41 protein-coding genes (1 of these 41 only partly in view) are annotated in these 47,285 nt (G+C 68.3%); 21 read left to right on the top strand and 20 right to left on the bottom strand.

What is annotated here, in order from left to right; translation table 11 throughout:
* The first annotated feature begins 227 nt into the window (after nucleotides 1-227).
* Together FHR90_RS12795 and FHR90_RS12790 are read left to right on the top strand one after the other, a co-directional pair.
* On the top strand, nucleotides 228-1,988 hold the full coding sequence (locus FHR90_RS12795; RefSeq protein ID WP_176624304.1) for a TonB-dependent receptor domain-containing protein: 1,761 nt from the start codon (nucleotides 228-230) through the stop codon (nucleotides 1,986-1,988).
* A gap of 85 nt (nucleotides 1,989-2,073) precedes the next feature.
* Complete coding sequence (locus tag FHR90_RS12790) at nucleotides 2,074-2,292, top strand: hypothetical protein (protein ID WP_176624303.1); 219 nt, start codon at nucleotides 2,074-2,076, stop codon at nucleotides 2,290-2,292.
* A gap of 6 nt (nucleotides 2,293-2,298) precedes the next feature.
* Here FHR90_RS12790 and FHR90_RS12785 read toward each other — a convergent pair whose 3' ends face one another.
* Complete coding sequence (locus FHR90_RS12785; RefSeq protein WP_176624301.1) at nucleotides 2,299-3,282, bottom strand: asparaginase; 984 nt, start codon at nucleotides 3,280-3,282, stop codon at nucleotides 2,299-2,301.
* A 175-nt stretch (nucleotides 3,283-3,457) separates the two neighbouring features.
* On the opposite strand from FHR90_RS12785, the gene FHR90_RS12780 reads away from it, so the two are divergent.
* Nucleotides 3,458-4,441: a GDP-mannose 4,6-dehydratase gene (locus FHR90_RS12780; protein ID WP_176624299.1), complete on the top strand. Its 984-nt coding sequence runs from the start codon at nucleotides 3,458-3,460 to the stop codon at nucleotides 4,439-4,441.
* 10 nt (nucleotides 4,442-4,451) lie between these two features.
* A complete protein-coding gene (locus tag FHR90_RS12775; protein ID WP_183275346.1) occupies nucleotides 4,452-5,375 on the top strand; it encodes a GDP-mannose 4,6-dehydratase in 924 nt (307 codons plus the stop codon).
* Between the two features lie 10 nt (nucleotides 5,376-5,385).
* Here FHR90_RS12775 and FHR90_RS12770 read toward each other — a convergent pair whose 3' ends face one another.
* A complete protein-coding gene (locus FHR90_RS12770; protein ID WP_183275345.1) occupies nucleotides 5,386-6,765 on the bottom strand; it encodes a tetratricopeptide repeat protein in 1,380 nt (459 codons plus the stop codon).
* Complete coding sequence (locus tag FHR90_RS12765; RefSeq protein WP_176625684.1) at nucleotides 6,762-8,462, bottom strand: AMP-binding protein; 1,701 nt, start codon at nucleotides 8,460-8,462, stop codon at nucleotides 6,762-6,764. The genes FHR90_RS12770 and FHR90_RS12765 overlap by 4 nt, the downstream gene beginning before the upstream one ends.
* Before the next feature lie 212 nt (nucleotides 8,463-8,674).
* Between FHR90_RS12765 and FHR90_RS12760 the strand changes: the two genes are divergently transcribed.
* Genes FHR90_RS12760 through FHR90_RS12750 form a run of 3 tightly spaced genes read left to right on the top strand, consistent with a single transcriptional unit; the run spans nucleotide 8,675 to nucleotide 10,664 of the window.
* On the top strand, nucleotides 8,675-8,944 hold the full coding sequence (locus FHR90_RS12760; protein WP_176625685.1) for an acyl carrier protein: 270 nt from the start codon (nucleotides 8,675-8,677) through the stop codon (nucleotides 8,942-8,944).
* Nucleotides 8,941-10,401, top strand: a complete 1,461-nt coding sequence (locus tag FHR90_RS17745; protein WP_183275344.1) for a GDSL-type esterase/lipase family protein — start codon at nucleotides 8,941-8,943, stop codon at nucleotides 10,399-10,401. Before FHR90_RS12760 ends, FHR90_RS17745 begins: the two co-directional genes overlap by 4 nt.
* 35 nt (nucleotides 10,402-10,436) lie before the next feature.
* Nucleotides 10,437-10,664 carry a hypothetical protein gene (locus FHR90_RS12750; RefSeq protein ID WP_176626070.1) on the top strand — a complete coding sequence of 76 codons (228 nt, stop codon included), beginning with the start codon at nucleotides 10,437-10,439 and terminating at the stop codon, nucleotides 10,662-10,664.
* A gap of 14 nt (nucleotides 10,665-10,678) precedes the next feature.
* On the opposite strand, the gene FHR90_RS12745 is transcribed toward FHR90_RS12750, so the two are convergent.
* Nucleotides 10,679-11,608 carry an isopenicillin N synthase family dioxygenase gene (locus FHR90_RS12745; protein ID WP_176626072.1) on the bottom strand — a complete coding sequence of 310 codons (930 nt, stop codon included), beginning with the start codon at nucleotides 11,606-11,608 and terminating at the stop codon, nucleotides 10,679-10,681.
* A gap of 117 nt (nucleotides 11,609-11,725) precedes the next feature.
* Here FHR90_RS12745 and FHR90_RS12740 point away from each other — a divergent pair, with 117 nt between their 5' ends.
* Nucleotides 11,726-13,756, top strand: coding sequence for a S9 family peptidase (locus FHR90_RS12740; protein ID WP_183275343.1), 2,031 nt, complete (start codon nucleotides 11,726-11,728; stop codon nucleotides 13,754-13,756).
* Nucleotides 13,753-14,679 carry a nucleoside hydrolase gene (locus FHR90_RS12735; RefSeq protein WP_176625172.1) on the top strand — a complete coding sequence of 309 codons (927 nt, stop codon included), beginning with the start codon at nucleotides 13,753-13,755 and terminating at the stop codon, nucleotides 14,677-14,679. The genes FHR90_RS12740 and FHR90_RS12735 overlap by 4 nt, the downstream gene beginning before the upstream one ends.
* A 46-nt stretch (nucleotides 14,680-14,725) precedes the next feature.
* Here FHR90_RS12735 and folD read toward each other — a convergent pair whose 3' ends face one another.
* From folD to FHR90_RS12715, 4 genes are all read right to left on the bottom strand, one after another.
* Entirely contained in the window at nucleotides 14,726-15,619 is an 894-nt protein-coding gene (folD, locus tag FHR90_RS12730; protein ID WP_176625174.1) for a bifunctional methylenetetrahydrofolate dehydrogenase/methenyltetrahydrofolate cyclohydrolase FolD, read from the bottom strand.
* Nucleotides 15,616-17,040: a M20/M25/M40 family metallo-hydrolase gene (locus FHR90_RS12725; RefSeq protein ID WP_246330246.1), complete on the bottom strand. Its 1,425-nt coding sequence runs from the start codon at nucleotides 17,038-17,040 to the stop codon at nucleotides 15,616-15,618. Before FHR90_RS12725 ends, folD begins: the two co-directional genes overlap by 4 nt.
* A 17-nt stretch (nucleotides 17,041-17,057) precedes the next feature.
* Nucleotides 17,058-20,078, bottom strand: coding sequence for a glycosyltransferase (locus tag FHR90_RS12720; RefSeq protein ID WP_176624397.1), 3,021 nt, complete (start codon nucleotides 20,076-20,078; stop codon nucleotides 17,058-17,060).
* Nucleotides 20,079-20,178: 100 nt separating this feature from the next.
* The gene (locus tag FHR90_RS12715; protein ID WP_176624395.1) at nucleotides 20,179-20,703 is read right to left on the bottom strand and encodes a protein-export chaperone SecB; all 525 of its coding nucleotides are present in this window, start codon (nucleotides 20,701-20,703) and stop codon (nucleotides 20,179-20,181) included.
* Nucleotides 20,704-20,920: 217 nt separating this feature from the next.
* On the opposite strand from FHR90_RS12715, the gene FHR90_RS12710 reads away from it, so the two are divergent.
* The gene (locus FHR90_RS12710) at nucleotides 20,921-22,069 is read left to right on the top strand and encodes a Fic family protein (protein ID WP_183275342.1); all 1,149 of its coding nucleotides are present in this window, start codon (nucleotides 20,921-20,923) and stop codon (nucleotides 22,067-22,069) included.
* A 58-nt stretch (nucleotides 22,070-22,127) separates the two neighbouring features.
* Complete coding sequence (locus FHR90_RS12705) at nucleotides 22,128-23,324, top strand: glycosyltransferase family 61 protein (protein WP_176624835.1); 1,197 nt, start codon at nucleotides 22,128-22,130, stop codon at nucleotides 23,322-23,324.
* Between the two features lie 12 nt (nucleotides 23,325-23,336).
* Here the strand turns inward: FHR90_RS12705 and FHR90_RS12700 are convergent, their stop codons facing one another.
* Both FHR90_RS12700 and FHR90_RS12695 read right to left on the bottom strand, forming a co-directional pair.
* A complete protein-coding gene (locus FHR90_RS12700) occupies nucleotides 23,337-25,751 on the bottom strand; it encodes a membrane-bound PQQ-dependent dehydrogenase, glucose/quinate/shikimate family (protein ID WP_183275341.1) in 2,415 nt (804 codons plus the stop codon).
* Nucleotides 25,752-25,795: 44 nt separating this feature from the next.
* Entirely contained in the window at nucleotides 25,796-27,493 is a 1,698-nt protein-coding gene (locus FHR90_RS12695) for a M3 family oligoendopeptidase (protein ID WP_176623815.1), read from the bottom strand.
* 222 nt (nucleotides 27,494-27,715) lie between these two features.
* Here FHR90_RS12695 and FHR90_RS12690 point away from each other — a divergent pair, with 222 nt between their 5' ends.
* Nucleotides 27,716-30,991, top strand: a complete 3,276-nt coding sequence (locus tag FHR90_RS12690) for an efflux RND transporter permease subunit (RefSeq protein ID WP_176623813.1) — start codon at nucleotides 27,716-27,718, stop codon at nucleotides 30,989-30,991.
* A gap of 4 nt (nucleotides 30,992-30,995) precedes the next feature.
* Here the strand turns inward: FHR90_RS12690 and FHR90_RS12685 are convergent, their stop codons facing one another.
* Genes FHR90_RS12685 through FHR90_RS12675 form a run of 3 tightly spaced genes read right to left on the bottom strand, consistent with a single transcriptional unit; the run spans nucleotide 30,996 to nucleotide 32,755 of the window.
* Nucleotides 30,996-31,400 carry a baeRF12 domain-containing protein gene (locus FHR90_RS12685; RefSeq protein ID WP_176623811.1) on the bottom strand — a complete coding sequence of 135 codons (405 nt, stop codon included), beginning with the start codon at nucleotides 31,398-31,400 and terminating at the stop codon, nucleotides 30,996-30,998.
* A gap of 30 nt (nucleotides 31,401-31,430) precedes the next feature.
* Complete coding sequence (locus FHR90_RS12680) at nucleotides 31,431-32,351, bottom strand: SAM-dependent methyltransferase (RefSeq protein WP_183275340.1); 921 nt, start codon at nucleotides 32,349-32,351, stop codon at nucleotides 31,431-31,433.
* Between the two features lie 11 nt (nucleotides 32,352-32,362).
* On the bottom strand, nucleotides 32,363-32,755 hold the full coding sequence (locus FHR90_RS12675; protein ID WP_176622209.1) for a DUF423 domain-containing protein: 393 nt from the start codon (nucleotides 32,753-32,755) through the stop codon (nucleotides 32,363-32,365).
* A gap of 51 nt (nucleotides 32,756-32,806) precedes the next feature.
* On the opposite strand from FHR90_RS12675, the gene pip reads away from it, so the two are divergent.
* Entirely contained in the window at nucleotides 32,807-33,754 is a 948-nt protein-coding gene (pip, locus tag FHR90_RS12670) for a prolyl aminopeptidase (protein WP_176622211.1), read from the top strand.
* A 32-nt stretch (nucleotides 33,755-33,786) separates the two neighbouring features.
* Here the strand turns inward: pip and fumC are convergent, their stop codons facing one another.
* The 7 genes from fumC to FHR90_RS12635 form a co-directional block, all read right to left on the bottom strand.
* The gene (fumC, locus tag FHR90_RS12665; protein WP_176622213.1) at nucleotides 33,787-35,244 is read right to left on the bottom strand and encodes a class II fumarate hydratase; all 1,458 of its coding nucleotides are present in this window, start codon (nucleotides 35,242-35,244) and stop codon (nucleotides 33,787-33,789) included.
* 29 nt (nucleotides 35,245-35,273) lie between these two features.
* A complete protein-coding gene (locus tag FHR90_RS12660; RefSeq protein WP_176622215.1) occupies nucleotides 35,274-35,660 on the bottom strand; it encodes a tautomerase family protein in 387 nt (128 codons plus the stop codon).
* Between the two features lie 16 nt (nucleotides 35,661-35,676).
* Nucleotides 35,677-37,416: a ubiquinone-dependent pyruvate dehydrogenase gene (poxB, locus tag FHR90_RS12655; protein ID WP_176622217.1), complete on the bottom strand. Its 1,740-nt coding sequence runs from the start codon at nucleotides 37,414-37,416 to the stop codon at nucleotides 35,677-35,679.
* A complete protein-coding gene (gene mqo / locus FHR90_RS12650) occupies nucleotides 37,413-38,921 on the bottom strand; it encodes a malate dehydrogenase (quinone) (protein WP_176622219.1) in 1,509 nt (502 codons plus the stop codon). Before mqo ends, poxB begins: the two co-directional genes overlap by 4 nt.
* 41 nt (nucleotides 38,922-38,962) lie before the next feature.
* Entirely contained in the window at nucleotides 38,963-39,346 is a 384-nt protein-coding gene (locus tag FHR90_RS12645; RefSeq protein WP_176622221.1) for a cupin domain-containing protein, read from the bottom strand.
* Nucleotides 39,347-39,451: 105 nt separating this feature from the next.
* The gene (locus tag FHR90_RS12640) at nucleotides 39,452-40,345 is read right to left on the bottom strand and encodes a helix-turn-helix transcriptional regulator (RefSeq protein ID WP_176622223.1); all 894 of its coding nucleotides are present in this window, start codon (nucleotides 40,343-40,345) and stop codon (nucleotides 39,452-39,454) included.
* Nucleotides 40,338-42,368, bottom strand: coding sequence for an AsmA family protein (locus FHR90_RS12635; protein WP_183275339.1), 2,031 nt, complete (start codon nucleotides 42,366-42,368; stop codon nucleotides 40,338-40,340). Before FHR90_RS12635 ends, FHR90_RS12640 begins: the two co-directional genes overlap by 8 nt.
* 132 nt (nucleotides 42,369-42,500) lie before the next feature.
* Here FHR90_RS12635 and FHR90_RS12630 point away from each other — a divergent pair, with 132 nt between their 5' ends.
* From FHR90_RS12630 to FHR90_RS12595, 8 genes are all read left to right on the top strand, one after another.
* Complete coding sequence (locus tag FHR90_RS12630) at nucleotides 42,501-43,088, top strand: DUF4142 domain-containing protein (protein WP_176622227.1); 588 nt, start codon at nucleotides 42,501-42,503, stop codon at nucleotides 43,086-43,088.
* 312 nt (nucleotides 43,089-43,400) lie between these two features.
* On the top strand, nucleotides 43,401-43,727 hold the full coding sequence (locus FHR90_RS12625; RefSeq protein WP_176622234.1) for an AtpZ/AtpI family protein: 327 nt from the start codon (nucleotides 43,401-43,403) through the stop codon (nucleotides 43,725-43,727).
* Nucleotides 43,728-43,760: 33 nt separating this feature from the next.
* The gene (locus tag FHR90_RS12620) at nucleotides 43,761-44,534 is read left to right on the top strand and encodes a F0F1 ATP synthase subunit A (RefSeq protein WP_176622229.1); all 774 of its coding nucleotides are present in this window, start codon (nucleotides 43,761-43,763) and stop codon (nucleotides 44,532-44,534) included.
* Between the two features lie 55 nt (nucleotides 44,535-44,589).
* Entirely contained in the window at nucleotides 44,590-44,814 is a 225-nt protein-coding gene (locus FHR90_RS12615; protein WP_176622232.1) for an ATP synthase subunit C family protein, read from the top strand.
* 14 nt (nucleotides 44,815-44,828) lie between these two features.
* Complete coding sequence (locus FHR90_RS12610) at nucleotides 44,829-45,413, top strand: F0F1 ATP synthase subunit B family protein (protein ID WP_246330245.1); 585 nt, start codon at nucleotides 44,829-44,831, stop codon at nucleotides 45,411-45,413.
* A 14-nt stretch (nucleotides 45,414-45,427) separates the two neighbouring features.
* Entirely contained in the window at nucleotides 45,428-45,949 is a 522-nt protein-coding gene (locus FHR90_RS12605; RefSeq protein WP_183275338.1) for a F0F1 ATP synthase subunit B family protein, read from the top strand.
* Entirely contained in the window at nucleotides 45,946-46,695 is a 750-nt protein-coding gene (locus FHR90_RS12600; protein ID WP_183275350.1) for a glycosyltransferase family 2 protein, read from the top strand. Before FHR90_RS12605 ends, FHR90_RS12600 begins: the two co-directional genes overlap by 4 nt.
* Before the next feature lie 60 nt (nucleotides 46,696-46,755).
* Nucleotides 46,756-47,285, top strand: partial view of an ArnT family glycosyltransferase gene (locus FHR90_RS12595; protein ID WP_408871436.1) — the beginning only. Its footprint extends 1,186 nt past the window's final position; only the first 530 of its 1,716 coding nucleotides appear in the window; its start codon is at nucleotides 46,756-46,758; the stop codon falls past the right edge of the window.

Below are 47,285 nucleotides of genomic sequence, written 5' to 3'. Positions count from 1 at the left end.
CAATCGTTCCCGTGTTCGTCGTCATCGTCCTCACCCCTGAGGCGGAGACCGTCCGCTAACGGAGTGTCTCAAACAACCGTGGGGCGGAGGACCTCAACGGTCATGCCTATTACGACATCAACGACCATATCACCGCCTACATCGACGCCTACTACACCCACAAGGACACCCAGACACAGCTCGCCGGCCAGCCGATTTCTGGCACCGTCGACGGCTCGCAGGATTACGTGATTCCGCAGGGTAACCCCTATGCCGAGGCGCTTGGCATCGACGAGGACGTCTACGCGCTGCGTCGGTCGAACTTCCTTGGGCCGCGCGCCTATCAGACCGGCACCGACACCTACCAGATCACCGGTGGCCTGCGGGGCAACATCACCGGCACCTGGAACTACGATGCCTACTACAGCTATGGCCGCTCGACGACGCTGATCAAGCAGACCAATCAGGTCAATTTCGTCCATCTCGAACAGATGGCCGGCTTTCACAGCAACAACGATCCGAGCGATCTGGACTCCGGCTATTACGACCCGACCGTCTGCACCTCGCAGCCGGGCTGCGTATTGGCCAATCCGTTCGGCCCCTACACTGCCGCACAGCGCGCCTATGCCGGCTTTACCTCGCACGCGATGGCCTATAACCAGTTGCGCGATCTCGGCGTCACCATCACCAACAACCACCTCTACCAGTTGCCATACGGTCCGATCGGCGTCGCCGTCGGCATGGAGCATCGCGGCGAGGATGGCGCCTATCATCCCGACCCGATCATCCAGTCTGGTCAGTCGCTGTCCAACACCGAGCAGCCCACCGGCGGCGGCTTCAACGCCACCGAGGCGTTCGGCGAGCTGAACATCCCGATTCTGCGCAACATCAACTGGGCCAAGGACCTGTTCGTCGACGTCTCCGGCCGCTACTCGTCCTATAACCTCTATGGCTCGCAGTACAACTGGAAGGCGCAGATCAACTACGCGCCGACCCGCGACATCCGCTTCCGCGCCGATATCGGCACCGCCACCCGCCAGCCCTCGGTGCAGGAACTGTTCGGCGGCGTCATCCTCGGCTTCCCGTCGGCGACCGACCCCTGCGACAGCGGCCAGATCGGTACCTACGGCGCGCTCGAAGGCGTGGTGCAGGCCAACTGCGCCAAGGCGATCAAGAACTACTCCTCGTCGTTCAGCCAGACCGGCGCCGGCCAGGTGCCGACCAATTCGGGCGGCAATGCCGACCTCAAGCCCGAGACCGCGCGCACCTACACCATCGGCGTCGTTCTGACCCCGCGCTGGGTACCGAACCTGCTGGTGTCGATCGATTACTGGCATACCAAGATCGCCAACCAGATCGGCTCGGTCTCGACCCAGTACTATCTCGATGAGTGCTACACCTCGGCCAACTTCTCCTCGCCGTTCTGCTCTGGTGTCGCGGCGCGCTCGGCGACCACTGGCCAGCTCACCACCGTCACCGCGGTCGACCAGAACCTCGGCGAGGTGCGCACCAACGGCCTCGATGTCGACATGAGCTATCTGTGGCGCCTGCCGCATGGCCACTCGATCTCGGTGACCAACAGCCTCGTCGATACGATCGGCTACACCGCCCAGCAGATCAACGGCGGCGAATGGACCAACTACAAGGGTCGCCTGAACATCGGCGCCTATGGAGCGGCCTACCCGGTGATCCGTGACACCGTCTCGGCCACCTACGCCAAGGGTCCGTTCAGCCTGAGCTGGACCACCCGCTTCATCGACGGCATGAAGCTGTTCGACGGCTCCAACGACCTCGATTGCACGGAAAACCGCTACTGCCGTGTCAATGAGGTGTTCTACCACGACATCGGTGCCACCTATACTTGGCACAAGGTGACGTTCTCCGGCGGCGTGCAGAACCTGCTCAACAAGACTCCGCTGTTCGTGCCCGACGCGTCCACCAACACTGATCCGTCGGTCTACGACATCGTCGGCCGGATGTGGTACCTCAAGGCGCGCATGTCGTTCTGATCGCGGTTTTCGATCTGATATGAGAAGGGCCGGTGCGGCAGCGCATCGGCCCTTTTCCTTCATGCAGCACGCAAGGGACACATCCATGTCACCCAACGGTTCCTCCGCCAGACTGCTGGCGCTCGCGCTGCTGTGCGGCGGCCTCGCCGCCTGCGGCGAATATCACCCCGAATGGCACCACAACACCGAAGCCGCCTCTACCGGCAGCGCGATCGGCGGCGTCGACAGCGGCGACACGGTGGTCAAGGGCCTGTCCTCGCCAAGCCTGCAAGCTCGCACCGGCGCGATCGGCGGCACGCGCTGAGCCGGCTCATAACGTGGCGAAACACCACTCCGCTTCCACCCCCGCCGCCAGTGCCAGCATCAGCAATATACGCGCCTTCTGCGGATTGAGGCTGCCGGCTGCGATGAACCCGGCCTCGTCCAGCGCCGGCCGGGGCGCAACCCGACCACCGGCACCGCGTACGCCCTGCACGATGGCGATGCCCCGCGCCCGCGCCTCGTGCAGGGCAGCCTCCTCCTCGGGCGTCACCAACCCCGGCACCAACCCGGCCGAGACGATCCCCCTCGCCCCGGCGGCAGCGAAGGCGCGCACCGCCACCCCGTCGGCGCCCGCATAGGCATAGGCGATGTCCACCCGCGGCAACGCCCCGTCGAAGCCGGCGAAGGGGCTGGCTCGTGCGTGCGGCCGCAGCGGGCGGCGCTGCATCACCACGCGGTCGCCATCCACCACCCCCAGCGGCCCGGCTTCCGGGCTGGTGAAGGCGTTGAGCCGGTAGGTCGAGGTCTTGCTCACCTCGCGCGCAGAGTGGATCTCGTCGTTGAGCACCACCAGCACGCCCGAATGACGCGCTTCCGGGCTCGCCGCCACCCGAAGGGCCGCGTGGAGATTGGCAGGCCCGTCCGCCCCCACCGCGCTGGCCGGACGCTGTGCGCCCGTCAGCACCACGGTCTGGCTCACCTCCAGCACGAGGTTCAGATACCAGGCGGTCTCCTCCAGCGTGGACGTGCCGTGCAGGATCACGAAGCCGGCCAGTTCCGGACGCGCTGCGGCCGCCACGCGGATCATCCGCGCCAGTTCGCGCCAGGTGTCGGGGCCGATCTTCTCGCTGCCGACCGGCGTGAACGGCAGGACGTGCAGTTCCAGCCCCGAACGCGCCGATTCCGGCAGCCGGGCGACCAGTTCGTCCGCCGCGAGCTTGCGACCGCGCTCGTCATAGCCGAGCACGTCGAGCGGGTCGTGCGCCTCGGAGGCAATGGTGCCGCCGGTGCCGATGATGGCGATGGCGGTCATGCGCGGTGTTCCCGCAGACCCCGACCGCCGCCATGATACGGCGCATAAACTTTCAGAAGTTCTTTGGTTCTTTCTTTCAAGAAAGAACAATTCCCTTTTCCGCCCGGCATGGACGCCTCTCCCGCAATCGGCTAGGCCAGCGGCCGAACTGTCACCCAAGCTCGGGGAATGTCCGATGCCCACAGCCCTCATTACCGGCATCACCGGCCAGGATGGCGCCTACCTTGCCGGGCTGCTGCTCGACAAGGGCTATCGCGTCGTCGGCCTGATGCGTCGCTCGGCGTCCGCCGACGTGATCGGCGAGCGCCTGCGCTGGCTGGGCATCATCGATCGCGTCGAGCTGCGCGACGGCAACCTCACCGACCTGTCCAGCCTGATCCGCATCGTCGCCGATGTCGCTCCCGACGAGGTCTACAACCTCGCCGCCCAGAGCTTCGTCGCCGCGTCGTGGCAGCAGCCGCTGCTGACCGGCACCGTCACCGGCATCGGGGCGGCCAACATGCTCGAGGCGGTGCGCATCGCCCGGCCGCAGGCGCGCTTCTATCAGGCCTCGTCCTCGGAGATGTATGGCCTGATCCAGGAGAAGGTGCAGAACGAGCGTACGCCGTTCTACCCGCGCAGCCCCTATGCGGTCGCCAAGCTGTACGCGCACTGGATGACGGTGAATTACCGCGAGAGCTTCGGGCTGCATGCCTCGTCGGGCATCCTGTTCAACCATGAGAGCCCGCTGCGCGGCATCGAGTTCGTCACCCGCAAGGTCACTGACGGCGTCGCCCGGATCAGCCTCGGCCTGGCGAAGGAGCTGTCCCTGGGCAATCTCGACGCCACCCGCGACTGGGGCCATGCGCGCGACTATGTGCGCGGCATGTGGCTGATGCTCCAGCAGGAGACGCCTGACGACTACGTGCTCGCCACCGGGCGCACCACCTCGATCCGTGAGCTGTGCCGGATCGCCTTCTCCTGCGCGGGGCTGAACTATCTCGACCATGTGGTAAGTTCGGCCAGCCTGATGCGGCCGGCCGAGGTCGATGTGCTGCTCGGTGATGCGTCGAAGGCGCGAGACCGGCTCGGCTGGGTGGCGGAGACCTCGCTGGAGACGATGATCGCGGAGATGGTGGAGGCCGATCTCGCCCGCCATCGTGCCCGCCTGCCGCGCTGAGCCGCGCGCCATGCAAACGATCCTGCTCACCGGCGCGAGCGGGTTCGTCGGGCGCCATCTGCGTGCGGCCCTGGCGGCCGGGCTGCCCGGGGCGACGATCCTCACCCCCGCCCTGGACCTCACCGATCCGGCTTCGGTGGACCGAGCGGTGAGCGAGACGCGGCCTGATGCGTGTGTGCATCTGGCCGCGGTCGCGGCGATCGGCGTCGCGCGTGATGATCCTCGCACGGCCTGGGCGGTCAATCTCGACGGGACGCTGACCCTCGCCCGGGCGCTGCGCACGCATGCGCCCGGCGCGCTGATGCTGCACGTCTCCAGCGCGGATGCCTATGGCGCGACATTCCGCAGCGGGCTGGCGCTTGACGAGAGCGCGGCCTTCGCCCCACTCAACACCTATGGCGCGACCAAGGCCGCGGCCGATCTCGCTCTGGGCGCGCTCGCCGCCGAATGGGGGGAGGCGCCGCGCATCATCCGGCTGCGGCCGTTCAACCATACCGGTCCGGGGCAGGGGGGCGATTTCGCGGTGCCGGCCTTCGCCCGACAGCTCGCCGCGATCGCGCATGGCCGGCAGGCGCCGGTGCTGCGGGTGGGCAATCTCGATGCCGCGCGCGACTTTCTCGACGTGCGCGATGTCTGCGACGCCTATGTCGCGGTGTTGCGCGATGGCGCCGGCCTCGCGCATGGCAGCGTGCTGAATATCGCCTCCGGGATCCCACGCCGGATCGGCGAGGTGCTGGATCGGCTGATCGGGCTGTCGGGCCTGGCAGTGCGGATCGAGACCGACCCGGCGCGGCTGCGGCCGAGCGACATCCCGATCGCCGTGGGCGATGCCACGCGGGCGCGCGCGCTGCTGGGCTGGGCGCCGCGCATCCCTTGGGATCAGACGCTGCGCGACGTGCTCGACGACGCCCTCGCGCAGCACTCTGCCGGCTGACGCCCGGCGGTCAGGCGCTGGCGGCGAGAAGCTGCCTGCGGTCCGCGGCTTCCGGCAGGCGGATCGCCGGCAGCACCAGGCTCCAGCTCGCGGTGTCGATCACCGGCTCCGGCGTTGTGTAGAGTTTGCCGATATAGGCAACCTGGCTCCACGCATCGAGATCGATGACCGTGCCCGGAGGGTGTGCGGCATCGGCGGTGCGGAAGCCGAGCACACGGTTGGGGCCGAAGCGCCTGAGCTGCGCCGAAAGTGCGAGCAGCTTGTCGTCGACGAGCTCGGCGTCGCGTTCCTTGAACACGAACAGCCGGTCGCCGGCACTGAGCTGGGCGAGCAGCTTGCGCTTGAGCACGTTGACCCGCGCGCGCTGCCGCTTGAGCAGCAGCGCCTCGCTCATCTCGCCCTTGTAGATGAAGCTGTGGGTCCAGAAATAGCCGCGCCGGTCGCGCACCATGTATTCGGCACCCTCCAGCTCGAGCTCGATATGATCGAGATCGTCAAGCGGGGCGAGGTCGGCGGCGAGCAGCTCGAGCAGGCGCTCGGAGTAGCTGAACCGCATCAGGCTGGCGGGCTCGAGACCGTAATGGCGTTGCAGCAGACCGAATTCGCAGTCGCCGCCGAGGCTCTCCATTCGGTCGAGGATCGCGACAAGGTGGTCGCTGCCGGCGGTGTCGCTGTTGACCACCGGTCGCGCCGGGCCGCGCTGTGCGCCGTTGGCCACGGCGTCGTTGGCGGGCTGTGCCGCCGCCCCGACCGCGGCAGGCGAGGCGGCGGGGGCGTCATGCTCCCGGCCTTCCTCGGCGAGCTTCATCGCCGCCTGGCCGCGGCGGCCGATCAGGTCGGCATCGCCCGGGCGCAGCGCGACGACCTGGTCCCAGCGCCGCAACGCCTCGGCGAAGGCCCCGCGCATCTCCGCCAGGACCGCGGCAATGACATGCAGCTGTACCACCTCGGGATTCCGGCCGATCGCCGTCTCGATCATGGATCCGGCGTGGTCGAAATCGCCGCTCATCGCATGGGCGCGTGCCGCTTCGGCCATCAGTTCCGGCGACAGCTCGGTCCTGCCGAGCAGGGCCGACCAGCGCCGCGCCGCGAGTGCCCAGTCATCGCACTCGCCGGCCACCAGCGCGTGATGCGCGGCGATCTCGACATCGTCGGGAAACAGCAGGCTGGCCGCCGACAGGATCGAGGCGGCGGCCGCAAACCGGCCCAGCAGGCGCAGGGCATGCGCCATGCCGGCGAGGTTGTCGCGATCGAAGCCGACCTGCGCCTGCGCCTGCTGCCAGGCCGCCAGCGCGCCGCCATGATCGCCTTCGGCCTCACGCTGCCGCGCGGCGGCGACACAGGCGCTGACGTCGTTGGCAACGGCCATGGAGGGGGTGATCGCGTTCATGCCGGCACCGCCTGCGGCCGGAGGGAGACGGGCGCGCCGCCCTGCCTGAGGGAGAGATAGAGCTCGCGATTGTCCTTGCGGCTGAGCTTGCCCGAGGTGGTCTTGAGCAGATGTCCGACAGGCAGGATCTCGATATGGCGCAACGACAGCTCGACGCGGTCGAACACCACCTTGCGGATGGTCTGTCGCAGTTCCGCGATCGCGGCCGGATCGACCAGCTCGGTCTCGGCGAGCAGGATCGCCTCCTCGCTCGGTGCACCGGGCTCCTGCACGCCGAAGGCCACCGCACGGCCCGGCTTGACGCCGGGAATGTCGGAGACGATGCCCTCGAGATCGGTCGCATAGTAGTTGCGGCCATGCACGATCAGCATCTCCTTGATGCGGCCGCACACATAGACCTCGCCGTCGAGCATGAAGCCCTGGTCGCCGGTGCGGAACCAGCCGTCGTCGAAGGCCTCCGTGGTCGCCGCGTCGTTGAGGTAGTAGCCGGAGAACACATAGGCCCCGCGCACCTGGATCTCGCCGATATCCTCGCCCGGGGCGGCGTCGATACGGGCCTCGATATTGGGGAAGATGCGGCCGCAGGAGACGAAGCTGGTCGAGCGCGGGCTGCCGGGCTCGACGCGGCGGATGCGACGCGCCGCGGTGAAGGCCGGCAGGTCGACATGCACCACCGAGGCATCGGCGCTCATCGGCGTCTGGCTCACGCCGAGCACCGTCTCGGCCATGCCGTAGGCGACCTGGAGCGCGCCGTCGCGCAGCCCGGCAGGGCCGAACACCTCGCGGAACCGGCGCATCGTCTCCTCCTTGGGCGGCTCGGAGGCGTTGATGAAGGCGCGCATCGACGAGACGTCGTAGGTGCGGCGCCTGTCGCGGGTGCGGGCGAGGTGACTGAAGGCGAAGTTGGGCAGGAAGCAGTGCGTGCCGCGATGCTCGGCGATCAGGTCGAGGAACATGTCGGGTCGCGCGAGCCAGTCGAACGGGTCGATCGCCACGATGCTGCCGCCGCGCACGAACGGCATCAGGAAGCAGGCGATCAGACCCATGTCGTGATAGATCGGCAGCCAGGTGATGAAGACGCAGTCCGCGTCGATGTCGCCGGCGGCGGAGAAATCGGCGATCTGGCTGCGGATCTGCTCGTGGCGCAGGATCACGCCCTTCTTCAGCCCGGTGGTTCCGGAGCTGTGCTGGAGCAGGGCGATGTGGTCGTCGCCCTCGACCTCCTCGAGGGCGGGGAGGGCGACATCGGGTACCGGCTGTGCTGCGAAGCCGTCGAGATCGAGCACATGGCCGCATGCGCCCTCGGTCATGCCGGCGAGGATGCCGACATTGGCGCCGTAGCTGATGATCGCCGAAGGCCGCACCCGGGCCAGCAGGATGTCATGCGTCTGCCAGTACTGCGCGGCATCCTGTTTCGGTGTCGGGTAGGGCAGGAAGGAGGGGACCAGACCGGCGCGCATCGCGCCGAGAAAGGCCACATAGGCCTCGTGACGGTGCTTGAGCACGAAGAATACCACGCTGCCGCGCGGCAGGCCGAGCCCGATCAGCCGCCGTGCCCAGTCCTCGATGCCGGCGACGACATCGGCGAAGCTCAGCACCGTCCAGGCGCCGTCCTTCAGCACCCTGAAGGCGATGTCGCCGGGGCGTTGCGAGGCGTGGACATAGGCTGCCGTGAGAACCTTTCGCGTCATCGTCATGCCGGAGACCATTTCGTTGTTACAATAAGTGAAACTATGGACCCGGATGCTACCGTTGTATCATTTGTGGCGCCGGGCTACACGCTATGCGGGAAGTATGGCTCATTCTGGCGAGATGATAAACTTTTTTAGATAAACCATGCTAAAAAATCTTTCCGTGTGCCGCCGCGATGCGACGCATGGGGATCGGATCCCCCTGGTGGAGCGACATGATGACGACCCGAACGATCGACCACACGCAGACCGCGAGCGACATCGAGCGGATCCTCAGCGAGGAGCTGGAAGCACCTGCCCGGCAGCTCGAGCCGCACGAGATGCTGGCTGATCTGCCGGGCTGGGACTCGGTGAGCATGTCCTGTGTCGTGCTGGCCATCGAGCGGCATTTCGACGTCCAGTTCAGCGGCGATGAGCTCGAGGCGCTGTCGGATTTCGGCGCGCTGGTCGCGACCGTCGATCGCAAGCGCGCCGTCCGGGCGGCGTGACGCCGCGCCTGCTGGTCGCCAGCCGCTGCCTGTCGGGCGGCGCAGGCGGACAGCCCGATCTGTCGCTCCGGCGGCTGGATGACGGCGCGTTCCGCACCTTCGATTTCACGGCGGGCGGTTTCAGGGCGGGCGATGTCAAGGCGGGCGAGCGGGGGCGCGACATGGCGGCGATCGCCCGGTTTCTCGGCGACCGGCCCGGCCGCGTCGAGCGCATCCACGACCAGATCGGGGGCGGCTGGCTGCAACCGGCGCCGGGCACGCTCGGGCCGATGCTGCTCGCGGAACAGACCACCGACGGGCTGGCAGGGCTGCTGTTCGACAATGGCGGCGCCTTCGAGGGCGCGCCCGACCCGGCCGCCCGGGCCCATCACGCGGTCAGCCTCGAGGCGGCCCTGCCGGCCCTTGATCCGGCGCGGGGCCTCACCCTGGTGGTCGCGCTGCGGCTCGGCAACGTCGCCTCCACGGCGCCGGCGGAGCTGCTGCGGTTCTCGGGCGGCGCCTCGCCGCCGCTGGCGCTGATGGCAGGGCGCGTCGATCCGTCGCGGGACGAGGTCGGCGCCGATGATCTCAGCCTGTTCGGCTGCCTCGGTCTCGATCTCGTGCCGGCACCGCCCTCGACCCCCTCCGTGCTCGGCCTGTCGCTGCGGGACGGGATGGCCAGCGTGCTGGTGCGCGGCACGGTCACCGCACTGCCCGTCGCGGTGCCGGCGGGGTGCGCCTTCGACCGACTGTGCCTCGGCAGCACGGTGCCCGGTGCAGGGGCCGGGATGCAGGTCGACGCCGTGGCGGTGTTCGACACCGCGCTCGATGCCGCGCGCCTTCAGGAGGCGGCCGCCTGGCTTGGCCCGCGCACCGTGCCCGGCGACCGCGGCATCCTGGTGCTGGATGGCAGCAGCATCGAGGCCGGGATGGGCAGCAGCGGCCTGCGCAACCAGACGCGGCTCTACGAGACGGCGCTGCCCGGCGTGGAGATCGTCAATGTCGCGGTCGGAGGTGCCACCATCGCCGACCGGCTGGCCGCGCTGCCGGGCACGCTTCGCCTGCTGCTGCAGGCCCCGGGGCCGCACATGCTGCTGTGCGGGGTGGGTGCGAACTCGCTGCTCGGCGGACTGGCGCCCGAGCAGGCCTATGCGCAGATCACCGCCTATGTCGGCCTCGCGCGGCGGGCGATGCCGGGCTTGCGCATCGGGCTGGTGACGCTGACCCCGGCCGCGGCGGCGCTCGCCGGCGGGTTCGGCGACCGTTTCGAGGCCTACAACGCGCTGCTGCGCGCCAATGCCGCCGGTGCGGATTTCATTTCCGACCGCGCCGCCGACCCGGTGATGGGCGACCCGGCGCGATACTGGCCGATCGATCCTGTCGTCAGCCGCGATGGCGGCCATCCGACCGATGCCGGGCATCGCCGGCTGGCGGCGATTGACATCGCGGCGATGCACCGCATCCTTGCGGTTGCATGATGCCGCCCCGGCATCCTGGAAGCGATGGATCGATCATGCCGGATATGTCTGCGAAGCTTGCTCTCGACCTGCTGGCCCACGCCCATGCCTTTGCCGAGGTCGAACTCGGTCAGGCCGAGATCACCGTCACCCTGTCGGGGGGTGCGGAGTTCACCGGCGTTGTCGCTGTGGCCGAGGAGACGCGCGACGTGCTGGTGCTGCGCGAGGGCGCGGTGCGTCACGTGATGATCCTCAGCCAGGTCGTGGCTGTCTCGGTCGGCTGAAGGCCCGACCGGGTTCAGGCCAGCCGGATCTCGCGCAGCCGTTCCTCGAGATAGGCCTGCGCGGTGATCGGCTCCGGATAGAGATCGGGGTGGGCGGCATCGATGCAGCCGGGCAGGGTGCGGATCAGGTAGTCCATATTGGGTGCGAGGAAGAACGGCATCGAATAGCGGCTGGCGGTCGCCTTCTCTCCGGCGGGATTGACCACCCGGTGCGTCGTCGAGGGATAGCGGTGGTTGGTCAGTCGCTGCATCATGTCGCCGACATTGACCACCAGCACGCCCGGCTGCGCCTCGATCGGCAGCCAGGTTCCGTCACGGGTGAGGATCTCGAGGCCGGATTCGGTCGCCCCCACCAGCAGGGTGATCAGGCTGATGTCCTCATGCGCCTCGGCACGCACCGCAGGCAGGTCCTCGGGGCGCACCGGGGGATAATGCAGGGCGCGCAGGATCGAGTTCCCCATGTCGGTGATCGGCGCGAAGAACCCGCTCCCCAGCCCGAGATCGAGCGCCATCGCCGACAGCACGCGCTGGCCGGCCGCTTCCATGGTCGCATAGAGCGCGAGTGCATTGTCGCGGAACCCGGCCGGCTCGTCGGGCCAGACATTGGGGGTGAGGATGTCGGCGCGTGGATGGTCGGCCGGCACGCCGTCGCGGCCGACATGCCAGAATTCCTTGAGGTCGGGGATGGTCGAGGTCTTGGCCGTCTCCACCTTGAAGCCGACATAGCCACGCCCGCCGCCGCGCGCATAGCCGCGCTTGACCGCGTCCGGCAGCGCGAAGAAGCGGCGGAAATCCTCGTAGGCGGCCTCGATCCGCGCCGCCTCGATGCCGTGATGCGAGAAGCAGCAGAACCCGAAGCGGCGATAGGCCGCGCCGAGTTCGGCGACGAAGCTGTCTCGATCGGTGTCGAGACGGCGCAGGTCGAGGGTGGGAACGCGGTCCATCGCAGCCAGTCCGGAAAAAAGAGGGGATCGAAGACGGGATCGCATCCTACCCCTCCTGACCGGATGGACAAAATCCTGTGCGCGCGCACCATGGCGGCCCGTCCATGTGGGGATCCGATGACCGTTCTGCCGTCCGCCGGGGTGCCAGCCCCGTTTCGCCACGCCGCCCTCGCGCTTGCCGCCGTTGCGGGGCTGATCGGTTGCGCCCATGCCGCCCCCGCCGCCGGCGAGACCGCCGTGCGCGCGCTGACCGTTGCGCCGGATGGCCGCGGTTTCGCCGCCATCCGCCTGCTGCCGGCCGCGGCCGGGGTGGAGCCGATCACCCAGCTCGCCCTTGCGGCACTGCCGGCCGACGGGCTCGCCACCCTGCATCCGCTCGCCCTGCCCTGTGCCGGGGCGGCCTGCCGCCCTGCCGATCCCGCCTTCTCCCGTGACGGCAAGCGCCTCGCCTTCGTGCTGCGCAAGCCCGGCAGCGCGCATCAGTTCCTCTACGAGACCACCGTGCAGGCCACGGGAGAGGGGGCTGCGCCGAAACTGCTGCTCGATTTCGACGGCACGCTCGCCGATCCGCGCTATGCGCCCGACGGCACGCTCGCCGTCCTCGCCACCGCCGGCGCCCACAAGCTGCCCGGCGCCACCCAGGCCGCGGCCGCGCTGTCGGGCGAGATCGGCGAGACCGAGGACGAGCAGCGAATCGCCACGGTGGCGGCCGGCACGCTGACCTGGCGCTCGCCGGACCATCTCTACGTCTATCAGTATGACTGGGTGGTCGATCCGAAGGGTGGCGAGAGCGGCTTCGTGGCCACCGCCGCGCCAGGCAATGGCGACAACAACTGGTGGATCGCCAAATTGCTGCGCATCGGCCCGCAGGGGACGACCTCGGTGCTATGGGCGCCGCCGCCCAGCGTGCAGCTCGCCGATCCGGTGGTGTCGGCCGATGCGCGAACCGTGTCGGTGATCGGCGGCCTCATGAGCGATTTCGGTTCGACGGGCGGCGATCTCTACACGCTGTCGCTCGATCATCCCGGCAGTCCGGTGAACCAGACGCAAGGCAGCCATCTGACCATGACCGGCCTGCGTGGCGGCTGCGCAGAGAACCCCGAACTGCTCACCGCCTCCGCGCTGTCCGGCGCCAATACGCAGATCCTGCGCTTCGAACCGGGGGCGGACCCCACGGCCGGCCATGCCAGCCCGACGCGCCAGCTCGCCTCCGGCCCCGACGGGCTTCGCGCACTCGCCTGCGGGGGCGGCACCATCCTCGCCGCGCGCGAGGATTTCACCACCCGACCGGAGATCGCGCGCCTCGATGCCGATCACCACTGGCGGGCGATCACCGACGCCAATGCCGCCCTCGCCCCGCTGCCCTACACAGCGCGCAGCCTGAGCTGGCACAGCGACGGCTTCGACGTGCAGGGCTGGTTGCTGGCGCCGAAGGATCTCGACCCGAAGATCAGGCATCCGCTGATCGTGTCGATCCATGGCGGGCCGTCGGCCGCCAGCACCCCGCGCGCCATCGACCGCAATGGCGAGGATGCCGCCCTGCTCGACGCCGGCTACATGATCCTCGCCCCCAACCCTCGTGGCAGCTTCGGCCAGGGCGAGGCCTTCGCGCGGGCCAACCGGCGCGATTTCGGCCATGGCGACCTGCGCGACATCCTTGCCGGCGTCGATACCGCCATCCGGCAGGCCGGAGCCGATCCGGATCGGCTCGGGGTGATGGGCTATTCCTATGGCGGTTACATGACGATGTGGACGGTCACGCAGACCGACCGCTTCAAGGCTGCCGTCGCCGGAGCCGGCGTTTCGGACTGGCAGTCCTATTATGGTGAGAACGGCATCGACGGCTGGATGATCCCGTTCTTCGGCGCCTCGGTCTATGACGACCCGGCGATCTACGCGAAATCCTCGCCGATCGCCTTCGTGCGGCAGGTGAAGACCCCGACTTTCATCTACGTGGGCGGCGCGGATGTCGAATGTCCGATGCCGCAGAGCCAAGAGTTCTACCACGCTCTGCACACGCTCGGCGTGCCGGTCTCCTTCGTCGTCTATCCGGGCCAGGGTCACGGCATGGCGAGTGCCGCCGATCGCGAGGATGCCCGCAAACGCACGCTGGCCTGGTTCGACCGCTGGCTGAAGGTGGCGAAATGATCGAGACCATCTTCGACACCGATCCGGGCATCGACGATGCGATGGCGCTGGCCTTCCTCGCCCGACGGCCGGAATTCGACCTGCGCGGCATCACCACCGTGCTCGGCAATGCGCGGATCGAGACCGTCACCCGCAACGCGCTGGTCCTGCGCCAGCGCTTCGGTCTCGCCGCCCCGGTCGCGAAGGGGGCGGCCGATACGCTGCGCGGGCGCGGCGACGAAGAAGCGCTGCATGTGCATGGCGCCAACGGGCTCGGCGACATCGTCCTGCCGGATGGTCCGTTCGAGGGGCTCGATCCGCGGCCGGCGCATCACTTCATCATCGACGCTCTGCGCGCCCGACCGGGAGCGATCACGCTGATCGCGGTCGGACGGCTGACCAACCTCGCCCTCGCCCTGCGCACCGCCCCCGAGATCGTCTCTATCGCCCGGGGTGTGGTGGTGATGGGCGGCGCGTTCGGCTTCAGCGGCCATACCGGCAACGTGCGCCCGCATGCCGAGGCCAACATCTCCGGCGACCCGGAGGCGGCGGATGCGGTGTTCACGGCCGGCTGGCCCGTCACCATCGTCGGTCTCGACGTGACCGAGGAGGTGATCCTCGACGCCGGCTTCCTCGACCGGCTCGGCGAACGCGGCGGTGCGGACGGGGCGTTCCTGCGCGACATCTCCCGCTTCTACCAGCGCTTCCATCGCGAGCGGGTCGGCATCGACGGCATCTACGGCCATGATTTCCTCGCCGTGGCCGTCGCGATGCGTCCCGATCTGTTCGAGACCCGCCGCGGCACGGTCCGCGTCGTCTGCGAGGGCGCGTTCGACGGCCGTACCGTGCTCACGGAAGGGCCCGGGCCGTGCACGGTCTGCATCGGCGTCGATGCCCGCGCGATCCTGACGCTTTATGCGCAGACGTTCGGGGTCGCGAGGTGACGGCGATCTCGGCAGCTGTCGCTTGCTGGCCGAGCCGTCTGCGCGGCTAGGCCAGCAGTCGCGCCCGGCGCAGCTCGGCGGCCTTGAGCGTGTTCGCCAGTAGGCAGGCGATGGTCATCGGCCCGACGCCGCCCGGCACCGGAGTGATATGGGCGGCGATGCCTTGTGCGGATTCGTAATCCACGTCGCCGACGAGCTGGCTCTTGCCGGCTGGGGTCTCGACGCGGTTGATGCCGACATCGATCACCGTCGCCCCCGGCTTCAGCCAGCCGCCCGCGATCAGCTTCGGCCGGCCCACCGCGGCGACCACGATGTCGGCGGCACGTACCGCATCCGGCAGGTCGCGGGTGCTGCCATGGGCGATGGTGACGGTGCAGTTCGCACCCAGCAGCAATTGCGCGACCGGCTTGCCGACCAGGATCGAGCGGCCGATCACCAGCGCATTCGCGCCGCGCAGGGCTTCGCGGCCGAGGGTCTGCTCCAGCAGGATCAGGCAGCCCAGCGGCGTGCAGGGCACCAGACCCGCCAGCCCGTTCGCCAGCCGCCCGGCATTGACCACATGCAGCCCGTCGACGTCCTTGTCCGGGTCGATCGCGGCGATCACCCGGGCGGTGTCGATATGCTTCGGCAGTGGCAGCTGCACGAGGATGCCGTCCACCTCGGGATCGGCATTGAGCTCGGCCACCAGGTGCAGCAGGGCGGCCTGGTCGATATCGGCCGGCAGGTGGTGACCGATCGAGCGCATCCCCACCGCCTCGGTCTGACGCTGCTTGTTGCGCACATAGACCTGGGAGGCTGGGTCCTCACCGACCAGCACCACGGCGAGTGCGGGCCGCCGGTGGCCGGAGGCGGTCCATTCGGTGACCTTCGCCGCCGTTTCCGCGCTCAGCGCGGCTGCCGCCGCCTTGCCGTCGATGCGCTGCGTGTCGATGCGTGTCATGCGTCGGCCTTCACCGTGCCGAGGGCCGCGAGCACGCGGATCCAGGAGCGGATGCCATGGTGGAAGCTGTCGACATCGTATTTCTCGTTCGGCGAGTGGATGCGGTCATCGGCGCGGGCAAAGCCGATCAGCAGCGTCTCCACCCCGAGCGTGTCGAGCAGAAGGGTGGCGACCGGGATCGAGCCGCCGGAGGCGACCACCGCGGCCTTGTGGCCCCATTCCTCGCCGAGTGCGGCGAGGGCGGCGCGCAGCCACGGCCCGTCCAGCGGCAGCGACACCGCGCGCGAGCCGCCATGCGGGTGGAAGGTGGCGGTGACGTCCGGCGGCAGCCGGTCGGTGACGTGCTTTCGGAAGGCGCTCCGGATCGCGTCCGGATCCTGGGTGCCGACCAGCCGGAACGAAACCTTGGCCATCGCCTCCGCCGGCAGCACGGTCTTGAACCCGTCGCCGGTATAGCCGCCGGAGATGCCGTTGATCTCGCAGGACGGCCGCACCCAGACCTGCTCCATCGCCGAGAAGCCGCGCTCGCCGGCAGCCTGGCTCAGACCATAGGGCGACAGCATCGCTGCATCGTCGTCGAGGCCGAGAGTCGCCCATTGCGCACGCAGCGCCTCGGGGATCACCGGCACGCCGTCATAGAAACCCGTCAGGGTGACGCGGCCGTCCGCGTCGCGCAGATCGGCGAGGATACGGGCGAGAATGGCGATCGGGTTGGCCGCCGCATTGCCGAACATGCCGGAATGCAGGTCGCGGTCGGCGGCGCGCAGCACCACCTCCTCGCCGACCAGCCCGCGCAGCATCGCGCAGATCGCCGGCACCCGGCCGGGCAGCATGTCGGTGTCGCAGATCAGCGCGACGTCGCAGGCGAGCTCTTCGGCGTTGTCGGCGAGGAAGCCGGGCAGGTTGGCACCGCCGCTCTCCTCCTCGCCCTCGATCAGCAGGCTGACGCGCACCGGCAGCTCGAGACCGGTCTCGCGCAGCGCACGCAGCGCCTCGACGAAGGTCAGCACCTGACCCTTGTCGTCGGAGGCCCCGCGCGCGACCACCCGGCGGGCGTCGCCTTCGCCCTCGAATTTCGGCTCGAAGGGCGGGCTGTGCCACAGCGACAGCGGATCGACCGGCTGCACGTCGTAATGGCCGTAGAACAGCACGTGCGGGCGGTGGTCGTCCGGGCCGCCGCCAGGTGCATGTGCCACCACGATCGGGTGGCCGGCCGTCTCGCGCAGGCTGGCATCGAGTCCGAGCCCGGTCAGTTCGCCTGCGAGCCACTGCGCCGCGGCGCGGCAGTCGCCGGCATGGGCGGGCTGGGTGGAGATCGACGGGATGCGCAGCAGGTTGAACAGACGCTCAAGGCTGGCATCGAGGCCCGCATCGGCAGCGCGGAGGGCGTCGCCAATGCGGGCAGGCAGGGTGTCGGGCAAGTCGATGGGTCTCGTGTTCAGTTGGCGGGGACGTCGAGAGCGACGTGGGAAATTACATCGTTGATGATCGCACCGAGCGCGTGGCGGTATTCGGCACGGCTGTTCTCGCGCTCGAGGCGTACCAATGCATTATGGCGCACCGAGATCCAGCGCTCGCGATCGGTGTAGAGCTCGACGATACGGTCGGCGAACTGGGCCGGGTTGTCGGTGCCGCCGGACATGATTTCCACCCGGTCCGACCAGCCGACCTGGCTGCACAGAAGCTGTGTGGCGACGATCGGCAGGCCGTACGACGACGCCTCGTGTACCTTGAACGGAATGCCGCCGGCGAACCGCGTGGGGGCGACGAAGATCCGGTGTGCGTCATACAGCGCCTCGAGATCGTCGACAGGGCCGATCAGGTTGACGCGCGGATTGGCGGTCAGCGGTGACAGGTCCACGCTGGGGTTGATGAAGCCGGCGACGTTGAAGCGCACATCCGGTGGCAGCCGGCCGTCGACCAGCGGCAGTACGTGCTCGACGAACCATTCGAGGCTGTCATGGTTGGGCGAGCCCGGATCGTGCAGCGCGCCCAGAAACAACATGTCGCGGCGCGCGCTGAACGGGCTGAACGTCGCCTGCGGTTCCTTCATGTGGCCCAGCACGGCGACGTTGTCGAACCCGACGCGGCGGATCAGGGTGGCGTCGCGCTCGTTCACCGCGATGATCTTCTGGCAGAAATAGGCGCAGTCGAGTTCGCGACGCAGTGCGGTCTCCATCGGCTCCTTCGAGGCGATGCCGAGCACGCGATCGCGCTCGGCGCTGCGCGGTGCGGCGATCGCCTCGGTGTCGAGGACGAAGCCATGCGCGGGCAGCGCGGTCGAGTTGTCCGACAGCACGCCGAGCAGCCGCTCGAGGTTATGCGTCCGGCCGACCCAGACGACGTCGTAATAACCGGCGCGGCTCTCGATGAAGTCCGGCAGGTCATCCTGATCGCGGTCGTAGATCACCTCCACCGTGTCGGGGAAGTCGCGGTAGATGTTGATGAAGGTGGTGGGCGATTTGTAGATCGGGAACACCGTCACCAGATGGCCGAGCGAAGCCATGGTGCGCACGATGTCGTTGGAGCGCACATAGCCCGCGCCGAGATGACGCAGCGGCACCCGGTCCTCGATCAGCAGGATGCGCTTCTGGCCATTGCGCGCGGTGCGGGCGAACAGCGCGTTGCGCGCCCGCGGCGGGTGCTGGTAACGCAGCCAGTCGCGATGCTTGCGCTGGAAGATGCCGTGGTTGCGCAGCATCAGCCGCGTCGAGGCGGCGGAGCTGGCCGAGCCGTATTCGAAATGCTGCACCACCAGGGCCGGGTCGTAGACGATCCGATACCCCGCCTTGCGCAGGCGGACGCACATGTCGGCCTCCTCGTAATAGGCCGGCTTGTAGTCGACATCGAAGCCGCCGAGCTGACGCACCAGCTCGGTGCGCACCAGCAGGAAGGCGCCGGAGCAGAAATCCACGTCGCGGACGAAATTGGCTTCCGGAATGTTGGGGTCGGCATCGCGCAGATAGCCGAAGGTCGAGCCGTCGCGCCAGATGATGCTGCCGCCTTCCTGGAGCATGCCATTGGTGCGGATCAGCTTGGTGCCGACGGCGCCGATATTGGGTTCGCTGAACAGCCGCCGCAACGACAGCGCCACCGCGTTCAGCCCGATCTGGAGGTCGTTGTTGAGATACAGCACTGCCGGGCCGGTGACGAAGTCGAGGGCGCGGTTGCACGCCTCGACGAAGCCGGCGTTGTAGCGGTTGTGGATGATATGCGCGCCGCGGACGTAGCGTTCGAGATGGCGCGTGTCGTCATAGGATTTGTTGTCGACGATGATCAGCTCGATATTGCCCGGGTAGTTGGAGCGCAACGAGGCAAGCGCCAGCATCGTCAGCGGAAACTTGTTGAACAGCACAACGATGACGCTGATTTCAGCCGGACCGCGCAGGGTGAAGTCGAGCGTGGTGTGGGCGAGCTGCGGCAGCAGGTTGTCGGCGGCGACCGCGAACAGGTGCTTGGTCTGCTTTTCGTCCGGCACCGCCACCTTGTCGCTGCCATGCCCGCCGGGCGGGCGCCGGGCGATCCAGTGGGCGAACGCGTCGCGGAAGGCGCCGCCCTCGAGATCGATGCGCACCGAGCCACCGAGATAATATTTTAGCAGATCGATGCCCTGGGCGGGCGCGCGGCGCTCGGCGGCGCCGTGGCGGATGAAGTGTTCGTAGTTGTTGCGGAACACCCCGTTATCCACCGCAACCTGCACGTCGGGATAGGTTGCCGCGTAATATTCCTCGCTGAACCAGGCGCAGGGCAGATAGGCCTGCGGCGTCGGGTTGCACAGGTAATGGTGCAGCGGCGACAGATACGCGCCGCTTGCCACCAGCTCGCGTACTTCGGGATAGGTCTGCTGATACCAGTCCGGGTCGAAATACCACGAGACGCGGGCATTGGCGCCGGTCTCGGTGTCGTCATGCAGATACTGCATGAACGCACCACCCCGATCAGGCCGCAGCAGCGACTGGGTCGAATTGAGCAGATAGACGGCGCCATCGAAGAACCAGTGCCCGTTGCGGTGCTCGGCATCGCCGATACGCAGGTAATGGTCGTAGCCGTTCTTGGCGCCACTTTGCGCGATCACGCGCTGGTTGAGGTCGCGATTGTATTTCAGGTAGTAACGCTCGTCGAACAGCCAGTGCGGCGGCCGGATCGATTCACGATATCCGTCATTGCAGTAATGGACGAAGCCGGATGGAACGAGACCGTTGGCGACGGCATCCGCCACGTCGCGGTTCATGCCCATGTAGTATTTCTCGTCGAAATACCGGTTCGGTGAATGCAGCAACTTCGCGCCGTGCTCGCGATAGTAGGTCTCGACATCGCCGATGCCGAGTTCCGCCATGGCCTCGACCACTTCGGGGTAGCTGGACAGATACCACTCCGCGTCGAACCGCGACCATACAGGGGTGTCCGGCTGCGCGGACTGGAGATCGGCTTGCGGTGCGGAGAAGGCAGTCTCTGACATGTCGAACTCCTGCGGCGACGGGCGCGCGGCGTGCAGCACTGCCCGATCATGGGATTACAATGACGTCAGTCAGGCCCTTGCGTCTACGACTGATGGCGGATCAGGCGCCCTGGGTCCGCTTTTGCTCGAACAGGGCGGAAAAATCGAACGGTTGCAGGAGCAGCGGCGTCATGCCCGCGTCGCGGGTGATGTCGGCGATCTGGTTGCGCGCCGCCGGGAACAACAGCCGTGGTGCCTCGACGAACAGCAGCGCATCGACGACATCGGCGGGTACATCCGCCAGCGAAACGATCCCGGCATAGGCGATATTGCAGTTGTAGGCCGGCGTCGGCCCCTCGACGGGCTGATCGGCCGCATTCACGACGCTCGAGGTCGCGGTCGCGACGATGACGACCGAGACCTCGAAATGCGGCTGGTCGGGGCTGAGGCGCATCACCCGGACGTCGAAGCTGATCTCGACCAGCGGCTGCGTGCGGCGCTGCGCGAAGAAGATCGGTGCGCCGGGAATCTCGAACGAGCTTGCCTTGAGATACTGGGCATTGAGGATCATGCGTGGCGCCGACCCCGCCCCAGCCGCTCCCGCCACCGAGTCTCCGGCGGCAGGGGCAGTTTGCTGCTCGGCCATGAATTCTCCGTATCCTTTCGCGCGACCGCCGGTCCCGGCCGTCGGGCCGGATAGCGGATCCACCATCTGCAGCCGCGTCGCCCATCATAGCCCCGCCGCGTCTGACGGCAACCGGGTCCGACCCGGTTGGCGGCGACATCTCGGCCTGTGGTAACGCTTCGCTAACCTTGCGGGCGCATCCTCGCACCGAGACGACCAGCTTTCGGGAGATCGGTTGATGGATGTGGAGCGGGATCGGGCAGGTGCCGACCTGCCGGGGGCGGACGTGGTCGGCCTCGAACGCGCCGCCCTGCGCCTTGGTGCCCTCGGCGGATTGCAAGACGGCCTCGCCGGGCAGGACGGCCCGGGGCGCGAGCCGGGAGTGCTGTCGCCGCTGCTGCTGCGAGACCTGCTGCTCTGCGCCGCCGACCCGGGCCTTCCGATGGCCATGCCTGCCGCCCCGGCGGGGCTGTCGCCCAGCCTGCGCGACCTGCTGGTCTGCGAGGCGCTCGGCCCGGGCGACAGGCCGCCTGCCGCCGTGCATCTGCTCGCCAATACCATACATGCCGCCGAGATCGGGCTTTCTGCGGTCACGTCGCAGGGGCACGCGGCCCTTGCCGTGCCGCTGTTGCGCGAGATGCATGCGGCCCTCTGTCACGGGCTTGCGGTACCCGGCCGGGGGGGCATGTTTCGTCCCGCGATGGCGGGCGGCCCCATGGAGCCCTCCATCGAGGCACTGCTGTCGGGCCTGGCCGGCCCCGACAGCCATGCGCCGCTGCTGCTGCGCATGGCGCAGTTAGGGGCCGGTTTCGCGGAGCTCGCGCCGTTCGAATTCGGCAGCCCGGTCCTGGCCCGCCTGCTGCCGGGGCTGCTCGCCGCCTGCGAGGGATTCGTCCCGGTCGTGGTGGCGCCGATCCCGGACCGCCGGTCGGCTTCCGGCTTCCAGCCCTATTTCGACGCCATCGCCCTGGCCGCCCAGCGCGCGCACCGCCTCGCGCTCGATATCGCACGGTGCCGCGAAGACTGGCTGCGGCGCCTGATCGCGCTGCGTTCGGATGCGAATGCGCGCCGCCTGGTCGATCTGCTGGTGGACCGGCCCGTCATCACCGCCGGTGGGGCAGGCCGGTGGCTCGGCGTGTCCTTCCAGACCGCCAATGCCGCGGTGGCGGCGCTGGTCGCCCACGACATTCTCGCTCCCCTCGGCGGCCTGCGGCGCAACCGTGTCTTTGTCGCGACGGAGTTGTTCCGCCCCGCTGCCCCCGCAGGCGCGCCACTTGGCGTCACGGCCCTCATGTCCGACCGGGCGGTGTCGGTCTGGCCGTCGAGGTCGGACCGTGTCGCGTCTTCCAGGACCGACGGAAGCTGCATCGCCGCGATCGCCGATTGACGGCCGGCCCGCGTTGCGTGGACAGTGAAGCGGTCTCTGCGCGATCGGATTGAGGGCGATGCACATCTCGTTTGCCGGCTTCGAGATCTATCGAGACGGCGGTTTCCCCGGCCGCACCGAGACGCTCGAAGCCCTGATCGCCGATGGTCCGCGCAGCAGCGTCGGCCTCGAACACGCCGTGGAGCTGTTCCCGCCGGCCTGCTATCACCGTCCGGCCTTCGCCTTCGCCTGCGACAGCGAAGCCTTCGCCGCCGCGATTACCGGTGGCTGTGACTCCATCAACCGTCAGTATGTCACGGCGCCGGCGGTCATGCTGGCCGAGCTGGTGAATGCGCGCATCAGCGGCGGAATGGTCGCCACCGTGGCCGGCGACAGGACCGCGACCCTGTACGAAACCGATGCCCAGGCCGCGCGACGGGCGGTGACGGGATTTCCTGGCGGCGAGGGGCACCACGGCCATGTGCCGGCCGTCGCGGACGAGTTCCTGCCCGTGCCTCCGGACGGAATCGTGCTGTGGCTCGGGGATGGCGAGAGCGTCGAGGAGCGCGTCTGGCTGACCGATCATCTCGCCCGGCTGGCGGCGGTGACGGTTCCACGGCGCGGTTCCCGGCGGATCGACATCCTGCTCGAACGCGGGACGCCGGCCTCCGACTTCCAGCGTCAGGGGGCGATCGCCGCGATCATGGGTGAGCGCCCCTATCGGCTGACCTTCCTCGATCCGGCGCGCTGTTATGGTGTCGAGCGACTGGTGGTGATCTCTCCGGTCTCGCAGCCGCCCTTCCTCAAGTCGCCGCATGCGCTGCGCCACCTGCGCGATGTCGTGGCGGCGACCACGGGCACGCTGCCGCCGCCGGTGCCACGCAAGTTCTATGCCTTCGACAGCACCGCTCCCGGCCTGCCGAATGCCGCCAACCAGGAGGCGCTGGTCGCCTATCTGCGCGGCGAGGGTTTCAGCATCGTCGATCTCTCGCTGCGTTCCTTCAAGGAGCGCGCCGATCTTTTCGGCAGTGCCGAGCTGGTGGTGGGTCCGATGCAGTCGGCCCTCGCCGGGACCGTGTTCTGCCGTCCCGGCACCGCGCTGGTCTATCTTGCTGCCGAGGACGAGCCCGACCCCTTCTTCTGGGACCTCGCCGCCTGCTGCGCGCATCGCTACGCTGCCTGCTACGGCACGCCGGATGCCGGTGGATTCACCGTGGAGCCCTCCGTGCTGGTCGATGCGCTGGCCCTGCAATGGACCGCCCTCGTCCAGGGCTGACGATGGGCCCGGTTACGGAGCCTTCGGCAGGGCGTAGGCGATGACGTAGTCACCCTGTTTGGTGCCAAAAGAGCCGTGGCCGCCATCGGCGGTCAGGATGAACTGGCGGCCGTCGGCCTCGTAGCTCATCGGCGTGGACTGCCCCCCGGCCGGCAGGCGGTCGGACCAGATCTGCGCACCGCTGGTCACGTCATAGGCACGGATGTAGTCGTCCTGGGTGCCGGTGAGGAACGCCACTCCACCCGCGGTGACCAGCGGGCCGCCGAGCGACGGCACGCCCATCCTGAACGACAGCGGCAGCGGCGAGCTGTCGCGGATGGTGCCGTTCTTGTGCATCCAGATCACCTTGTTGGTCTTCAGGTCGATCCCGGCCATGTAGCCCCAGGGCGGCCGCTTGCAGGGCAGGCCGATCGGCGACAGGAAGGCGTGCAGATCGACGCCATAGGGCGTGCCGTACATCGGCTGCACGCCGATCTCGCTGCCCGAGGGATGCGCGGCGTTCGGGGCGGCCGGATTGTTGGGTCCGCGCGGGATCAGCTTCGAGACGAAGGGCAGCGCGATCGGGTTGGCGATCGCGATCTGGCGCACCGGATCGACCGCGATGCCGCCCCATTCGAACATGCCCAGATTGCCCGGGAACACCAGCGTGCCGCGCTCCGACGGCGGGGTGAAGGTCCCGCGATAGTCGAGCTGATGGAACTGGATGCGGCAGACGAGCTGGTCGAAGATCGTCGCCCCCCACATGTCGGCCCCGGTCAGCAGCGCCGACGGCCGTACCGTCAGATCGGAAAACGGCTGCGTCGGCGAGGTCCAGTCGCCGGGGGCCGCCCCCTGCGGCACCGTCTGCTCGGGCGCGGGCACGATCAGCTTGCCGTCGCGTCGGTCCAGCACGAACAGGTTGCCGGTCTTGGTCGGCACATAGATCGCCGGGATGGTGCCGGAGGCGGTCGGCACGTCCACCAGGCTGGGCTGCGATGGCACGTCCATGTCCCACAGATCGTGATGCACGGTCTGGTACGACCACACACGGTGGCCGGTATTGATGTCCAGCGCGACGATGGCGCTCGCATAGCGCTCGGCCAGCTTGTCGCGGTGGCCGCCCCAGATGTCGGGCGTCTGCACGCCCATCGGCAGGTAGACCAGACCGAGTTTTTCATCGATCGAGGCGGTGATCCAGGAATTGGGCGAGTTCTTGGTGTAGTCGCGCGAGTCGGTCGGCAGCGCGTTCTCGTCCTCAGCACCTGAATCCCAGGCCCAGAGCAGCTTGCCGGTGTCGGTGTCATAGCCGCGCACCACGCCCGAGGGTTCGTCGGTCGAGTAGTTGTCGATCACTGCACCGTTGACGACGATCACATGCGCGCTCACCGCCGGCGGCGAGGTCGGCTCGTAGAAGCCCGAGGTCTTGACCGGCATGCCGGCATTAAGATCGACCACACCGTTGTCGCCGAAGCCCTCGCAGCGCGCGCCGGTGGCGGCATCGAGCGCGAACAGCCGCGCATCGTTGGTCGGCAGATAGATGCGGCGCGCGCAGAGCGCGGCCGCGTCGGCGCTGCTTTCGTGATACGACACGCCGCGGCAGGTCAGGTGCTGGAAGGTCGGGTTGTCCCTGACCTCGGGGTCGAATTTCCATTTCAATGCACCGCTCGCGGCATCGAGCGCGAACAGGATCTGGTGCTGCGAGCACAGATACACCGTGTCGCGCACCTTGAGCGGCGTGACCTCGAACGTCGTCTCGCCGGAATCCTGTGCCGTCTGCCGATCGCCGGTGCGGAAAGTCCACGCGACCGTGAGCGCGCCCACATTGGCCGGCGTGAGCTGGCGCAGCGGCGAGTAGCGCAGCCCGTAGCCGGTGCGGCCATAGGCCCACCAGTCACCGTCCGGCTGCGCCGAGGCGGCACCCTGCAGGTCGGTCTTCGCCCCGTCGGCATCCGCGAGCTGAGTGGCGGCCCGGGCGATCCCGGGCAGGTCGCCGGCGAGATCGTCGGGCGTGTGGATGAGGGCGGCGATCGCCACGACCCCGGCCACCGCCAGCGAAGCGCCCAGCGCCAGCGCCCCGCCGTCGATGCGCGTCCGCCGCGCCGGCACGGACGGTGCGAGACCGCGGCGCACGACGGGCAGCAGCAGCCACAGGCCGATCGGGAAGATGACATCGCCGCGCGGCACGAGCGCCCACCAGTTCAGACCGATCTCCCAGACCGCCCACGCGGTGGTGGCCAGCACGATCGCCGCATACAGCCACAGCGCCGCCCGCCGGCGCGCCAGCAGCAGCCCGGCGGTGACCAGCAGTCCGAGACCCAGGCCCAGGTAGGCGAGGCTGCCGCCGAGCCGGCCCAGCAGCGCGCCACCGATGACCAGCGCCAGCCCCATCAGGGCGATGACGATGCCGGTAAGGACCAGCAGGGCCGGTGTACGTTGTTTGGTCACCATGGTCGAAGCGGTCTCCTGGTGGTGGGCAGGTTCAGGCGGCGGATTCAGGCGTGGGGGGCGAGTTCGAGGGTGCGCGCCGCCTCGTCGACCACCTCGACCAGGGCGCGTTCACCGAATGGCGAGGCGAGCTGTGCGTGGCGGACCAGCTCGGTGAACGGCCGGCTGCCGCCCAGGGCGGCCAGCCCGACATAGGAGGCCATGGCGGCTGCGTGGTCGCGCCGGTCCCACAGCCAGTACTGCATCGCGCAGCACAGTGCGAGCGCGTAGTCGATATAGTAGAACGGGTGGCCGTAGATGTGGTGCTGCGCCTGCCAGCGGCCGCCCATCGCCGGGTAGCCGAGGTCGCCCCAGTCCCGCCACGGCATATAGGTGCGCTCCAGCCGATGCCACAGCGCGTGGCGCTCGGCCGGGCTCATCGTCGGGTTGGCATAGACCTCGTGCTGGAAGTGATCGACGCAGACGCCATAGGGCAGGAAGGTCAGCGAACCGATCAGGTGCATGCGCCGGAACCGCGCCGCATTGTCCTCGCCGACCAGCAGCCCGATCTGCGGGTAGGTCAGGAATTCCAGCCCCATCGAGTTGATCTCGGCCGCCTCCATGGTCGGCCACAGCACGTCGATCCCCGGCAGGAAGCGGCTCTCCCAGTTCTGGAAGGCGTGGCCCATCTCATGGGTGAAGACGTTGATGTCGTGATGGGTGCCGTTGAAATTGGCGAAGATGAACGGCACTCCGTCGGTCGGAAATCCGGTGCAGAACCCGCCGCCCGCCTTGCCCGGCCGGTTGCGCAGGTCGAGGAACCCGCCATCGACCATGGTGGCGTAGAACGCGCCCATCCCTGGGTCGAGCCGGTCGAACATCGTGCGAGCCCGCTCGACCAGCGTGTCGTGATCGCCATCGGGGGTGGGGTTGCCGCGCGGATCGATCAGGCTCTCGTCCCAGGCGTGCAGGCTCGGCCAGCCATTCTCCGAGCGACGCTGCTCCATCAGTGCCGACACCAGCGGCACCACATGCTGGCGCACCTGCTCGCGGAAGCGGGCGACGTCGCCGGGCGCGTAGTCGACGCGGCGCATGCGCCGGTAGCCGAGCTCGGTGTAGTCGGCGAAGCCCAGCTTGCGGGCCATCTCGTGGCGCAGCCTCACCAGCCGGTCATAGATCGAATCCAGTTCGTCGCCGTGGCTGGCGAAGAAATCCCAGCGCTGCCGCTCGGCCTCGTGGCGCAGCTCGCGGTCGAGATTCTCGGCAAAGGGCGCGAGGCCCGCGAGATTGACCTCGCGGCCGCCGATGTGCAGGCGCGCCGAGGCGAGGATCTCGGTGTGGCGCGCGACAAGGCGCGATTCCTCCTCCAGATCGGCGGCGATCGCCGGGTTGAAGGTGGTGATGTCGGTGCGCCAGAGAGCGGCGACGTGCGGATCGAGCTGATCCTCATGGCGCTCGAGCAGCCGACGCTTGAGGGCGACGTCGTGGCCGGTGATCACGGGCGCCAGACGGTCGGCATATTCACGCCGCGCCTTGGCCTGCGCATCGGTGGTGTCTTGGACGAAGCGCAGATGCACCATCGCCGACCAGCTCTCCAGTCGCCGGCGCAGCACGTCCCAGTCCGCCAGCACGTCGCGCACGCCCGCCGCGCCGAGTGTGTCGAGCCGGTGGTCGAACTCAACATAGGCGGCTGCCAGCGCATCCGTCTGCGGGGTCTCGCCGTCCAGCCGGTCGCGGATGGTCTCGAAATGCAGCGTCTTGGTCATTGCGAAAGGCTAGCCAGATTGGGCGAGGCCTACAATGCCGCAGACATCTTCTTTTTCTGAAGAAAAATAAGCAAAAAGACTTTCATCCGATTGTGGTGATCTGAAAGAATATGGCCGCAGGACCCATCGTTTATACTTGTAAAAGTTCTTTGGTGCTTTCTTTCAAGAAAGAACAAACAACCTTTCCATTGACAACGACCGCCGCCCGGGCACGATGCCCGGGTGAACCCCACCGCCCCCTTCATCGCGCGCCCGGTCGCGACGCTGCTGCTGGCCATCGGGCTGCTGCTCGGCGGCGTACTGGCCTTCACGCGCCTGCCGGCCTCCGACCTGCCCGCGCTCGACCTGCCGGTGATCCTGGTCGCGGTACAGCAGCCAGGCGGCACGCCGAGCGAGGTCGCGGCCAACGTCGCCGCCCCGATCGAGCGCCATCTCGGCCAGATCGCCGGGGTCGACCAGATCACTTCCGATTCCACCCAGAGCGGCGCGCAGATCGTGGTGCAGTTCGACAGTTCGCGAAACGTCGATGCGGCGGCGCGCGATGTGGAAGCGGCGTTGCAGGACGCGCGCCTCGACCTGCCGACCTCGATCGTCGGCGCGCCGACCTATTTCAAGATCAACCCGGCCACGTTTCCGATCTACATCCTCAGCCTGACCTCGCCGACCCGCAACGAGTTCGAGCTCTACGACTTGGCCAACAACCTGATGCAGCGGCGGCTGTCGAACATCAAGGGCGTCGGTCAGGTGCAGATCTTCGGCAGCTCGAAGCCGGCGGTGCGTGTCGAGCTCGATCCGCTCGCGCTGTTCCAGCTCGGCCTTGGCCCCGAGGACGTGCGTGCCGCGCTGTCGAACGCCAATGCGCAGTCGCCGAAGGGCTTCATCGATCAGGGCCCCGATCGACTGATGCTGGAGACCAACGACCGTGCCCGCAAGGCCGCCGATTTCCGCGGCCTGATCATCGGCTGGCGCAACGGCGCGCCGATCCATCTGTCAGATGTCGCCACCCTCACCGACGCCGGCGAAGACCGCAAGACGGTGTCCTATTTCAACGGTCATCGCTCGGTCGCGGTGGTGGTCAACCCGCAGACCTCGGCCAATGTCATTCGCGTCAACGACACCATCCGCGCCATCCTGCCGCAGATCGTGGCCGCCCTGCCGCCGGACGTGCACATGGATGTCTCGCTCGACCGCTCGGTGATGATCCGCTCGTCGCTGCACGAGACGGCAATGACGCTGCTGCTGTCGGTGGTGCTGGTCGTGCTGGTGGTGCTGGCCTTTTTGCGGAGCTGGCAGGCGGTGATCATCCCGGCGGCCGCGATCGCGATCTCCATCGTCGCCACCTTCGGTGCGATGGAACTGGCCGGCTATTCGCTCAACACGCTGTCGCTGATGGCGCTGACCATCGCGGTCGGTTTCGTCGTCGACGACGCGATCGTGGTGCTGGAGAACGTCGCGCGCTTCATGGAGATGGGGTATTCGCGTCGCGAGGCCGCCCTGCGCGGTGCCGGCGAGGTCGCCTTCACCGTGATCTCCATCACCGTCTCCCTGGTGGCGGTGTTCCTGCCGCTGCTGCTGATGCCCGGCATCGCCGGCATGCTGCTGAAGGAATTCTCCGGCACCATGGTGATGGCGGTGAGTCTCTCGCTGGTGGTCTCGCTCACGCTCGCGCCGATGCTGTGCTCACGCATCCTGACGATTGCCGCCCATGACGCGGAGGCGCATCCCACGCGTGGCTTCGGCCGCATCTTCGAGCGCGGGGTGGCGGCGATCACGCGTGGCTACGAGCGTTCGCTGGTGCGCGCCCTGCGCCACCGCCGGCTGCTGCTCGCCTCGGTGCCGTTTGCCTTCATCGCCACCATCGCGATGGTGGTGGTGATCCCCAAGGAGATGATGCCGAGCTCGGACACCGGCACGCTGCGCGGTATCCTGCGCGGTGAGCCGTCGATCTCGTTTTCCAACATGAACGCCAAGCTGCTTCAGGCGCAGACGGCGGTGCTTGCCGATCCCGATGTCGAATCCCTCGTTGGCTTCATCGGTGGCGGCGACAACGGCAGTCCCGGCAATACGGCGACCTCGTTCATCAAGCTCAAGGACAAGGCGGACCGTACCGCCTCGGCCAGCGAGATCGGCGAGCGCCTCAACCGCTCGCTGCGCGACATGGTGGGGGCGGAGTTCCACGTCTCGTCGGGTTCGATCTTCGGCAATGGCGGGCGCTCCTCGGACGCTACCAACCAGTACACGCTGCACAGCGACAATGCCGCCGATCTCGACATCTGGATGCCGCGTCTGGTGGAGGCGCTGCGCCGCCGGCCCGAGCTGTCGGATGTCAGCTCCGATCACGACCGCGGCTCGCAGCAGGCGTCGATCCGCATCATCCGCGAGGCGGCGGCGCGCTACGGTGTGACGCCGCAGATGATCGCCAACACGCTGTTCGACTATGTCGGCCAGCGTCAAGTCACGCAGATGCACGAGCCGCTCGGCCAGTATGCGGTGGTGATGGAAGCCGCCCCCCGCTACAGCGACAACGCTTCCCTGCTCGACCACACCTGGGTGACGATTTCCGGCGGCAGCCCTTCGGGCAGTGCCACCTCCAACACCATCGCCACCGCCTCGTCGGCCTCCAGCACCGTCGACCAGCGTGCGCAGAAGAACGCCCAGACCAACGCGCTCGCCGGCGGCAGGGGCGCCTCCACCGGGCAGGCGATCTCCGCATCGGTGGAGAGCCGCGTGCCGCTCGATGTGGTGGCCCGCGTCGAGCCTTCGCTGGCAGCCCTCACCGTTTCGCACGACAACGGGTTCGCCGCCGCCACACTGTCGTTCAACCTGCCCAAGGGTGGCTCGCTGGCCGCCGCCACCGCCGCGATCAATCAGGAACTGGTGGCGATCCATGCCCCGTCCTCTTTGCACGGCGCGCTGGCGGGGGACGCCGCCGAGAGCCAGAAATCGGCCTTGAACGAGGTTTTCGTGCTGATCGGCGCGCTCGCGCTGATCTACGTCACCCTCGGCATCCTCTACGAGAGCTTCGTCCACCCGATCACCATTCTCTCCACCCTGCCCTCGGCGGGTGCGGGCGCGGTGCTGGCCCTGCTGGTCACGGGGCAGAAATTCTCGATCATGGCGCTGCTGGCGATCGTGCTGCTGATCGGCATCGTCAAGAAGAACGCCATCCTGGTGATCGACTTCGCCATCCAGGCGGAGCGCGAGGAGGGACTGTCGCCGATCGACGCCGTGCATCGCGCCTGCGTGCTGCGTTTCCGCCCGATCATCATGACCACGCTGGCCGCGGCCTTCGGTGCCATCCCGCTGGTGGCAGGCCATGGCTACGGCTCGGAAATCCGCCGGCCGCTCGGCATCGCCGTGATCGGCGGTCTCGTCGTCAGCCAGGCACTGACGTTGTATTCGACGCCGGCCGTCTATCTGTTCCTCGATCGGGTCGGACACTGGGCGGCGCGCCGACGCGACCGGGGCATCGCCCGGCTGGTCGGCGCGTCGCGCTGAGGCCTCACGCCTTCTCGAGCGCCTTGGCGATCTGGGCCGGGCTCTCGTGGGTCAGGTCCTTCGACAGGGTCCTGATCGTCGCCGCCTGAACGCTCTTGTGGGCCGCGTCGCGGAATTCGCCCAGCGAGGTCGGGTCGGCGATCACCACCAGATGTTCGGCCTTCTTCTGTGCCACCATCTGCTCGATCGTCTGGGCGAGCTCCTTGATGAAGGTCGCGTGCGCGGTCTGCTTGACCGACTGATCCTCGGGCCGCGAGCCGGACGGCCCCTGGCCGCTGAACTGGCCGGGCTTGAGACGGCGTTCCTCGCGCAGTTGCGGCGATTCGGAATCGCGTGCGGTGTTGCGATACAGCACCGCCTGTCCGCCATCGGCGACGACGACCAGCGTGTCATGCGGAATCTGCGTCATTGGGGGCCTCTTTCCTGCGGTTGAGCGACCTCAACGCGCCGGACCGCCGGTCGTGTCCCGAAAGAATGTCAGTTCATGGCGGTTATGCGACAGGTGCAGCAGCCGCGCGCCCGGCAGGGCGGCGAGCGCGTCGGTCGCGGCATGGTCTGTGCTGCCCTGGTACTTGATCGTGCAGACGATGCGCGGTGCCAGCGCGCTGTCGATCCAGCGCGACAGCAGCCCGTGCAGGCGCTGCGGATAGGCGATGATGTCGGAAAACAGCCAGTCGGTGGCGAAGGGCTCGATGCCGAACGCGCTCTCCTGGCGCACTGTCACGTTGGGCAGCGACGCCACTGCCGGATCGAGCGGTGCGCGATCGACCGAAATCACCTCCGCACCCAGGGTCGCCAGCGCCCAGCTCCACCCGCCGGGCGAGGCGCCAAGATCGACACAGCGTTCCCCCGGAAGCGGCCAGTATCCGAGCCGGGCCAGCGCTTCCCACAGCTTGAGATAGGCGCGCGACGGCGGCCCGGTGCGATCCTCCTCGAAGCGGCATACCCCTGCCGCGAACGGGCTGGTCCTGGTCGGGCTGGCCAGCAGCAGCCCCGGCTCGAGCAGCGTCCACGCGCCGAGCGGCGCCGTGGGTGCGGCCTGTGGAAAGCGCAGTGCCGCGGCCTTGACCGGCGGCAATGCGGCGGCGATCAGCGCGCTGCGGCGATGCAGCTCGCCCGGCTGGTGCGCCCAGTTGCGCTGGATCGCGCGCAGGGCACGGGCCGCCTCGCCGATCGAACCGATCGCGATCGTGCGTGGATCGGTCCAGATGTCGAGCGCCCATGGCGTCTCCACCGGTGGCTGCGTGGACAGGGCGAGGCCATGATGCCAGCGCTCGATCGTCACCCCGCGCCGGGCGAGGTCCTCGGCGAGCGGCACGTCCAGCGCCTCGTCGGCGAGATAGGCGCTGCGGATCGTCATTGTCTGCTGCCTCAGCCCGCGGCCGCGGCAGCGACGAGCGCCGCCCAGGAGAGGATCAGCAGCGTGCCGCCCACCGGCGCGATCGGCCAGCCGGGGGGTGCGCCGAGGGCGGCGGCGTAGACCGCGCCGCTGAAAGCGAGCGTGCCCAGCACGAATCCGGTGCCGGCGAGGCTCAGGACGCGGCTGTGACGCCGTTCGCACAGGGCAGCGATGCCGAGCAAAGCCAGCGCGTGCCAGATCTGGATCTCCAGGGCGGTGTGCGCCAGAGCGAGCCCGGTCGGGGCGACGCCCGCGGCGCGATGGGCAAGCAGGGCGGCGATGACCATCCCGCTCGCGCCGAACAGGCCGGCGGCGGCCAGCCAGAGGCGGGTGAGGGGGGCGAGGCGCTGTGTCGTCGTCGGCATGCGGTGCTTCTAGCCCGGGACAGGGCTGGCGAAAAATGCTTCGATGCTGGCATGCCGCGCGGTGATCTCTATCCCCATATCGCCCCCTACGAGACCGGATATCTGCGGGTCGGCGACGGGCATGTGATCTACTGGGAGCAGGTCGGCCATCCGGCCGGCCCGGCGGTGCTGTTCCTGCATGGCGGGCCCGGCGCAGGGGCGGGCACCGTGCACCGGCGCTTCTTCGATCCCGGTTTCTGGCGGGTGGTGATCTTCGACCAGCGCGGGGCGGGCCGCTCGCGCCCGCTGGGCGAGCTTGCCGCCAACACCACCGCGACGCTGATCGACGACATCGAGATTTTGCGCCGCCATCTCGGCATCACCGACTGGCTGCTGTTCGGCGGCTCATGGGGCTCGACCCTGGCCCTGGCCTATGCGCAGGCCTGTCCCGACCGGGTGCTTGGCCTCGTGCTGCGCGGCGTGTTCCTGGGCCGGCGCAGCGAGGTGGCGTGGTTCCTGCACGGGCTGGCGCAGTTCTTTCCCGACGCGCACGATACCTTCGTCTCGCACCTGCCCGAGGCGGAGCGCGACGACCTGCTGGGCAGCTACCTGCGCCGGCTGACCGATCCCGACCCGAACGTCCATGGCCCGGCGGCGCGCGCCTGGTCGACCTATGAGGGGTCATGCAGCACGCTGTTGCCGGCCCCCGAGGGGGTGGCGAGCTTCGCCTATGACCGCGCCGCGCTGGGTCTGGCCAGGATCGAGGCGCATTACTTCGCCCACGACCTATTCCTGCCCGAGGCCGGGCTGCTGGGCGGGATGGACCGTATCGCGCACCTGCCGGGCGAGATCATCCAGGGCCGCTATGACATGATCTGCCCGCCGGTCAGCGCGTTCGAGCTCGCCGCCGCGTGGCCGGCGGCGCGGCTGAACGTGATCCCGGCCGCCGGGCACTCGGCTCTGGAGCCAGGCATCCGCAGCGCGCTGATCGCGGCGGTGGAGCGCTTCCGCGCGCGCTGAAGGGTGTCATGCGGCAGCTCCGTCTGCGCGTTCTAGGCGCCGGCGACGCCGTCTCCGATCATCTCCTTCGGCACGATGATGCGGTCGAACTCCGCCTCCGTCACCTTGCCGGATTTCAGCGCCGCCTCGCGCAGGGTGGTGCCGTTCGCCTCGGCGTCCTCGGCGATATGGGCGGCATTCTGGTAGCCGATCACCGGCGACAGCGCGGTGACCAGCATCAGCGTGTTCTCCAGCAGCTCGCCGATCCGTTTCTCGTTGAGCTCGGTGCCCTCGACCGAGTAGGTGCGGAACTTCTCGCAGCCATCGGCGAGGATGGTCGCCGAATGCAGCACATTGTTGATGATGATCGGGCGCATCGCATTGAGCTCGAAATTGCCCTGGCTGCCGGCGAACGCCACTGCGGTGTCGTCGCCGATCACCTGGATGGCAATCATCACCATCGCCTCGCACTGGGTCGGGTTGACCTTGCCGGGCATGATCGACGAGCCGGGTTCGTTGGCCGGCAGTTTCAGCTCTCCGAAGCCGCAGCGTGGGCCGGAGGCCAGCCAGCGCATGTCGTTGGCGATCTTCATCAGTGCCACCGCGGCACCGCGCAGGGCGGCCGAGGCGCGGACCATCGCATCCAGCGAGCCCTGGGCTGCGAACTTGTTGGGCGCGGTCACGAACGGCTTGTTGGTCAGATCGGCGATCTGTGCGGCCACCTTCGTCGAGAACCCGCGTGGCGCGTTCAATCCGGTGCCGACCGCGGTACCGCCGAGGGCAAGTTCGAACAGACCGCTTCGGCTGTGCTCGATCTCGCGGATGCAGTCGCGCAGCTGCGCCGCCCAGCCCGACCACTCCTGACCGACCGAAAGCGGCGTCGCGTCCTCGAGATGGGTGCGCCCGACCTTGACCACCTCCATCCACGCCGCCGCCTTGGTCTCGATCACGCCGGCCAGCCGGCCGAGCTCCGGCAGCAGCCGGTCGTCGATCAGCGTCAGTGTCGCGATGTGCATCGCGGTCGGGAAACTGTCGTTCGACGACTGCCCCATGTTGACGTCGTCATTGGGGCCGATCGGCTGCTGCGAGCCGAGCGTGCCGCCGAGCAACTGGATCGCCCGGTTCGAGAGCACCTCGTTGACGTTCATGTTCGACTGCGTGCCCGAGCCGGTCTGCCAGACATAGAGCGGAAACTCCGCATCGAGCTTGCCGGCGATCGCCTCGTCGGCGGCGCGGATGATGGCATCCGCCTTCCATTGCGGCAGCCGCCCCTCCTCAGCGTTGACCATCGCCGCCGCTTTCTTGACGATTCCGTAGGCGTGATAGACCTCCTTGGGCATGCGGTCGTGGCCGATCGAGAAATGCTGCAGGGAACGCTGCGTCTGCGCCCCCCAGTAGCGATCGGCGGGCACCTCGACATCGCCCATGCTATCGAACTCGCGACGCGAGCCGCCGCCATCGCCAAGTCCGATCGCGATGTCCTGCATGACCGGGTGCGTGTGGTCAGCCATCGATGTGGTCCTTTCCTGCGGCGGTGGGGTCAGCCGGCCTCGGCATACTGGGCCTCGCCATTGCCGAACGACCAGTTCTCCTTCGCCGTCTCGACGAGGTTGACGAAGACGTCCTCGCGTCGCACCCCGAGCCGGGCAAGTCCGTCGGCGATGGCGGCGAACAGCGAGCGCTTCTGCGCCAGCGTGCGGCCGGCATTGAGCGTGATCTGGATCGCGACGAACCCGTCGGTCCGCTCGATGCCGAGATAGTTGCTTCCGTAGACCACCGCCCCCGACGCATGGCCCGCCAGGATCTGGAAGCGGTCGCCTTCCGGCACCCCGATCGCGCGCAGGGCGTCGTAGACCACCTCGCCGAACGTGCCGCGCGCGGTGGCGTCGTGGATGGCGTCGAATGTGTCGATGCGGACGAGCGGCATGGGCGTCGGCTCCGGCTCAGAACAGGGATTTGAGGATGTTGCCGTGCCGGACGAGGTCGATCACCTCGTCGCCACGACCGTTGAGCACGGCGCGCATCGTCCACAGGCCGAACCCCTTGATTTCGGTCGCGGTCAGCTTTGGCGGCATCGCCAGTTCCTGCTTGTTGGTGACCACATCCAGCAGGGCGGGACCGGGATGGGCGAGGATTTCGTCCACCGCCGCCTCGAGCATACCGGGGTCCTCGACCCGCCGGGCATGGATGCCCATCGACGACGCCAGGGCGGCGAAATCGGGATTTTCGAGATCGGTGCCGAACTCCAGAAAGCCGCCGCCCTTCATCTCAAGCGCGACGAAACCGAGTGAGCCGTTGTTATAGACCACCACCTTCACCGGCAGCTTCTGCTGGGCCAGGGTGAGGAAATCGCCCATCAGCATCGAGAATCCTCCATCGCCCGACAGGCTGATCACCTGCCGGCCCGGAAAGGCCGCCTGCGCGCCGATCGCCTGCGGCAGGGCATTGGCCATCGAGCCGTGCGCGAGGCTGCCGAGCATCCGCCGGCGTCCGTTCATCTCGAGGTAGCGCGCGGCCCAGACCGTCACCGTGCCGACGTCGAAGGTGAACACCGCGTCGTCGGCCGCCCGCTCGCTGAGCAGGCGGGTGAGGTATTGCGGGTGGATCGGCGGCTTGCCGGGTGTGCCGGTGGCGAGATCGTCGAGCCCTTCGCGCGCGCGGGCGTAGTGCGCCAGGCTGGTCTTGAGGTGCTCGCCGTTCGAGCGGCGTTCCAGACGCGGCAGCAGGGCGGTGATCGTCGCGCGGACATCGCCGAGCACGCCGAGGCTGATCGGCGCGCGCCGGCCGATGCTCTCCGGACGGATGTCGACCTGGATGATCGTCGCACCCTCGGGAAAGAACTGCCGGTAGGGAAAGTCGGTCCCCAGCATCAGCAGCGTGTCGCACTCCTTCATCGCGTAATAGCCGGAGGAGAAGCCGATCAGCCCGGTCATGCCGACATCGCAGGGATTGTCCCACTCGACATGCTCCTTGCCACCCAGCGCATGCACGACCGGTGCCTGGAGGGTCTCGGCCAGCGCGACCACCTCATCATGCGCGCCCTGGCAGCCGCGTCCGCAGAACAGGGTGATCTTCTGGCCCTTCTCCAGAAGGGCGACCAGCGCATCGAGCGTCGGGGCATCGGGTGTCACCACCGGTGCGGCGAGTGCGAGCCCGGCCGGCTTCGAGATCGCAGCCTCGGCCGGCTGCAGGGCGACATCGCCCGGGATCACCACCACCGAGACGCTGCGGCGGCCGATCGCGCTGCGGATCGCCGTCTCCAGCACGCCAGGCAGCTGCTCGGGATTGGAGACCAGCTCGCAGAAATCGCTGCAGGCGCGGAACAGGTCTTCGGGCTTGGTTTCCTGGAAGTAGTTGCGTCCGATCTCGGCCGACGGGATCTGTGCGGCGATCGCGAGCACAGGCACGCGGGTACGCTGGCAGTCGAACAGCCCGTTGATGAGATGCGTGTTGCCGGGCCCGCATGAACCGGCGCAGACGGCGAGACTGCCGGTGAGCTGCGCCTCGGCGCCGGCGGCGAAGGCGGCCGTTTCCTCGTGACGGACATGGATCCAGTCGATGTCGCCGCGCTCGCGCAGCGATTCGGTGATGCCGTTGAGGCTGTCGCCGACCACACCGTAGATGCGCCTCACCCCGGCGGCGTGAAGGACATCGGTGACGATGTCCGCGGCCCGCCTGCTCATGCGTCGTCTCCGACGGTGTGCAGCCCCAGGACCGGTGCGGTGGCGGCGCGGGTCCTGCGGCAGGCCTCAGCGTCGGTCTTCAGGTCGATGCCCCAGCTCGGGATGATCTGGCGCAGTTTCGGCAGCCAGGCGTCCTCGGTCAGCCGGTCGGCGAAACACGATTGCAGCAGCTCGGTCGCGATGAAGGCGGCCGTGGACGCGCCCGGCGAGGCGCCGAGCAGGGCGACGATCGACTTGTCCTTCGCAGCCAGCAGCTTGGTGCCGAACTGGAGCGTGCCGCCGCCATGACCGTCGGGCTCGATGATCTGCACGCGCTGGCCGGCGACCGCCTCCGACCAGTCCTCGCGCCGGGCATCGGGATAGAAGTGCTGCAAGGTCTCGAACATCGCGTGCGGCGTCTGCACGACCTGTCCGACCAGATATTCCTCGAGCCTGAAGCTGTGCGCGGCGACGTCGAGGAGTGGGCCGAGATTGCCCAGCCGGATCGATCGGAACAGGTCGAGATAGGAGCCTTCCTTGAGGAACTTGGTCGAAAATCCGGCATAGGGACCAAACAGCACCGAGTGCTGGCCATCGACGACGCGCATGTCGAGATGGGGCACCGACATCGGCGGCGAGCCATGGGCGGCCTTGCCGTAGACCTTCACATGATGGCGCCTTGCCACCTCCGGGTTGTCGCACCGCAGCCACACGCCGCTGACCGGGAAGCCCCCATAGCCGTGCGCCTCCGGGATGCCGGACGCCTGGGCAAGGCTGAGCGCGCGTCCGCCGGCACCGAGGAACACGAAACGCGCGAGGGTGACGACGCTGTCGCCGCTGCCACGCGCGGTACTGTGCAGCTGCCAGCCGCCATCGACGCGCTCGAGATCGCGCACCTCATGCAGATAATGCACAGAGCAATCCGGCTGCGCGGTGAGATGGCCGATCATCAGGTGGGTCAGCGTGCCGTAATCGACATCCGCGCCGGTGATCATCCGGGTCGCCGCCACCGGGTGATCGGCCGGTCGCCCCTGCATCACGATCGGTGCCCATTGCGCGATCTCGGCGGGGTCCTCTGTATACTGCATGCCCTGGTAGCAGTGATGCGCGGACATGGCGGCGAAGCGCCGGCGCAGGAAATCGACATCGGCATCGCCGACGACGAAGCTCATGTGCGGGCAGGCACGGATGAAAGCCGCCGGATCGGCGATCGCGCCGCTCTGCACGAGATAGGCCCAGAGCTGCCGCGACAGGTCGAACTCGACATTGACCTCGAGCGCCTTCGAGATGTCGATCGAGCCGTCCGCGGCCTCGGGCGTATAGTTCATCTCGCAGTTCGCCGCGTGCCCGGTGCCGGCATTGTTCCAGCCCTGCGAGCTTTCGAGCGCGCAGTCATCGAGCCGCTCGAAGATGGCGATGCGCAGTGACGGATCGAGCGCCTTGAGCAGCGTCGCCGCTGTCGCGCTCATGATTCCCGCGCCGACCAGCGCGATGTCGACGGTATCCGGCGCGGCGCTCGTGGCCATGTCGGGTTGCCTCCTCTGTCTTGGTGTGTGCTGGCGTTGCGTCAGCGTGTGGCGGTGAAGCCGGCTTCGGCCCCTTCGGGCAGGATCACGTAGGCGCGTCGCCACGGGTCGTCGCCGATCAGCTTCCAGACATGGCCGCTGCCGGTGGTGTCCTCGGCCAGCAGCACATCGCCGGGCCGGATCACGAAGCTCGATCCGTCGCGGGTGGTGAACACCAGCGTGCCGCCGAGGGTGAGGACGAGCTGATGGGTCGGCGCGTCGTGCCATTCGAGGGCCTGGTCCGGGCGGGTCTCGCGAAACGAGATCGAACTGGCGGGAAAGGTCCGTCCGATCGCATCGCCGTCATGGCCGCCGGGCAGGGCGAGATGTCCTTCCTCGAAGGAGCTGTCACCCGCCTCGTTCGTCCAGATCCTCACGCAGCGCATCCGCAGTCCTTTCCGGCGGCCATGGTTCGGCCAGGTCGTGGATGCGGCGCCGCCGGCCCTTGTGGGCCGCCTCGCTCACCGCCTCGCTGGCGCATGGCTGAAACATCACAGGATGGTGTTGGTCGCCGGGGCGCGTGGGATTCCAGCAAGATCGTTCTCTGGCAGCCCGGTTCCGAACGTCGCCTCCGCCATCAGGCGCCACCGCGCCGGCGTTACGCCGAAGATGCGGCGCATGTGGCGGGCGAGATGGCTGCCATCTCGGAAGCCGTTGCCCGTGGCGATCTCGGCGATAGGCTGTCCGGTCCGCAGCAACTGGTCCATTGCCCGCGAGATCCGGCGTCGCAGCACGTAGCTCCATGGCGTCTCGCCGGTCACGCGCCTGAATTCGCGGCTGAAATGATAGGGGCTCAGCGCCGCCGCCGAGGCGAGGCGCTCGATGCTCAGTCCGGCCGGGTCGGCGGCGACGAGATCGTACACCCGTCGCAGGCGCGTCATGGTGAGACCGCCCGTACGGGTCTGCAGCACCTTGCCGCTACGCTCGATGAGCATGTCGACGAGCTCGGTCTCCACCAGGTCCGGCTCGCAGTCGTGCGACGCCGACGCGACGGCCAGCGCCAGCAGTCGCGGACGCACCGCGCCCTCCGTGTCGGCCAGGTGAGCGACGTCGACATCGAGTTCGTGGTCGCGCGAAGCGATCGCGGCGAGGCGCTCCAGTGGCAGGCGGAACTGGAACACGCCCACCTGGCCATGGGCGATGATCCGGGTCGCGCTGCCGGGCACGTCGACGAAGACCTTTCCGACCTGTGGCCGCAGCACCTGCACCCGCCCCTGCCTGATCCGTTCGAGATGATAGGATTCGGTGGCGTGCACGGTGATGCCGATCGCGCGCTCGCGGTCGATCACCCCGTCGGCGTGGTCGAACCGCAGGCGCTGGAATGCACTCGCCGGCCGATACGGGGGTGGCAGCGCCCCTGCCGCGGCGCCACCACCGTCAGCCATGTCGGTGGTGGCGGCCTGCGGGTATCGGTTTCGCGGCCGGAGCCTGTTTCGTCTCCTGCAGGGCCTCGGTGCAGGCGCCCTCGCCGACGCCGAACTGCACCATCGGCAGCAGGGCGAGGGGCGGCAGCACGATGCCGAGCCCGGTCGCAGCGGCTGCCCGGCCGACGATCTCCGCGCCGGGCCGGATCGAGGGGCCGTCGAGCGGACCGGTGATGTTCACCGGGCCGGGCAGCGAGCCGACGGTGAAGTGGCTCGATCGCGTGGTCAGGGAGTAGTCGATGGTTTGCGCCTTCAGGTTGATCGTGCCCTGACCGATCGTGCGCGCCTCCGACGATTGCAGCAAGAAGGTCTTGGTCGACAGGATGCCGTCGCGCAGCGGCATGTCGGCGATGAAGCAGCGCAGGTCGGCGCGCTCCGGTACGCCGAGGGCGGAGAGGATCGCCGGCCCGATCTCCAGGCCGGCGATGTCGTGCAGCAGGGCGGAGATGTCGCCGTGCCCGTCGACGATCAGGGTGATGCCGCCATTGCCGTTGCCGAGCATGGTGGCGACCGAGTTGCCGGTCGTGGTCAGGTCCGCTTGGCCGCCGAGATGGCCGTCGCCGTTGAACATATGGGTGGCGCGCATCAGCCGCGAGATGTCGACCTTCTGGAAGGCGATGCGCGCGGTGGTGGCGAATTCGTGCCCGCGCGGCTGGAGGTCGAATCGGCTCTGGATCTGGCCCTTGCCGACCGCGAAGTTGAGCGGGTCGAGCCGGATGCGCCCGTCATGCAGGTCGAGCACCGCGACGATGCTGTCGAGCGGCATCGAATAGCCCTCGATATGCGCGCCGCGATAGGCGACATGGGCGTTGAGCGAGCGGATTGCCGGCACGTTGAAGGTCTGGTCGGGCAGGACTCCCTTGTTCTTGTGCGGCACCTTCGCCCCGCCGCCGGGGTCGCCGCCGATGAAGCCGGCGAGGTCGGTGAGGTCGACATTCTTCGAGTTCAGGTCGGCATCGAGGTCGGGCACCTTGCCGTGCGGATCGACGCTGATGCGCCCGTTGAGGTCGGAATGGCCGACGCGGCCGTGCATGTCGTCGAACACGATATGCGACTTGCGGTAATCGAGGTTGCCGGTCACCGAATAGGCCGGGGTGTGCGGGATGGCGATGCCGGTCAGCGGCAGCAGCAGCGCCATGTCGGGGCCGGAGAAGGCCAGCTTCAGCTTCGCGCCGGCGAAGGCCATCGGGTCGTCGACGGTGCCGTCGAGGCTGGCATGGGTGGGTCCGTTGGCGATCTTCAGATCGAGCGGATAGGGGTTGTCATGGTCCTGCAGGCTCAGCAGACTGCCGCCGGAGAAGCGCACGCTGATCGGCTGCTTCGCGTACGTGCCGTCGGCGTCCAGCAGCAGCCGCGCGGCATGCGGGTCGTCCTCGTGGACGGTGTGGAACTTCGCCTTGATGTTAGCCTTGAATTTCGGCGCGATGACGCTGCCGGTGCCGTCATCGATGCGCAGCGCGCCGATCTTCGGCGGCGGCGACGACGAGGCGGGCGCGCCGGGCTTCTTCGCCAGCCCCGGAAAGCCCCAGTTGTTGCTGCCATCCGCCTTGCCGCGCGCCGCGAACTCGGGATGGTCCAGCGCGATCTCGGGGATCACGATGCCCTGACCGTGCAGCCAGGCCAGCGGCAGCAGCGAGACGGTGAGATGCTCGATCTTCGCCAGCGGCGGATCGGCGTCGAACCCATCCGGGTTGGCGATCTCGACATCGTCGGCAACGAAGGTGGTGGTGCGGCCGAGATGGCCGTGCAGATGCGCGATCGACACCTTGCGGCCGAGTGCGGCCGAGGCGCGGGCATCGATCAGCGGGATCAGCCAGTCCCAGCGGAACAGCAGCGCCAGCACCACCAGCAGCAGCACGATCGCGCCGGTCACGATCCCGGCAATGCGCCAGCCGCGTCGGCGGCGCTTCGGGCGGTCCGGAGGCGGCGCTGTCGCAGGCGTCGGGGGGGGCGTGTCCGCTGCGATCGTGTCGGGCTCGGTCATTGTCGGCCAACGCCGCGCCATCGTTGCGGGTTGCCCCGTGTGCAGGGCCGCTGCCCGCAACGGGCGCGCAACGTCGTCAGGGCAGCCGCGTTGGGGTGCGGGATACGGGCATTCCGCCCGGAGGAGACATCCATGCATCGTTTTGCCAGAAATGGCCTCGCCGTCGGCAGCCTCGCCCTCGCCCTGCCGCTGCTCGCCGCCTGTGCCGACAAGCCGGCGCCGACGGTCTCCGTGCCCGTCGCCCCGCCGGCTCTCGCCGCGTCCGACGCCACCTTCGTACAGACCGCCGCCCAGGGCAGCATGACCGAGATCCAGGCGGGCCAGCTCGCCCAGACCAAGGCGAAGTCGCCGAAGGTCAAGGCCTTCGCGACCCAGATGGTCACCGACCACACGGCCAATTTCGACCAGCTCAAGCAGGTCGTCGCCAACAAGGGCGTGACCCTGCCGACCGATGTGTCGGACCAGCAGAAGACGGCGCTCACCCAGCTCCAGGGCGAGACCGGTCGCGCGTTCGACAAGGACTATGTCGCCGACATGGTCGCCGGGCATGAGGCGATGCTGGAGGCCTTCCAGAGCGAGGCGCAGACCGGCGCCGATGCCGATCTGAAGAAATACGCTTCCGACACCATCCCGGCGATCCAGCAGCATCTCGCCGAGGCGAAGAAGCTTCAGGGGCCGCCGATGGGCACGCACTACGGCCATCACCATCACGCCAAATAGGCCGTTCGGTCATGCCGCGGGGGTACGTGTCGCCCCCGAATCGGCTTCGCTTCGGACCGCTCGCGGAGACCCGCGGGTGGTTCGTTTCGTCTCGGCAGGCACGGTGGCGCCGCAGCCAGCAACTAGGCGAGTAGCGCCGCCGTCCTGTCCGTCTGGCTGGACCAGGACCGTCCTTTGGCTGTCGCCTCATGTTGCACGCGCGCCAGATCGTGTTCTGAACCTGTGACAGTGGCGGGAGATTAGTCAGGCTACATTCTTGACAGCATGAAACAGCGTCGGTAGTCACCCGTTGCGCCTGTAGATCGGGTGTCGATGATGGATGATAGGGTAGGCAACGCAGGTCACGAGCCGGCTCGTGCCGATTTCGAACGCCGCCTCGCCTCGGCCAGAGCGCAGCAGGGTCTCGACCCGGCGCCCGGTCCAGCGCAGGGGGATGCCGGAACCGGCCAGGGTATTGGACTGGCTCTGCGTCTTGCGGCCGAACTGGTTGCCGGACTGGTTGCGGGGCTCGCAATCGGTTGGGGGCTCGACCGGTGGCTGCATACCCGCCCGATTTTCATCATCGTGTTCGTGATCCTCGGCTTCGCGGCTGGTATCGTGAACGTGATGCGGATCATGGCTCCGCCGCGCCGCACATAAGGCGTGGGGGGTCGCTCGGGAAGGAACAGCCAGTTGGCCGCCGAAAAGCACTCGATCGACGCGCTGGGCCAGTTCGTCCTGTATCCCGTTTTCGGCAATGTCGGCCGTTCGCTGCATATCGCACAGTCCAATGTGCTGATGGCGATCGCCGCGATCCTGATCCTCGGCCTGCTCTACCTGGGCATGCGCCCGCGGGCGGTGGTGCCGGGCCGGCTCCAGGCCGCGGCCGAGCTGCTGTATGAATTCGTCTACAACATGGTCGACGACCAGCTCGGCAGGAAGGCGCATGCCTACTTCCCGTTCGTGTTCGCCCTGTTCTGCTTCATCCTGTTCGGCAATTATCTCGGCCTGATCCCCGGCTCCTTCACCTATACCAGCCACATCGCGGTGACGCTGACGCTGGCGCTGGTGGTGTTCGTCCTCGGCCTGATCGTGTCGCTGCGGGTGCAGGGACTGCATTTCTTTGCCCATTTCCTGCCCGAGGGCTCGCCGATCTTCCTTGCGCCACTGCTGGTGCCGATCGAGATCATCTCGTATCTCTCGCGCCCGATCAGCCTGTCGATCCGACTGTTCGCCAATATGGTCGCCGGCCACGTGCTGTTCGAGGTGTTCGCTGCCTTCACCATCATGCTCGGCTCGCTCGGCGTGATCGGCAAGTTCATCGCCGTCGCCCCGGTGGCGGTGAACGTGGCGATGTTCGCCCTCGAACTGCTGGTGGGCGCGCTCCAGGCCTACGTGTTCGCCATCCTGACCTGCATCTACCTGCGCGAAGCCGCGGTGGAGACGCATGACGAGGCGCTCGTCTGAGCGTCCCGCCGCAGTTTTGCTCGTTCAACCCTTTCTCGCCTGAAGGAATACTCTGATGGATGTTGTTGCCGCCAAGCAGATCGGTGCCGGTCTCGCCGCGATCGCCCTCGCCGGCGCCGGTGTCGGTATCGGCAGCGTGTTCGCCTCCCTGGTCGCCACCATCGGCCGCAACCCGGCCTCGCGCCCGCATGTCTTCACCCTCGGCATGCTCGGCTTCGCGCTGACCGAGGCGACGGGCCTGTTCGCGCTGCTGATCGCCTTCCTGATCCTGTTCGCCTGATCGGACCCGTCCCGATGCGTCTTCCCCTCCTCGCGGCGATCATGACGGCAGCCGGGGCGATCGCCCTCGGCGCTGCCACGCCCGCCTTCGCGGTGGGGATGCCGCAGCTCGACGCCTCCAACCCGCTGCTCTGGTGGCAGCTGGTCTGGGGGGCGGTGATCTTCGTCGTCCTCTATGTGCTGCTGAGTCGTTCGGCGCTGCCGAAGGTCGCGGGCGTGCTGGCCACCCGCGCCGCCCGCATCGAAAGCGACCTCGACGCCGCCCGCGATGCCAAGCGCGAGGCCGACGAGGCCGGCCGCACCATGCATGAGGAGCGTCGCCGCGCCGCAGCCGAGGCGCAGGATCTGGTGGCAAAGACCGTCGCCGAGGCCCGCGAATCTGCCGCAGCCACGCTGCGCGAACTGAACGCGAAGCTCGACGCCGAAGCGGACGCCGCGGAGGCCCGTCTCGCCGCCGCGCGCGACGCCGCTCTCGCCAGCCTGCCCGGCGTCGCCGTCTCGACCGCGACCGCGCTAGTCGAGAAACTCACCGGCCGCGCGCCGGAGCCTGCCCGCATCGAGAGCGCGGTGTCGGCGCATCTGCCGTCCAAGGCCGCCTGAAGGAGCCCGCCGCCATGACCGAAGAGCCCGGCTTCTTCTCCGCCCACAACCCGCTGCTGTGGTACACGATCGCCTTCGTGCTGTTCTTCGGCATCTTCGGACCGAAGCTGTGGGCCGCGATCGCCGCCGCCCTCGACGGGCGTGCGGCGTCCGTGCGCAGCCAGCTCGACGAGGCCTCGCGCCTGCGCCGTGAGGCGGAAGCGCTGCTCGCCGAAGCCCGCCGCGCCCACGCACAGGCCATGGACGACGCTCGCGCCACCCTCGAAGGGGCGAAGAACGAGGCCGCTCAGATTGCCGAGGCCGCGCGTCGCGACGCCGAGGCCACCGCGCGTCGCCGCGAACGCATGGCGCATGACCGCATCGCTGCCGCCGAGCGCGCCGCGGTCGACGACATCCGCCATGCAGCCGCTACTATCGCCGCCGATGCCGCCCGTGGCGTGATCTCCGAGACCCACGGTGCCGCCGAGGATGCCGATCTGGTGGATCGCGCCATCGCCGGCCTGCCGGCCGCCCTGTCGGGGCGTCAGGCCGCCTGATCTTGGCCCCGCTCCGACTGGCGATCGTCGGCGCCGTCCTCAACGAGGCCGACAATATCGGCCCGGTCTGCGACGAGATCGCCGCGACGATGCGCGGCTTCGGCCCGTTCGAGGTGATCTTCACCGACGATGGCAGCACCGACGGCACGCTGGCCGCACTCGAGGCCGCCCGCGCCCGCCTGCCCGAACTGCGCATCATCAGCCATGGCGAGCGCTGCGGGAAATCCGCCGCCCTGCGCAGCGCCATCGCCGCCTCACGGGCCGAATGGATCGGCACCATGGATGGCGACGGCCAGGACGACCCGGCCGACATCCTGCGCATGCTCGCCGCCGCCGAGGCGTGGTGCACCGCCCATCCCGGCGCACCCGCGCCGCTGGTTGCCGGCGTGCGTGGCCGCCGCCGGCGCGACACGGTCTCGAAGCGCATCGCGACAAAATTCGCCAACGGCCTGCGCCGCAAGCTGCTCGGCGACGGCGCGCCTGATACCGGCTGTCCGCTGAAACTGTTCCGGCGCGAGGATTTCCTTGCCCTGCCGTGCTTCGAAGGCCTGCACCGGTTCCTGCCGGCGCTGTTCCAGCACTATCACCACGCGCTGATCAATCTCGACGTCGGCAATCGGCCGCGCCTGTCGGGCAGTTCGAAATACAACAACCTCAACCGCGCCCTGGTCGGTCTCTACGACATGACCGGGGTGATCTGGCTACGGCGTCGTACCCGCGTTCCGCGCGCTCCGCGCGAGGTATAGGCGTTTTTTCTTGAAAGAAAGAACCAAAGAACTTTCGATTGTCTGGCCTCGGAGCTGCGTGTGGCGATAAGCCCAACGGATCAAAGTCTTTTTGCTTCTTTTTCTTCAGAAAAAGAAGGTCTCGGCCTGCGGCGCTGGATCGCGCTCGCGCTCTTCGCCTTCCTGATCTACCTCCCCGGCCGTGCCTCCCTGCCGCCGCTCGATCGCGACGAGAGCCGCTACATGGAGGCGACCGCGCAGATGCTGCACACCGGCAACTACGTCGACGTGCGCTTCCAGGACCAGCCGCGCTATCTCCAGCCGGCCGGCATCTACTGGCTCGAGGCGCTGGCCGCCGATCTCTCCGACGGACGCACCTCCCGCAGCGCCTGGGCCTACCGGATCCCCTCGCTGCTGGCGGCGACCGCCAATGTCCTGCTCACCGCCGCCATCGGGGCGGCGCTGTTCGGTGCGGATGTCGGGCTGGCGGGGGCGGCGATGTTCGCGCTCGCGGTGCTGGTCACTGCGGAAGCGCGCATGGCGACGATCGACACCACGCTGCTGCTCGCGGTCCTGCTGGCGATGTGGTCCGCGATCCGGGCGCGTCTCGA

It is taken from the genome of Endobacter medicaginis, assembly GCF_014192375.1.
In the GTDB taxonomy this organism is placed as follows: domain Bacteria; phylum Pseudomonadota; class Alphaproteobacteria; order Acetobacterales; family Acetobacteraceae; genus Endobacter; species Endobacter medicaginis.
The sequence above is the reverse complement of the archived record's forward strand: the minus strand, read 5'-3'. Positions and strand labels throughout refer to the sequence as shown.

Bases quoted from the DNA above. Each gene is read 5' to 3' on its own strand.
- FHR90_RS12790 (WP_176624303.1), top strand. From the start codon at position 2,074: ATGTCACCCAACGGTTCCTCCGCCAGACTGCTGGCGCTCGCGCTGCTG.
- FHR90_RS12785 (WP_176624301.1), bottom strand. From the start codon at position 3,282: ATGACCGCCATCGCCATCATCGGCACCGGCGGCACCATTGCCTCCGAG.
- FHR90_RS12780 (WP_176624299.1), top strand. From the start codon at position 3,458: ATGCCCACAGCCCTCATTACCGGCATCACCGGCCAGGATGGCGCCTAC.
- FHR90_RS12775 (WP_183275346.1), top strand. From the start codon at position 4,452: ATGCAAACGATCCTGCTCACCGGCGCGAGCGGGTTCGTCGGGCGCCAT.
- FHR90_RS12770 (WP_183275345.1), bottom strand. From the start codon at position 6,765: ATGAACGCGATCACCCCCTCCATGGCCGTTGCCAACGACGTCAGCGCC.
- FHR90_RS12765 (WP_176625684.1), bottom strand. From the start codon at position 8,462: ATGACGATGACGCGAAAGGTTCTCACGGCAGCCTATGTCCACGCCTCG.
- FHR90_RS12760 (WP_176625685.1), top strand. From the start codon at position 8,675: ATGACGACCCGAACGATCGACCACACGCAGACCGCGAGCGACATCGAG.
- FHR90_RS12750 (WP_176626070.1), top strand. From the start codon at position 10,437: ATGCCGGATATGTCTGCGAAGCTTGCTCTCGACCTGCTGGCCCACGCC.
- FHR90_RS12745 (WP_176626072.1), bottom strand. From the start codon at position 11,608: ATGGACCGCGTTCCCACCCTCGACCTGCGCCGTCTCGACACCGATCGA.
- FHR90_RS12740 (WP_183275343.1), top strand. From the start codon at position 11,726: ATGACCGTTCTGCCGTCCGCCGGGGTGCCAGCCCCGTTTCGCCACGCC.
- FHR90_RS12735 (WP_176625172.1), top strand. From the start codon at position 13,753: ATGATCGAGACCATCTTCGACACCGATCCGGGCATCGACGATGCGATG.
- folD (WP_176625174.1), bottom strand. From the start codon at position 15,619: ATGACACGCATCGACACGCAGCGCATCGACGGCAAGGCGGCGGCAGCC.
- FHR90_RS12720 (WP_176624397.1), bottom strand. From the start codon at position 20,078: ATGTCAGAGACTGCCTTCTCCGCACCGCAAGCCGATCTCCAGTCCGCG.
- FHR90_RS12715 (WP_176624395.1), bottom strand. From the start codon at position 20,703: ATGGCCGAGCAGCAAACTGCCCCTGCCGCCGGAGACTCGGTGGCGGGA.
- FHR90_RS12710 (WP_183275342.1), top strand. From the start codon at position 20,921: ATGGATGTGGAGCGGGATCGGGCAGGTGCCGACCTGCCGGGGGCGGAC.
- FHR90_RS12705 (WP_176624835.1), top strand. From the start codon at position 22,128: ATGCACATCTCGTTTGCCGGCTTCGAGATCTATCGAGACGGCGGTTTC.
- FHR90_RS12700 (WP_183275341.1), bottom strand. From the start codon at position 25,751: ATGGTGACCAAACAACGTACACCGGCCCTGCTGGTCCTTACCGGCATC.
- FHR90_RS12695 (WP_176623815.1), bottom strand. From the start codon at position 27,493: ATGACCAAGACGCTGCATTTCGAGACCATCCGCGACCGGCTGGACGGC.
- FHR90_RS12685 (WP_176623811.1), bottom strand. From the start codon at position 31,400: ATGACGCAGATTCCGCATGACACGCTGGTCGTCGTCGCCGATGGCGGA.
- FHR90_RS12680 (WP_183275340.1), bottom strand. From the start codon at position 32,351: ATGACGATCCGCAGCGCCTATCTCGCCGACGAGGCGCTGGACGTGCCG.
- FHR90_RS12675 (WP_176622209.1), bottom strand. From the start codon at position 32,755: ATGCCGACGACGACACAGCGCCTCGCCCCCCTCACCCGCCTCTGGCTG.
- pip (WP_176622211.1), top strand. From the start codon at position 32,807: ATGCCGCGCGGTGATCTCTATCCCCATATCGCCCCCTACGAGACCGGA.
- fumC (WP_176622213.1), bottom strand. From the start codon at position 35,244: ATGGCTGACCACACGCACCCGGTCATGCAGGACATCGCGATCGGACTT.
- FHR90_RS12660 (WP_176622215.1), bottom strand. From the start codon at position 35,660: ATGCCGCTCGTCCGCATCGACACATTCGACGCCATCCACGACGCCACC.
- poxB (WP_176622217.1), bottom strand. From the start codon at position 37,416: ATGAGCAGGCGGGCCGCGGACATCGTCACCGATGTCCTTCACGCCGCC.
- mqo (WP_176622219.1), bottom strand. From the start codon at position 38,921: ATGGCCACGAGCGCCGCGCCGGATACCGTCGACATCGCGCTGGTCGGC.
- FHR90_RS12645 (WP_176622221.1), bottom strand. From the start codon at position 39,346: ATGCGCTGCGTGAGGATCTGGACGAACGAGGCGGGTGACAGCTCCTTC.
- FHR90_RS12640 (WP_176622223.1), bottom strand. From the start codon at position 40,345: ATGGCTGACGGTGGTGGCGCCGCGGCAGGGGCGCTGCCACCCCCGTAT.
- FHR90_RS12635 (WP_183275339.1), bottom strand. From the start codon at position 42,368: ATGACCGAGCCCGACACGATCGCAGCGGACACGCCCCCCCCGACGCCT.
- FHR90_RS12630 (WP_176622227.1), top strand. From the start codon at position 42,501: ATGCATCGTTTTGCCAGAAATGGCCTCGCCGTCGGCAGCCTCGCCCTC.
- FHR90_RS12625 (WP_176622234.1), top strand. From the start codon at position 43,401: ATGATGGATGATAGGGTAGGCAACGCAGGTCACGAGCCGGCTCGTGCC.
- FHR90_RS12615 (WP_176622232.1), top strand. From the start codon at position 44,590: ATGGATGTTGTTGCCGCCAAGCAGATCGGTGCCGGTCTCGCCGCGATC.
- FHR90_RS12610 (WP_246330245.1), top strand. From the start codon at position 44,829: ATGCGTCTTCCCCTCCTCGCGGCGATCATGACGGCAGCCGGGGCGATC.
- FHR90_RS12605 (WP_183275338.1), top strand. From the start codon at position 45,428: ATGACCGAAGAGCCCGGCTTCTTCTCCGCCCACAACCCGCTGCTGTGG.